This is a genomic window from Streptomyces sp. NPDC029159, from assembly GCF_055564055.1.
Window position 1 is genome coordinate 114,584 of sequence record NZ_JBVHWT010000015.1, and the last position, 56,070, is coordinate 170,653.

At 70.8% G+C, this 56,070-nt stretch carries 49 protein-coding genes and 3 pseudogenes (1 of these 52 running past the window's edge); 22 read left to right on the forward strand and 30 right to left on the reverse strand.

Annotation, left to right across the window (positions count from 1 at the left end; genetic code table 11):
• Nucleotides 1-4: 4 nt before the first annotated feature.
• The 3 genes from ACZ4U4_RS25520 to ACZ4U4_RS25530 all read right to left on the reverse strand — a co-directional run bounded on the left by ACZ4U4_RS25520 (nt 5) and on the right by ACZ4U4_RS25530 (nt 7,268).
• Entirely contained in the window at nt 5-1,699 is a 1,695-nt protein-coding gene (locus tag ACZ4U4_RS25520; protein WP_467878584.1) for a DUF885 domain-containing protein, read from the reverse strand.
• 105 nt (nt 1,700-1,804) lie between these two features.
• Nucleotides 1,805-3,244: a M1 family metallopeptidase gene (locus ACZ4U4_RS25525; RefSeq protein WP_467878587.1), complete on the reverse strand. Its 1,440-nt coding sequence runs from the start codon at nt 3,242-3,244 to the stop codon at nt 1,805-1,807.
• An 88-nt stretch (nt 3,245-3,332) separates the two neighbouring features.
• Nucleotides 3,333-7,268, reverse strand: a complete 3,936-nt coding sequence (locus ACZ4U4_RS25530) for a Pls/PosA family non-ribosomal peptide synthetase (protein WP_467878590.1) — start codon at nt 7,266-7,268, stop codon at nt 3,333-3,335.
• A 502-nt stretch (nt 7,269-7,770) separates the two neighbouring features.
• On the opposite strand from ACZ4U4_RS25530, the gene ACZ4U4_RS25535 reads away from it, so the two are divergent.
• From ACZ4U4_RS25535 to ACZ4U4_RS25550, 4 genes are all read left to right on the forward strand, one after another.
• Complete coding sequence (locus ACZ4U4_RS25535) at nt 7,771-8,064, forward strand: hypothetical protein (protein WP_467878593.1); 294 nt, start codon at nt 7,771-7,773, stop codon at nt 8,062-8,064.
• An 11-nt stretch (nt 8,065-8,075) separates the two neighbouring features.
• Complete coding sequence (locus tag ACZ4U4_RS25540) at nt 8,076-9,188, forward strand: hypothetical protein (RefSeq protein ID WP_467878595.1); 1,113 nt, start codon at nt 8,076-8,078, stop codon at nt 9,186-9,188.
• An 85-nt stretch (nt 9,189-9,273) separates the two neighbouring features.
• Nucleotides 9,274-9,465 carry a hypothetical protein gene (locus tag ACZ4U4_RS25545; protein WP_467878598.1) on the forward strand — a complete coding sequence of 64 codons (192 nt, stop codon included), beginning with the start codon at nt 9,274-9,276 and terminating at the stop codon, nt 9,463-9,465.
• A gap of 571 nt (nt 9,466-10,036) precedes the next feature.
• The gene (locus tag ACZ4U4_RS25550) at nt 10,037-11,389 is read left to right on the forward strand and encodes a hypothetical protein (RefSeq protein WP_467878601.1); all 1,353 of its coding nucleotides are present in this window, start codon (nt 10,037-10,039) and stop codon (nt 11,387-11,389) included.
• A gap of 427 nt (nt 11,390-11,816) precedes the next feature.
• Here ACZ4U4_RS25550 and ACZ4U4_RS25555 read toward each other — a convergent pair whose 3' ends face one another.
• Nucleotides 11,817-12,707, reverse strand: a complete 891-nt coding sequence (locus ACZ4U4_RS25555; RefSeq protein WP_467878604.1) for a LysR family transcriptional regulator — start codon at nt 12,705-12,707, stop codon at nt 11,817-11,819.
• 72 nt (nt 12,708-12,779) lie between these two features.
• Here ACZ4U4_RS25555 and dapA point away from each other — a divergent pair, with 72 nt between their 5' ends.
• Nucleotides 12,780-13,688, forward strand: coding sequence for a 4-hydroxy-tetrahydrodipicolinate synthase (dapA, locus tag ACZ4U4_RS25560; RefSeq protein ID WP_467878606.1), 909 nt, complete (start codon nt 12,780-12,782; stop codon nt 13,686-13,688).
• Nucleotides 13,689-14,057: 369 nt separating this feature from the next.
• Here the strand turns inward: dapA and ACZ4U4_RS25565 are convergent, their stop codons facing one another.
• From ACZ4U4_RS25565 to ACZ4U4_RS25580, 4 genes are read right to left on the reverse strand one after another with little or no spacing between them, the layout of a single operon-like run.
• On the reverse strand, nt 14,058-15,503 hold the full coding sequence (locus tag ACZ4U4_RS25565) for a sugar porter family MFS transporter (RefSeq protein ID WP_467878608.1): 1,446 nt from the start codon (nt 15,501-15,503) through the stop codon (nt 14,058-14,060).
• Between the two features lie 55 nt (nt 15,504-15,558).
• Complete coding sequence (locus ACZ4U4_RS25570; protein WP_467878611.1) at nt 15,559-15,942, reverse strand: sensory rhodopsin transducer; 384 nt, start codon at nt 15,940-15,942, stop codon at nt 15,559-15,561.
• Between the two features lie 50 nt (nt 15,943-15,992).
• Nucleotides 15,993-16,781: an SDR family NAD(P)-dependent oxidoreductase gene (locus ACZ4U4_RS25575; RefSeq protein WP_467878614.1), complete on the reverse strand. Its 789-nt coding sequence runs from the start codon at nt 16,779-16,781 to the stop codon at nt 15,993-15,995.
• On the reverse strand, nt 16,778-17,455 hold the full coding sequence (locus ACZ4U4_RS25580; protein ID WP_467878616.1) for a GntR family transcriptional regulator: 678 nt from the start codon (nt 17,453-17,455) through the stop codon (nt 16,778-16,780). The genes ACZ4U4_RS25575 and ACZ4U4_RS25580 overlap by 4 nt, the downstream gene beginning before the upstream one ends.
• A gap of 264 nt (nt 17,456-17,719) precedes the next feature.
• Here ACZ4U4_RS25580 and ACZ4U4_RS25585 point away from each other — a divergent pair, with 264 nt between their 5' ends.
• Complete coding sequence (locus ACZ4U4_RS25585) at nt 17,720-18,859, forward strand: mandelate racemase/muconate lactonizing enzyme family protein (protein ID WP_467878619.1); 1,140 nt, start codon at nt 17,720-17,722, stop codon at nt 18,857-18,859.
• A 687-nt stretch (nt 18,860-19,546) separates the two neighbouring features.
• On the opposite strand, the gene ACZ4U4_RS25590 is transcribed toward ACZ4U4_RS25585, so the two are convergent.
• The 4 genes and pseudogenes from ACZ4U4_RS25590 to ACZ4U4_RS25605 all read right to left on the reverse strand — a co-directional run bounded on the left by ACZ4U4_RS25590 (nt 19,547) and on the right by ACZ4U4_RS25605 (nt 23,646).
• On the reverse strand, nt 19,547-20,386 hold the full coding sequence (locus tag ACZ4U4_RS25590) for a hypothetical protein (RefSeq protein WP_467878622.1): 840 nt from the start codon (nt 20,384-20,386) through the stop codon (nt 19,547-19,549).
• Entirely contained in the window at nt 20,383-21,117 is a 735-nt protein-coding gene (locus ACZ4U4_RS25595; protein ID WP_467878625.1) for a MerR family transcriptional regulator, read from the reverse strand. Before ACZ4U4_RS25595 ends, ACZ4U4_RS25590 begins: the two co-directional genes overlap by 4 nt.
• Nucleotides 21,118-21,655: 538 nt before the next feature.
• A pseudogene (locus ACZ4U4_RS25600) lies at nt 21,656-21,843 on the reverse strand (phosphotransferase); the annotation flags it as partial.
• 72 nt (nt 21,844-21,915) lie between these two features.
• Nucleotides 21,916-23,646 carry a helix-turn-helix domain-containing protein gene (locus ACZ4U4_RS25605; RefSeq protein ID WP_467878627.1) on the reverse strand — a complete coding sequence of 577 codons (1,731 nt, stop codon included), beginning with the start codon at nt 23,644-23,646 and terminating at the stop codon, nt 21,916-21,918.
• Nucleotides 23,647-23,718: 72 nt separating this feature from the next.
• On the opposite strand from ACZ4U4_RS25605, the gene ACZ4U4_RS25610 reads away from it, so the two are divergent.
• Complete coding sequence (locus ACZ4U4_RS25610; protein WP_467878630.1) at nt 23,719-25,128, forward strand: FAD-binding oxidoreductase; 1,410 nt, start codon at nt 23,719-23,721, stop codon at nt 25,126-25,128.
• Nucleotides 25,129-25,529: 401 nt separating this feature from the next.
• Here ACZ4U4_RS25610 and ACZ4U4_RS25615 read toward each other — a convergent pair whose 3' ends face one another.
• The gene (locus ACZ4U4_RS25615; protein WP_467878781.1) at nt 25,530-26,540 is read right to left on the reverse strand and encodes a hypothetical protein; all 1,011 of its coding nucleotides are present in this window, start codon (nt 26,538-26,540) and stop codon (nt 25,530-25,532) included.
• A gap of 117 nt (nt 26,541-26,657) precedes the next feature.
• Between ACZ4U4_RS25615 and ACZ4U4_RS25620 the strand changes: the two genes are divergently transcribed.
• The 3 genes from ACZ4U4_RS25620 to ACZ4U4_RS25630 all read left to right on the forward strand — a co-directional run bounded on the left by ACZ4U4_RS25620 (nt 26,658) and on the right by ACZ4U4_RS25630 (nt 28,299).
• Nucleotides 26,658-27,314 (forward strand): TetR/AcrR family transcriptional regulator, encoded by a 657-nt coding sequence (locus tag ACZ4U4_RS25620; RefSeq protein ID WP_467878632.1) that lies wholly within the window; start codon nt 26,658-26,660, stop codon nt 27,312-27,314.
• A gap of 177 nt (nt 27,315-27,491) precedes the next feature.
• A complete protein-coding gene (locus ACZ4U4_RS25625; protein ID WP_467878635.1) occupies nt 27,492-27,875 on the forward strand; it encodes a hypothetical protein in 384 nt (127 codons plus the stop codon).
• Nucleotides 27,876-28,071: 196 nt separating this feature from the next.
• Nucleotides 28,072-28,299: a hypothetical protein gene (locus ACZ4U4_RS25630; protein WP_467878637.1), complete on the forward strand. Its 228-nt coding sequence runs from the start codon at nt 28,072-28,074 to the stop codon at nt 28,297-28,299.
• Here the strand turns inward: ACZ4U4_RS25630 and ACZ4U4_RS25635 are convergent.
• Nucleotides 28,266-29,111, reverse strand: a complete 846-nt coding sequence (locus ACZ4U4_RS25635; protein WP_467878639.1) for a TRADD-N-associated membrane domain-containing protein — start codon at nt 29,109-29,111, stop codon at nt 28,266-28,268. The genes ACZ4U4_RS25630 and ACZ4U4_RS25635 overlap by 34 nt on opposite strands.
• Nucleotides 29,112-30,060: 949 nt before the next feature.
• On the opposite strand from ACZ4U4_RS25635, the gene ACZ4U4_RS25640 reads away from it, so the two are divergent.
• Together ACZ4U4_RS25640 and ACZ4U4_RS25645 are read left to right on the forward strand one after the other, a co-directional pair.
• A complete protein-coding gene (locus ACZ4U4_RS25640) occupies nt 30,061-30,414 on the forward strand; it encodes a hypothetical protein (RefSeq protein ID WP_467878642.1) in 354 nt (117 codons plus the stop codon).
• A gap of 910 nt (nt 30,415-31,324) precedes the next feature.
• The gene (locus ACZ4U4_RS25645) at nt 31,325-32,158 is read left to right on the forward strand and encodes a PIG-L family deacetylase (RefSeq protein WP_467878645.1); all 834 of its coding nucleotides are present in this window, start codon (nt 31,325-31,327) and stop codon (nt 32,156-32,158) included.
• Between the two features lie 291 nt (nt 32,159-32,449).
• Here ACZ4U4_RS25645 and ACZ4U4_RS25650 read toward each other — a convergent pair whose 3' ends face one another.
• The 7 genes and pseudogenes from ACZ4U4_RS25650 to ACZ4U4_RS25680 form a co-directional block, all read right to left on the reverse strand.
• The gene (locus tag ACZ4U4_RS25650; RefSeq protein WP_467878648.1) at nt 32,450-32,701 is read right to left on the reverse strand and encodes a hypothetical protein; all 252 of its coding nucleotides are present in this window, start codon (nt 32,699-32,701) and stop codon (nt 32,450-32,452) included.
• A 357-nt stretch (nt 32,702-33,058) separates the two neighbouring features.
• On the reverse strand, nt 33,059-34,126 hold the full coding sequence (locus tag ACZ4U4_RS25655) for an acyl-CoA dehydrogenase family protein (protein ID WP_467878650.1): 1,068 nt from the start codon (nt 34,124-34,126) through the stop codon (nt 33,059-33,061).
• On the reverse strand, nt 34,126-35,295 hold the full coding sequence (locus ACZ4U4_RS25660) for an acyl-CoA dehydrogenase family protein (protein ID WP_467878653.1): 1,170 nt from the start codon (nt 35,293-35,295) through the stop codon (nt 34,126-34,128). The genes ACZ4U4_RS25655 and ACZ4U4_RS25660 overlap by 1 nt, the downstream gene beginning before the upstream one ends.
• 61 nt (nt 35,296-35,356) lie before the next feature.
• The gene (locus ACZ4U4_RS25665) at nt 35,357-36,550 is read right to left on the reverse strand and encodes a CaiB/BaiF CoA transferase family protein (protein ID WP_467878656.1); all 1,194 of its coding nucleotides are present in this window, start codon (nt 36,548-36,550) and stop codon (nt 35,357-35,359) included.
• Nucleotides 36,551-36,711: 161 nt separating this feature from the next.
• Nucleotides 36,712-38,160 (reverse strand): CoA transferase, encoded by a 1,449-nt coding sequence (locus ACZ4U4_RS25670; RefSeq protein ID WP_467878659.1) that lies wholly within the window; start codon nt 38,158-38,160, stop codon nt 36,712-36,714.
• A gap of 69 nt (nt 38,161-38,229) precedes the next feature.
• Complete coding sequence (locus ACZ4U4_RS25675; protein ID WP_467878662.1) at nt 38,230-38,967, reverse strand: helix-turn-helix domain-containing protein; 738 nt, start codon at nt 38,965-38,967, stop codon at nt 38,230-38,232.
• A 512-nt stretch (nt 38,968-39,479) separates the two neighbouring features.
• Nucleotides 39,480-39,641: pseudogene (locus ACZ4U4_RS25680) on the reverse strand (NAD-dependent deacetylase); the annotation flags it as partial.
• Between the two features lie 60 nt (nt 39,642-39,701).
• Between ACZ4U4_RS25680 and ACZ4U4_RS25685 the strand changes: the two are divergent.
• Complete coding sequence (locus ACZ4U4_RS25685; RefSeq protein WP_467878665.1) at nt 39,702-40,274, forward strand: helix-turn-helix domain-containing protein; 573 nt, start codon at nt 39,702-39,704, stop codon at nt 40,272-40,274.
• 18 nt (nt 40,275-40,292) lie between these two features.
• Here the strand turns inward: ACZ4U4_RS25685 and ACZ4U4_RS25690 are convergent, their stop codons facing one another.
• Nucleotides 40,293-41,345, reverse strand: coding sequence for an NAD(P)/FAD-dependent oxidoreductase (locus tag ACZ4U4_RS25690; protein ID WP_467878668.1), 1,053 nt, complete (start codon nt 41,343-41,345; stop codon nt 40,293-40,295).
• Between the two features lie 289 nt (nt 41,346-41,634).
• Between ACZ4U4_RS25690 and ACZ4U4_RS25695 the strand changes: the two genes are divergently transcribed.
• Complete coding sequence (locus ACZ4U4_RS25695) at nt 41,635-42,339, forward strand: rhodanese-like domain-containing protein (RefSeq protein WP_467878670.1); 705 nt, start codon at nt 41,635-41,637, stop codon at nt 42,337-42,339.
• A gap of 216 nt (nt 42,340-42,555) precedes the next feature.
• Here the strand turns inward: ACZ4U4_RS25695 and ACZ4U4_RS25700 are convergent, their stop codons facing one another.
• Complete coding sequence (locus ACZ4U4_RS25700; RefSeq protein WP_467878672.1) at nt 42,556-42,957, reverse strand: ATP-binding cassette domain-containing protein; 402 nt, start codon at nt 42,955-42,957, stop codon at nt 42,556-42,558.
• Nucleotides 42,958-43,445: 488 nt separating this feature from the next.
• On the opposite strand from ACZ4U4_RS25700, the gene ACZ4U4_RS25705 reads away from it, so the two are divergent.
• Both ACZ4U4_RS25705 and ACZ4U4_RS25710 read left to right on the forward strand, forming a co-directional pair.
• Entirely contained in the window at nt 43,446-44,324 is an 879-nt protein-coding gene (locus tag ACZ4U4_RS25705) for an FAD-binding oxidoreductase (RefSeq protein WP_467878674.1), read from the forward strand.
• 80 nt (nt 44,325-44,404) lie between these two features.
• On the forward strand, nt 44,405-44,902 hold the full coding sequence (locus ACZ4U4_RS25710; RefSeq protein WP_467878676.1) for a hypothetical protein: 498 nt from the start codon (nt 44,405-44,407) through the stop codon (nt 44,900-44,902).
• On the opposite strand, the gene ACZ4U4_RS25715 is transcribed toward ACZ4U4_RS25710, so the two are convergent.
• Entirely contained in the window at nt 44,842-45,099 is a 258-nt protein-coding gene (locus ACZ4U4_RS25715; protein ID WP_467878679.1) for a hypothetical protein, read from the reverse strand. The two genes, ACZ4U4_RS25710 and ACZ4U4_RS25715, sit on opposite strands and share 61 nt — an antisense overlap.
• An 800-nt stretch (nt 45,100-45,899) precedes the next feature.
• On the opposite strand from ACZ4U4_RS25715, the gene ACZ4U4_RS25720 reads away from it, so the two are divergent.
• The 4 genes and pseudogenes from ACZ4U4_RS25720 (at nt 45,900) to ACZ4U4_RS25735 (ending at nt 49,085) form a co-directional block, all read left to right on the forward strand.
• A complete protein-coding gene (locus ACZ4U4_RS25720) occupies nt 45,900-46,169 on the forward strand; it encodes a Tn3 family transposase (RefSeq protein WP_467878681.1) in 270 nt (89 codons plus the stop codon).
• Between the two features lie 319 nt (nt 46,170-46,488).
• Complete coding sequence (locus ACZ4U4_RS25725) at nt 46,489-47,562, forward strand: DNA polymerase III subunit beta family protein (protein ID WP_467878784.1); 1,074 nt, start codon at nt 46,489-46,491, stop codon at nt 47,560-47,562.
• Between the two features lie 20 nt (nt 47,563-47,582).
• Nucleotides 47,583-48,092, forward strand: a complete 510-nt coding sequence (locus tag ACZ4U4_RS25730) for a hypothetical protein (RefSeq protein ID WP_467878683.1) — start codon at nt 47,583-47,585, stop codon at nt 48,090-48,092.
• A pseudogene (locus tag ACZ4U4_RS25735) lies at nt 48,089-49,085 on the forward strand (IS481 family transposase). The gene ACZ4U4_RS25730 and the pseudogene ACZ4U4_RS25735 overlap by 4 nt, the downstream one beginning before the upstream one ends.
• Nucleotides 49,086-49,183: 98 nt before the next feature.
• On the opposite strand, the gene ACZ4U4_RS25740 reads toward ACZ4U4_RS25735, so the two are convergent.
• On the reverse strand, nt 49,184-50,032 hold the full coding sequence (locus tag ACZ4U4_RS25740; RefSeq protein ID WP_467878686.1) for an NmrA family NAD(P)-binding protein: 849 nt from the start codon (nt 50,030-50,032) through the stop codon (nt 49,184-49,186).
• The gene (locus tag ACZ4U4_RS25745) at nt 50,029-50,454 is read right to left on the reverse strand and encodes a nuclear transport factor 2 family protein (RefSeq protein WP_467878688.1); all 426 of its coding nucleotides are present in this window, start codon (nt 50,452-50,454) and stop codon (nt 50,029-50,031) included. The genes ACZ4U4_RS25740 and ACZ4U4_RS25745 overlap by 4 nt, the downstream gene beginning before the upstream one ends.
• 86 nt (nt 50,455-50,540) lie before the next feature.
• Here ACZ4U4_RS25745 and ACZ4U4_RS25750 point away from each other — a divergent pair, with 86 nt between their 5' ends.
• Together ACZ4U4_RS25750 and ACZ4U4_RS25755 are read left to right on the forward strand one after the other, a co-directional pair.
• Nucleotides 50,541-51,131: a TetR/AcrR family transcriptional regulator gene (locus ACZ4U4_RS25750; protein ID WP_467878690.1), complete on the forward strand. Its 591-nt coding sequence runs from the start codon at nt 50,541-50,543 to the stop codon at nt 51,129-51,131.
• A 184-nt stretch (nt 51,132-51,315) separates the two neighbouring features.
• Nucleotides 51,316-52,173, forward strand: a complete 858-nt coding sequence (locus ACZ4U4_RS25755; RefSeq protein WP_467878692.1) for a recombinase family protein — start codon at nt 51,316-51,318, stop codon at nt 52,171-52,173.
• 319 nt (nt 52,174-52,492) lie between these two features.
• Here the strand turns inward: ACZ4U4_RS25755 and ACZ4U4_RS25760 are convergent, their stop codons facing one another.
• The 4 genes from ACZ4U4_RS25760 to ACZ4U4_RS25775 form a co-directional block, all read right to left on the reverse strand.
• Complete coding sequence (locus ACZ4U4_RS25760; RefSeq protein WP_467878694.1) at nt 52,493-52,855, reverse strand: hypothetical protein; 363 nt, start codon at nt 52,853-52,855, stop codon at nt 52,493-52,495.
• A 419-nt stretch (nt 52,856-53,274) separates the two neighbouring features.
• Nucleotides 53,275-53,985 (reverse strand): hypothetical protein, encoded by a 711-nt coding sequence (locus ACZ4U4_RS25765; RefSeq protein ID WP_467878696.1) that lies wholly within the window; start codon nt 53,983-53,985, stop codon nt 53,275-53,277.
• 1 nt (nt 53,986) lies between these two features.
• The gene (locus ACZ4U4_RS25770) at nt 53,987-54,472 is read right to left on the reverse strand and encodes a hypothetical protein (protein WP_467878698.1); all 486 of its coding nucleotides are present in this window, start codon (nt 54,470-54,472) and stop codon (nt 53,987-53,989) included.
• A gap of 38 nt (nt 54,473-54,510) precedes the next feature.
• A protein-coding gene (locus ACZ4U4_RS25775) for a glycoside hydrolase domain-containing protein (RefSeq protein WP_467878701.1) crosses the window boundary here: on the reverse strand, nt 54,511-56,070 show its 3' portion. It continues 843 nt past the right edge of the window; only the last 1,560 of its 2,403 coding nucleotides appear in the window; the start codon falls outside the window, past its right edge; the stop codon is at nt 54,511-54,513.

Consider the following 56,070-nt stretch of genomic DNA (forward strand, 5'->3'; position numbering starts at 1 on the left):
CGCCTCAGAGCGCGGAGAGTTCCGCGAGCAGATCGTCGAGGCCCAGCGAACCCTGCGACAGGGCGGCCATGTGCCACGCCTTCAGGTCGAAGGCGGCGCCGTGCCGGGCGCGGGCGGCCTCGCGGCCCTGGAGCCAGACGCGTTCGCCCAGCTTGTAGCCGATCGCCTGCCCGGGGATGCCCTGATAGCGGACGATCTCGCTCTCCACGTAATCGGCCGGGCGGCTGGAGTGCGCCGCCAGGAAGGCGTGTGCCAGCTGCGGGGTCCACCGCTCACCGGGGTGGAAGGGCGCATCCGCCGGGATCTCCAGCTCCAGATGCATGCCGATGTCGATGATCACGCGGACCGCCCGCATCATCTGCGCGTCCAGGTACCCCAGCCGCCGCTCCGGATCGGTCAGGAACCCCAACTCGTCCATCAGCCGCTCCGCGTACAGCGCCCAGCCCTCGGCGTTGGCGCTGACCATGCCGCAGGTGGTCTGGTAGCGGGAGAGATCGTCCGCGACCTGCACCCACTGCGCCAGCTGCAGATGATGGCCCGGCACGCCCTCGTGGTACCAGGTGGTCACCAGGTCGTACACCGGGAAACGGGTCTCGCCCATCGTGGGCAGCCAGGTGCGGCCGGGGCGGCGGAAGTCCAGCGACGGCTGGGTGTAGTACGGCGCGGCGGCGCTGCCGGGTGGCGCGATCCGTGACTCGACCCGCCGCACCTGCTCGGTCAGCGCGAAATGCGTACCGTCCAGCTCCGCGACGGTGTCGTCCATCAGCTCCTGGAGCCAGCGCCGGGTCTCCTCGACGCCCTCGATGTGCGTGCCGTTGCCATCCAGCCAGGCCAGCGCCTCCCACGGGGTGGCGGCACCGGGCAGCACCTTCTCCGCCTCGGTGCGCATCTCCGCCAGCAGCCGGTGGAACTCCGACCAGCCGTACGCGTACGCCTCGTCGAGATCGAGGTCCATACCGGTGTAGTACCGCGCCAGCCGCGCGTAACGCTCCCGGCCCACCACGTCCGGGGCGTCGGCGACGGCCGGGGCGTACTCGGTGTGCAGCCAGTGGCGCAGCTCCGCCAGCGCCCCCGTCGCGACGGCCGCGGCCTCCTCCAGCTCGGTGCGCAGCACCTGCGGCCCTGCCGCGACGAACTCGGCGAACCAGCTGCGGGCACCCGCGCCGATCCACTCGTCCAACTGTTCCACGACCGTGGCGACCTGCAGCGGCCCGGCGGGCAGCTCGCGGCGCAGCCCCGCGTCTAGGGCGGCGCGGTACCCCTCCAGCGCGTCCGGGACGGCGCGCAGCCGCCGGGCGATGGCCGCCCAGTCCTCGTCGGTCTCGGCCGGCGTGAGGGTGAAGATCTCGCGGACGTGGTGCAGCGGCGAGCCCAGATTGCTGACCGCCCGCAGCCCCTCGCCCGCCTCGTGCACCGCCAGCTCCGCCTCCAGCCGCTCGCGCAGCAGCCGCGCACAGCGCTGCTCGACCGCGTTCGCCGCCCCCGGCAGCGCCTCGGCGGCCGTGAGCCGCTCCAACGTGGTGCGGGCGAGCTGGGCCAGGGCCTCCTGCCCGGTGGGGGACAGATCGGGCAGCCGGTCGGAGGAGGCGGCGTCACCGAGATAGGTGCCGGTGACGGGGTCCAGTGCGATGAGGGCGTCGACGTAGGCGTCGGCGACCTGACGGGGCAGGGAGGTGTCGGATGCGTGGGTGTGCGACATGCCGCCATCCTCGTATGTCCTGGCTGTCCGCGTCACGAATTTCGGCCGGGGCGAACAGAGGTCACACCGGGGGACGGAGCGGTGGGACCCGCCATGAAACAGCACTCAGGCGCGCTCCGGCGGCAGCGGCGGCAGGCGGCGGTCGTAGAGCCAGGCGTGGAGCAGGGAGCGCAGCGGGCGGTGGCTGTGGTGTTCGGCGAGGGCGATGAACTCCTCGGTGCCCGCGCTGCCGTGGCGGTAGCGGGAGGCCCAGTTCCGCAGCAGGGCGAAGAACGTGGCGTCGCCCAGGGTGGTGCGCAGGGCCTGGAGGGTGCAGGCGCCGCGGGAGTAGACCCGGTCGTCGAAGAGGTGCGACGGACCGGGCGCGCCGATCCGCATCCGCTGGGCGTCATCGGCCAGATCGGACCAGTTCGACGCGGCCAGCTCACGGGCGCCCGGCCCGCCGGAGTGCTCCGACCACAGCCACTCGCCGTAGGTGGCGAACCCCTCGTTGAGCCAGATGTGCCGCCAGTCGGTGAGGCTGACGCTGTTGCCGAACCAGTGGTGCGCCAACTCGTGCGCCACCAGGTGCTCGCTGGTGCGCCGCCCGTCGAGGTGGTTGGTGCCGAACAGCGCGTACGTCTGGTTCTCCACCGGCTCGTCCAGCTCCGCGTCGACCACGACCGACCCGTAGACCTCGAACGGGTACGGGCCGAACAGCCGGGTGAAGAGCGTCATCATCTGCGGCTGGCGGCCGAAGTCGTGGGCGAAGCGCGCGGTGAGGTGCGGCGGGCAGGCGTTGCGCAGCGGCACCGGGCCGCCGTGCTGCCGGCTGAAGGCGAACCGCCCGATCTGGACCTGCGCCAGATAACTCGCCATGGGGTGGGCATGGTCGTACGTCCACGTCCGGGCCGCCCCGGGGCCGGGGGAGTGGCCCTGGAGGACGCCGTTGGCCACCACGTGCAGCCCCTCGGGGACGGTGGCGGTGATGCGGTAGGCCGCCTTGTCGTCGGGCCGGTCGTTGCACGGGAACCACGACGGGGCACCGAGCGGTTGGCTGGCCACGATCACGCCGGAACCCTGCGTGTAGTCCCAGCCGATCGCCCCGAAGGGGCTGCGCACCGGGCCCGGCCGTCCCCGGTAGCGGACGGCCGCGGTGAACGGCTCGCCGGGCAGCAGCGGCGCCGCCGGGGCGAGGTGGAGTTTGCCGTGGCGGTGCCGGAAGCGGGCGGGCGCGCCGTTCACCTCGACGCCGGTGACGTCCAGCCGGGAGGCGAGGTCGAAGGCGACGCGCTCCAGGGGCTCGGCAGGAGAGGCGGTGATGCGGGTGACGGCGTCCAGCGCCCGGCCCTGCGGCCGGTAGGCGAGCCGGATGTCGTAGTGCGTCACGTCGTAGCCGGGGTCGCCGTGGGCCGGGAAGTACCCGGCGGCCGCGGGCGCGCCCGGCCCGTGCCCGGCGGCGCCCCGGCGGGCGGCGTCGCCGGTGGGCGCCCCGTCCGCGGCGAGGCTGAGCGCGGCGGTCGACAGGGCGCCGGTCACGAACGTACGGCGGGTCCAACTGCACATGTCTGTCGGTCTCTTTCAAGGTGGTGTCGTGAGGGGCGGTGCGCCGTCCCAGGGTGCGGCGCCCGTACGCCGCACCCGGGGACGGGCGTCACGGTCTCGCGGGCTCCGGCTGCGCCGCCCGGGGGCCGGTCCACGCCACGACGGGGTTGCCGAGCCAGCGGCTCCCCGCGGGCAGCCGTTCGCCGCGCATCACCAGCGACGCCGGGCCGACCACCGTGCCGTCGCCGACCGTCGCCGCCGGCAGCACGATGGAGTGCGGGCCCAAGGTCACGCCCGCGCCGAGCCGGACCTCGTCGACCCGCATCAGCCGGTCGTGGAAGAGATGCGTCTGGAGCACACAGCCGCGGTTGACGCTCGCGCCGTCGCCCAGCCGTACGAGATCGGTCTCCGGCAGCCAGTGGCTCTCACACCAGACGCCGCGCCCGATGCGCGCGCCCAGGGACCGCAGCCAGACGTTGAGCAGCGGTGTGCCGACCAGCGCACCGCCCAGCCACGGCATGGCCAGCTCCTCCACGAACGCGTCGTACAGCTCGTTGCGCCACACGAACGAGCTCCACAGCGGATGCTCACCGGCCCGGAAACGGCCCATCAGCAGCCACTTCGCGGCCGTCGTCAGCCCACACGCCACCACCCCGGCCAGCAGCAGCACCAGACCGGCGACGGCCGCACCGACCGCCCAGCCGTCGAGATCCACCGTCTCCTGGAGGACCGCGAAGCCGGCGTCGGCGAGGAGCACGGCGCAGCACACGGGGACGAGACGGCACAGCTCGACGGCGGCGCGCGCCAGCACGAGACGGCGCGGCGGGGCGTACGTGCGCCGGGGATCGGGCCGGTCGGCCGTACGGGAGACCGCCGTACCCGGGCGGCCCAGCCAGGAGCCGCCCGCGCCGAGGTCCGGCGGCGCGTCGGAGAGCACCCCGATCAGGGCGTCGTCGGGCACGGTCCGCCCGGGGCCGACGATGCCGGAATTGCCGACGAACGCGCGGTCGCACACCTCCGCCGTCCCCAACCGCAACCAGCCGTCGCGCAGTGCGAACGGGGCGATGAGCGTGTCGTCGGCGAGGAACGCGCCGTCGCCGACGCGGGTGAGCGACGGCAGCGCCAACGCCGTGGAGATCTCCGCCCGGCGCCCCACCCGCGCCCCCAGCAGCCGTAGCCACACCGGCGTCAACAGGCTCGCGTACAGCGCGAAGAGCGACCCCCTGGCCTGGTCCATCAGCCGGGTGGTGAGCCAGGCGCACCAGGCGACACCGCCGTCCGCGGGGTGGTACCCCGGCCGCAGCGCCCGTCCCCCCACACGGACGACGAGGGCCAGCAGCGCGGCGTAGCACACCAGCGACAGCAAGGTCAGCGGTACCGCGGACAGCAGCAGATCGCCGATGACCGTGGTCAGGTCCGGGGCGTCGTGCGTCAGCCACCACAGCACCGCCAGACCGGGCAGCGCCGCACACAGTGGCAGCGCGGCGAGACCGGGCAGCGCGGCGGCGTACGCCGCGTGCCACCGCCGGGACCGGACGGTGCGCGGCGCGGGCCGCCCCGCCTCCGGCTCCTCCTCGACGCGGCGCGCGGGACTGCCCGCCCACCGCTGCCCCGCGGGCACCGCCCCCATGACGCACGCCCCGGGCGCGACCTCCGCACCCGCGCCGACCTGCGCCCCCGGCATCAGCATCGCCCGGGCCGCCACCCGCGCCCCGGCGCCGACGCGCACCGGCCCCAGATGCAGCGTGTCGCCGCTCAGCCACCACCCGGCCGCGTCCACCTCGGGCTCCAGGACGCACCCGTCCTCGAAGGCGGCCAGGCCGGTCACCGGCGGCAGGGTGTGCAGGGTGACGTCCCGGCCCACCCGGCAGCCCAGCAGCCGTGCGAACCGGCCCGCCCACGGGGTGCCGGTCAGCGCCGGGACACCGAAGGCGGCGACGGTGCGCTCGGCCGCCCACAGCCGCAGATGCGCCGCCCCGCCCCGCGGATGGGCACCGGCCCGCAGCCCGCGGGTGAGCAGCCGCGCCACGCCCGCGCCGATCACCACCCGGGCGGGCGTGCTGCACAGCCCGAGCCACCAGCCGCCGATCGCCCACCAGGAGGCGTGCGGCGCCCAGCGGAGCGGCCCGATGAGGTTGTCGACGGCGGCGAGCAGCAGCACCCAGCGCACCCCCGAGACCGCGAACAGCACCACCAGGACGAGGGACTGCACGACACCGGCACGGCGCGGAACGGGCCGCACGGCGCGCTCCTCGCCCGGCCCCGCGTCCTCGGTGCTGCTCATCAACCGGTCCAGATGGGCGGCGAGCGCGTCGAGCCGCGGATGCGCGTAGAGGTCGGCGACCGAGACCTGCGGGCAGCGCGCCCGGAGCGCGGCGACCAGCCGCGCGGCGCTCAGACTGGTACCACCGAGCGCGAAGAAGTCACCGTCCGCCGCCACCGGGACGCCCAGCAGCTCCCGCCAGCACCCGGCGACCCAGCCCGCGGTCCCCGCCAACGCGGCGCCCTCGCCCGGCTGTTCGCCCGTCCTCTGCTGCGGCAGCGGCCAGGGCAGCGCAGCCCGGTCCACCTTGCCCGACGTACGGGTCGGCAACCGCTCGACGAGGGTCAGCGCCGGCACGAGAGCCTGCGGCAGCAGCCCCAGAAGGTGCTGCCGGGCCGCCGCGAGATCGCAGGCACCCCCGGGGAAGTCCGGATCGGGCACCAGATAGCCGACCAGCAACTGATCGCCCGCGGCGGTGGTCCGTACCGCCGCGGCGGCCGCCCGCACCCCCGGCACGGTCCGCAACGCCGCGTCGACCTCCCCGAGCTCGATCCGCCGACCGGCCACCTTGACCTGGTCGTCGGCGCGCCCGACGAAGACCAGCCCCGCCGGATCGGCCCGCACCAGATCACCGCTGCGGTAGACCCGCCGCCCGGGCAGCGCGGGATGAGCGGCGAACTTCTCCGCGTCCTTGGCCGGATCCAGATAGCGGGCCGTCCCGGCACCCGCGATCAGCAACTCCCCGGTACCGCCCGGCGCGACGGGCCGGCCCCCGTCGTCCACCACCGCCAGCTCCCAGCCGTCCAGCGCCCGCCCGATACGGACCGGCTCCCCGGGCAGCAGCCGCGCCGCACAGGCGACGACGGTGGTCTCCGTCGGCCCGTACGTGTTCCACATCTCGCGGCCCGCGCCGAGCCGGTCGACCAGACCGGCCGGGCACGCCTCACCGCCGACGATGAGCAGCCGCACGGCGTCGAGCGTCTCGACCGGCCACAGATCGGCCAGCGTCGGCACCGTCGACACGACCGTGACGCCCCGCTCCTTCAGCCACGGGCCGAGGTCCGCACCGGAGCGGACGAGCGCGCGGGGCGCCGGGACCAGACAGGCGCCGTGCCGCCAGGCCAGCCACATCTCCTCACAGGACGCGTCGAACGCGACGGACAGCCCGGCGAGCACCCGGTCACCCGGACCGAGCGGCGCGTCCCGGAGGAACAGCGCGGCCTCCGCGTCCACGAACGCCGTCGCGGAGCGATGGCTGACGGCCACCCCTTTGGGACGGCCCGTGGTGCCGGACGTGAAGATGATCCAGGCGTCGTCGTCCGGCCCCGGGGCACCGGGCCGGCCGACCGGCGGCACACCGGGCCGCATCGTGATCGACCGCCCGGCGCCGAGCACGGCGGCCACCCGGCCCGCACGCCAGATCAGCTCGGCGCGCTCGTCCGGATCGTCGGCGTCCACCGGGACGTACGCGGCGCCGCAGTGGAGCACGGCCAGGATCGCCACGTACAGATCGGCCGTCCCGGACGGCACCCGCACCCCGACCCGGTCGCCGGGGCCGAGGCCGGTGGCCCACAGCTTCTCGGCGAGCGCGGTCACATCGGCCAGGAGCGTGCGGTAGTCGAGCACCCGTCCTCCCGCATCCAGCGCCGGGGCGTCGGGACGGTCGCGCGCGGTGGCCGCCAGGACGCCGGTGAGGGTGCCGGCCGCGGCAGGGCGCGGTGGCGCGCCGCCCGGGGGTGGGGGCGGCGCGTGAAGCGAGGTGTGGGGAAGGTGTTCTGACATCGCGGGCATTCCCTTTCCGTCGCCGCCTGTTCCGGCGGACGCACCTCTATCGATGCACGCGCAGATGTCCGCGTTCGCTACGGGAGCGCAAATGCTGGATCAAGAATGCGTGGTCCGAGGATCAAGGATCTCTGGAAAGAGGAAAGTCAAGGGGAAAGAATATTCGTTGCACGTCTTTCGGAACGGCTGAATTCCCTTTCCCGGCCGTTGAATTCCGGCCCACCGGGCCGCCGGGCGCCTCGGCGCGGCGCGGCGACTGCGGTGCCCTTCCCCCGTCGCACCCGCCGGAACTCCTTGAATCACCCCGTACGTCACACCCGGCGCGTGGGCCGTGGCACGGCGGTCGACGACGGTCATGAGCTGCAGCGGACCGCTGTCGCGCCTGCTCGGACCGGTGCCTCGGAGGCTGGCCGGTTTCCCCGCTGTCGACGGAGCAACTCACGCCAGATCCGGTACGGTTGCTCCGACAAGGCAGGTCGATGGCACTGCTCGGGGGGCACGGATGGAAGCCGACACACGCTGGATGCGCCAATGCGCCGACGACATGGACGCGACGGGCGGCGCCGTGAGAAAACTCCTCGGAAACGCCGATGGCGCGGTCGGTGCGCTCAAGAGCGCGGCGCCGGGATGGACATTCACCGACAGCGTCGATGAACTGTCCTCGCGCTGGGAGACGCTCAACAAACTCGTCCGCGACGAGCTGTCCGAAGCGGCGGAGAACATCCGCTTCAACGCCAGTGACATCGACGGCAACGAGAATGTCATCACCGAGGCCCTGCACGAGATCTTCGGATAGGCGGGCGCCCCATGGTGGACATGACCGGGCTGCTGACCCTGGACCTCGGAAAGATCCGGAGCGCCGCCTCCGACTGGGGCTGGATCGCCTCCCGCCTGCACCAGGCCAACGAGAGCTACACCGACTCCGTCACCGCGCCCCTCAAGGCGGGGAAGCACTGGAGCGGCGACGACGCGACCGAGGCGACCCGTACCTGTGACGGCATCGGCCTCGACATCGACGCGGTCGCCAAGGAGGCCGAAGCGCTCAAGGACTTCCTGGACGACATCGTCGACGGCACCGGCGACGGCTTCCGCAGCCTCGCCGAACTCCAGCGCCAAGCCGCGGAGCTGCAACAGCAGGCCCTCGGCGAAGGCTTCAGCGTCAACGGCGACGGCGAGGTCACCTGGGTGGTCATGCGGGCCCCCGGCCCGCTCTCACCGGAGGAACAGCGCACGGAGAAGGAACACAACGACCGGGCCCGGCAGATCGGTGATCAACTCAAGGACGTGCTCCGCCTGGCGACCGAGGTCGACGGGAGCCTGGAGCGCGGCCTGAAGGTGATCTTCGGTACGGAGGACACCTTCCGCACCGAGAACCGCGACCGCCTCGACCGCGACGACGCCGACATGGGCGACGGCTGGAACGAAGCCCAACTCGGCCTCGTCCGTGGCTATCTCAACTCGCAGGGCTGGAGTGACGCCGCCGACATGCTCGGCCACTTCCTCGACGGCAGCGGCGAACCGGTCGAGGTCGACGCGGACCGCATGCTCGCCGACATGCCGGCCTTCCGCCACGACGTGGACAACACCCTCGCCGAGGTGAAGAAACAGCCGGACGGCACCTTCACCAGCTCCTGGCAGAGCAGCGCCCCCGACATCAACCAGGGCGACAAGAGCCTGAACTGGTACTACGCGCTCAACCACTTCGAGTACCGCGTCGTCGGCCACAAGGAGGGCGACCACGTCACCTACCAGGTCGAGGTACAGAAGCGGTACGACTGGGGCGTACCCAGCGAGCACCGGCGCGACCTCGACAAGGGGCCGCTCCACTTCGAGCAGGCGGACCTGGCCCGGTTGAACATGGTCGGGCTGGCCAAGGACTTCGACGTCAAGGGGCGCAGCACGACGCAGACCGCCGGATAGGGCCGACCGTGACGCCGAGGCAGCGGCCACGGCGTCACGGACGGCCCGGGCGGTGCGCGTACGGCGGCTCGGATCAGGAATCGATATGGCGCAACGGAAAACGCTGATCTCATGCGGGGCGCTGGCTGCCCTCGGCCTGCTGGCGGCCGGAGCGTTCAGCTGGTGGATGATCCACGCCCTGCGCTCCCCCGTGGAAGGCTGGCAGGACGACCCGCCTCCTGCCCGGCCGACCACACCCGTCTCCTTCAGCATCAGCCCGGACCCGCCGCAGCGGTAACGGCACCTCCAGCCCCACGGAGCCGCGCCGCCTGCAGGACGGAATGCGTCCGCAGTGTGCGTCCCCATGGGCTTATCGCGAACCTTCTGCCGGAGAAAGGCACGAGTACTCTGCGGCGGCGCAAGACCGCCGAATTCCGGAGTGACCGCGGAGCGGCCGGCCACGCATACTCTCACCCCCTTTCCGGTACGGAACGGATCCAGGAGTTGCGACCTGTGCAGCGGGCGTGGCGTGCGGCAATCCGACGGGACGAAGAAGACCGCAAGAGTGCCACCCATGACGAGGAAACCGGGCGATGCGCCGGATACCCGCCGTCCGCACCGATCAATAACGCTGCCGCTTCCGGAATTTCCCCGAGGTGGCCTCATGGTGGCCGGAGCGCATCCTTGCGAGGCGTTCAGCCGTAGACAAGAGCCGTGCGCCGACGGAACCATGAATCGAGCTGAGGCGGAACACCTGATCGTGAGGGGAGGCGTGAAAGTGTGGAAATTCGCTGCGTTGAGCTGCTGTGACATCAGGTGTGCGCCGAGACCGCACCTGATCCGGACCGACCAGTGAGCGAGGAACAGCCATGACGCTCCCGCGCCACCCCAACCGCATGCTGGCGGCCCTGCTGACCGAGGCCGACTGGTCCGCCACCGACCTCGCCCGCGCCGTCAACACCCTCGGCGCCGCCCAGGGCCTGCGCCTGCGCTACGACCACGCCTCGGTCGCCCGCTGGCTCGACGGCGTCCGCCCCCGCCCACCGGTCGCCCACCTCATCGGCCAGGTCCTCGGCCAGCGCCTCGGCCGCCGCGTCACCCTCCAGGGCACCGGCTTCGCCGAACCCTCCGCCGGCGCCGCCCCCGTGCTGCGAGCCGCACTCCGCGGCGGCGACCCGGTCCGCCGCCTCGCCGCGCTCTGCCACGCCGACGCCGACCCCGCCCGGCGCGGCGCCCTCGCCACCACCGCCCTCGCCCACCCGCCCCGCCTCCACACCGGATGGGGCGGCCGCCGCCCCGAACTCCCCCCGGCCGACCCCCGCGCACCCCGGGTACCCGCCGCCGCCCCGGCCCGCCTGGAGGCGGTAGCTCTCCGCACCGTCCTCCTGGGGGAGCGGTACGGCGGCGCCCACGGCAGACCGGCGCTCGCCGCCTTCCTCGCCACCGAGGCGGTGCCACTGCTGACCGCACCCGCCCACCTCACCGTCCGCCGCGCCCTGTTCACCGGCGCCGCCCAGCTCACCCTGCTGCTCGCCGGACGCACCGGCGAGATCGGCCACCCGGCCCTCGCCCGCCACTACTACGACGTCGCCCTCGCCCTGGCCCGCACCGCCGGGGACCTCACCTCGTACACCGTCGTGCTGCGCTGCCTGAGCGTGCAGGCGCACCAACTCGGCAACCACCAGGAGGCCGCCGCCCTCGGCGACACGGCCGTCGACCTCGCGGGCGGCGCGGTACCCGACGCCGTCCGCGCGTATCTGCACGCCGGACGCGCGGCGGTCGGCGCCGGCGCGGGCCGGGGCCGCGGGGCCGGGGCCGACCTGCTGGCGGCCGAGACCCGCCTCGCCCGGGCCACCGGCCCCGAAGGCCCCTTCACCAGCTATCCCGAGACCGCGCTGCACTACCAACGCGCCGAAGTCCTCTCCTGCCTGGGCGACCACCGCGCGGCCCTCCGCGAGCTGGAACTCTCCCTCGCCTGCCGCCCCGCCGACCACCACAAGGCCCGCACCCTGCTGCACGCCCGGATCGCGCACACCCTGCTCACCGTCGACGAGATCGACGCGGCGGCCGCCCGCGCCTTCCGGGCGCTGCGCCACCACCGACAACTGGCGGCGGGCTCCGCCCACGGCACCCTGCCCCGGCTCGCCCGCCGCCTCGCACCCCATCAGCGCAACCCGCAGGTCAGGGAGTTCCGGGAGGCTCTGCGACCGGCTGCCGGGTGAGACCGGGACCGTCCGGTTCCGGGCCGCGGGGCCCGTCGCCCCGCCCGTACGTCGTCGGGCGTTCGACGCCGTCCTCCACCGGGACCGCCGGGAAGCCGCCCAGCAGGATCATTGCCATGTCTACGGGATCAGTCACAGTCCCTACATGCGGCGACCCGTCCGCCTTTCGCCCCGGGGCGCGCCCCCGCCCACCGCCTCCTTCACCCGGACGCACGAAGCTGCCACCCGCGACCGGGCGACGGCGACTCCCACGGGCCGGTACCCGGGACGCGTCCTCCGGCCATCTTGATCAACGGCCGCGACCCGTTCGCCGAACCGCGCGCCGTCCGCTCAGGACTTCCGCGCGTCCCGCGCTGCGTCCTCCGCCTGCTTGAGATGAGTGGCGAGGGCGGCGGCAGCCTTCGCCGCCTCACCGGCTGACCGCCCCCTACCGCTGCAACTCCGCCAGCAGCGCGTGGATCGCCGGACTCGCATGAGCACTCTGCCGCCAGGCGGCGTACACCTCCCGCTTCGGCGGCTGCCGCAACGGCCGTACGACGAGTCCCTCCGGCAGCGCCGGACGCGCCAACCGCGGAATCAGCGCGATGACCTCGCCGGAGGCGACCAGGGACAGCTGGGTGGAGAAGTCGTCGATCAGATGGCGCACCTCGGGCGCCTCGGGCAGCTCCGCCACCAGCCGCCGGAACCACTGGTGGCACACCGTACGCGGCGGGCTCGTCGCCCAGGCGTGACCGGCCAGATCGCCGCTGGTCAGCGGTGAGGTGCCGCGCGCCAGGGGGTGCGAGTGGTGCATCACGATGTCGCCGACGTCGGTGTGGAGATGACGCTGCGTCAGTGACGGCGGCAGATGAACCGGCAGCCCGTCGACGTCATGGAGCAGGGCGAGATCGGCGGTGGCCGCATCGACACAGTGCAACGCCTGACCTGGCTCCTGCTCGGTGATGTGCACCCGCAGCTCCGGACAGCGCCCCGCCACCCGCGCCATGACGGGGGCGAGCAGCCCGCGGATGCCCGTCGAGAACGACACCACCCGCAGCGTCCCACGAGGCGCCCCCTCCGCCACGGATCGCGCCGACTCCGCGCAACGCTCCAGCGCCTGGAAGACCTCGGGCGCCGCATCGACGATCGCCTGCCCGGCCAAGGTCAGCACCACCCCGCGCCCCGCCGGTGCCAGCACCGGCACACCAACCTGCCGCTCCAACCGCTTGATCTGCTGCGACACGGCCGAGGCGGTGAACCCGAGGTCCTCCGCCGCCCGCGTCAGCGTCCCGAGAGCGGCCACCGACCGCAACGCCTGCAAGGCCCCCACATCCATCATGAAGCCAGGCTACGCAGTGCTGACAAAAAACCATCGATGGACCGGAGTAATCACGCCGGGCAGGATCGCCTTATGAGCGCCCCGCAGCACACCCCCGACCAACTCTTCGGCTCCAACCTCGTCGCCATGACGACGCCGATGCAGCCCGACGGCACACTCTGCGAACCTGGGCTGGTCGCTCTTGTCGGCCGTTTGTTGGCCACTGGATGTGACGGCATCGTCGTGGGCGGGACGACGGGGGAGTCACCCACCCTGACCCCTGCGGAATCGGCCCGCCTCGTCCGTACCGTGGCGTCCTTGTCACAGGGCCGCGCCCGCGTAATCGCCGGCGTCGGCACCCACAGCACCACCGAGAGCGTGCAGCGCGCCCGCGAGGCCGAGGCCGCCGGGGCCGACGCCCTGCTCCTCGTCTGCCCGTACTATTCCCGGCCCACCCAGGACGGCGTCCGGGCCCACTGCACGGCCGTCGCCGACGCCACCACCCTGCCGGTGATGCTCTACGACGTCCCCGCCCGCACCGGCATCCCCCTCGAAGCCGCCACCCTGATCCACCTCGCCCGCCACCCCCGCATCCGCGCCGTCAAGGACGCGAAGGGTGACCTGTTCGAGGCGATGACCGTCATGGACCAGACCCCGCTCGCCTACTACTGCGGCATCGACGAACTCAACCTCCCCTACCTCGCCTGCGGCGCCACCGGCCTGGTCAGCGTCGTCGGCAACATCACCGCCGACCGCAACGCCGCCCTCATCCGCGCGGTCCGCCACGGCGACCTCACCACCGCGAAGACCGTCCAGACATCCCTGCTCCCCCTCACGGACGCCCTCATGCACACCGCCCCGGGCGCCGTCATGGCCAAGGCAGCCCTGACCGAACTGGGCATCATCCCGCACCCCACGGTGCGCGGCCCACTGGTCGAAGCGGAGCCGGCGCACATCGAGCGGGTGCGGGAGGCACTGACCGCCTTGGCCGTACCGGCCTGAGCAGCCTCCGGCAACCAGGACGGCGGGGTGGCAGCCTGGTGAGAGCGGCCCACGGCCCTGCCGCCGGTCGTGCAGGTGCCGCGGGAGGTGCGGTGGTGCGAGAAGGACGTGTGCCTGGCCGCCCTCGCCGAGCGGAAGGCGAACGTGGGCGCGGCGGCCGGTTTCGCCGAGCTGTGGGTGGACGAAGCCGTCGGATTGGCATTGGCCGAAGCGCAGGGGGTTCAGCGGGCGCGCGGGGGACGTCCAGCGTCTCGGTGTGCCGTTGCCGGGCCCGGGGCAGGTGCGGCCGGGAGTCGGCTGCTCGGACTGTACGCGGAGCGGGTGGCCCGGGCATGAGCGCCGCGGCGTCCGGCGCCTCGTCGGCGCGTTTCACTTCAGCGGGCTGGTCACGGGTGTGGCGTCTTCCTGCACGTCCTCCAGTGAGCGCCCCTTCGTCTCATCGACGAAGAAGAACACGAGCAGCCACGAGAGCAGAGCCATGAACGCGTAGACCCCGTAGCTTCCCGCCAGGGAGAGGTCGCGCAGGCTCGGGAACGTGAAGTTGAGCAGGACGCCGGCGAGCCAGTTGGCGGCGGCGCACGCCGACAGCGCAAGGCCGCGTATGCGGTTGGGGAACATCTCGCCGAGAAGGACCCAGACGGCCGGACCCCAGGAGACGGCGAAGGCCACGACGAACAGGTTCGCGCCGACAAGAGTGACCGGCCCCCAGATCCCGGACAGCGCGGGCTCACCGTCCGCGGCGATGGTGGCGGTGGAAAAGCCCACCGCCACCGTGACGAGACTCAGGAACATGCCCGTCGATCCGGCGAGCAGCAGCCGGCGGCGGCCCACCCTGTCGATGAGCAGAATCGCGACCACCGTCGCGGCCACGTTCACGAAGGAACTCAGCACCGACAGCGCGAACGCCGCCGACTCGCCGAAGCCGACCGACTGCCACAGCGACGTGGAGTAGTAGAAGATGACGTCGACGCCGACCAGGGCCTGAAGGGCCGCGAGCCCGATCCCCACCCAGACGACGGGGAGGAGGACGCGCCGCCGGTCGAGGAGGTCCTGGAAGCGGGCGGAGCGGTCGGTCCGCAGCGTCGCGGTCATGCGGTCGGTCAGCGTGGCGGCTTCTTCGGCCGTGATGTCCTGGAGCCTCTGCAGCACGTCGCGCGCTTCGGCGGCTCGCCCGCGCGCGACGAGGAACCGCGGCGACTCGGGGACCGTGAGCGCGATGACCAGGTAGACGAGGGCCGGCACGATGCCCACGATGAACATCCACCGCCACGCGGGGAGCCCGAGGAACGCCCGCGCGTCCGCGCCTTCGAGCGCGAGCGCGATCGAGCTGTCGGAGAGGAGAGCGGCGAAGATGCCGAGGACGATGGCCATCTGCTGGAACGACGCGAGGCGGCCGCGCACGTTCGCCGGAGCGATCTCCGAGATGTAGAGCGGTCCGATCACTGTCGCGAATCCGACGCCGTAGCCGGTGAGCAGGCGCCAGATCGCCAGGTCCCAGAGGCCCTGGGCGAGGCCGCAGCCGATCGCGGCGACGAGGAAGACGGCACCGGCGACCGCCATGGTGCGGGGACGCCCGATGCGGTCGGCGAGCCAGCCGGCGGTGAAGGAGCCGAGTGTGGCGCCCAGCAGGGTGACGGCGACGATGGTGCCGAGTCCGGTGGAGTCCAGCGCGAAGTTGGTCTCGATGGCGTTCACTGCGCCGTTGATCACGGCGGTGTCGAATCCGAAGAGGAAGCCGCCGATGGCGGCGGCCACCGCCATCGCGGCCACCCGGCGGGTCAGGCGGCCGCTCTCTCCGGGGCGTGCGTGGGACATGATGAACCGGTCCTTGTCGATTGTGGATTGTCGACCAAATTGCTCACAGGGAGGATCACCGGGAGGAGGGATAGGCGATGGTGGACATCAGGGCGTTCTCCGCCTGCCGGGAGTCGAGGCGGGTGTGCTGGACGACGATGGGGTGGTCGCTCCGGATCACGAGGCAGTAGTCGACGCCCGGAAGGATCGGCTCGGGGCCGCGGAGATCATTGATCCGCTGGTGGTGTGCGCGGCGTGCGGGAACGGTGAGTTCATAGGGTCCGACGGGCTCGCGGTCGGTGTAGAAGACCTCGACGGCGACGTGTGCGGGGTCGTCGCCCGCGTTGAGCATGCAGATGCTGTCATGGCTGGTCATCGCGGGTGCCGGTCCGGTGCTGCCCGGGGGGATGTAGCCGTCCGCGACCACCCATGTCGTGGCGCCGATCGCCTGAGTTGTCATGTGAGTTCAGCCTTTCTGCGGTGGGTTCTCGGGGTTTGTCGGAAGTCTGGTCAGAAATCGTTTGCGCTCTTGGCCATGAGGCCGCCGTCGCAGACCAGGTGACTGCCCGTGACGTACGAGGCGTCGTCGGAGAGCAGCCAGGCGGCGGCACGCGCGATCTCGGCGGGGTCGGCCATCCGCCCGAGCGGGATCTGCCGTGCCGCGGCGTCCCTCAAGCGCGCGCGCTCCGCTTCGAGCGCGTCACCGTCGAGGCCGAAGTAGAGCATCGGCGTGTCGGTGGCGCCGGGGACGACAGCGTTGACGCGGATGCCGTGAGGGGCGAGGTCGATGGCGGCCGCTCGCACGAACGCGGAGACTCCGCCCTTGGACGCCCCGTACGCGCTGTTCGAGCCGCCCGCGAAGCCGACGAAGGCGGAAGGGGAGGACACGCACACGAGGGAGCCCGGCCTCCCGGCGTCCCGCAGAGCCTGCGCGGCCGTGCGTACGGTCAGGAAGGCGCCGGTGAGATTCACGTCGAGAACGCGGCGCCATGTGTCGAGAGGCATCTGCGGCAGGGGCGCGTTGACCTCGATGCCGGCGTTCGCGATCACCCCGTCCACCGGGCCCAGTGCGGTGCTCGCCGCGCCGAACGCGTCGACGAGCTCCCGTTCGCCGGTGACGTCCACCGCGGCCGACCAGACCCTGTGGGCGCCGACGCGCCGGGCCTCGGCCGCGGCCCGCTCGGCGCTCTCGCCGTCACGGTCGAGGACGCCGACGGCCCAGCCCCGGCGTGCCGCTTCGAACGCGGTGGCGCGGCCGATGCCGCTTCCGCCGCCGGTGATCAAGATCGTTCTGGTCATTCGGAGGGGTCCTCGGTGGTTTTGAAATGAGTCTGGATGTGGGCGGTGACGGTGCGGTCCAGTGCGTGCTCGTCGCCCGCGCGAAGTGCGTCGATGAGCTCGCGGTGCTGCCCGGCGACCACGGTCGCGTCCGGGTAGTGGCTCGCGTCGCGCCGGAAGTAGGCGCGCACGCGGGGCTGGATCGACCGCCAGATCTGCAGGCAGTGCTGCTGCCCCGACAAGGTCACGACCGCCTCGTGGAAGCGGATGTCCTCGTCGGCGAGCAGCGCCGCGTCGGACGCGTCGGCCGCTTCCTCCATGTTGCGGACGAGCGACTGGAGATGGGCGTAATCCGCGTCGGTCAGACGGGGCATCGTCTTGCGGAAGGCGAACTTCTCCAGGGAGACGCGGACCGGTACGAGAACGTTCTCGATCTCCTCCTGGGAGACGCCGAGCACCTCCGTACCGCGGTACGGGTAGGAGACCACCAGGCCCTCCTGCTCCAGCTGGCGCAGCGCCTCGCGGACCGGCGCCCTGCTGGTTCCCAGCTGTTCGGCGACCCCCGACTCCGTGAGCTTCTGGCCCGCTTGGAGACGGCCCGAGGTGATGGCCTCGCGCAGGACGTCCGCCACGGTTTCGCGGCGGGAGGCGAGGGAGGCGGGGGGGAGCGTGGGAAGCGCGGGAAGACCTGACATGGCCGGAGCGTAACAGGATCGCACTTTGTCGACAATCAAGTTCGGCGGCTCCTGGGGTGCGGAGAGGGCGGGTCGGGGGGGCGGGGCTTCGTCGCATGGCGCCTTCCGGTGGTGCCTCCCCTGGCGGGTGCGGCGGGCGGTCCGGCAGACTGTAGCCGAATAGTCGATTGTCGACAATGGTCCTCTCGATCGGGTACGGTCCCGAACACAGCCGCCGCCTCGTCGGCGTCCGCGGCTATGGCACCCGTCACGAGAGGCACTCACATGAGAATCACCAGGGTCGAGACATGCGGTCTTCGCGGGGCGACCCCCGAGGGCGGTTGGTCGAACGAACTGCGCCCGGACGATGTCGTGCACACGCTTGTCGCCGTCCACACCGACGAAGGCGTCACGGGCATCGGAAGCGCGTTCACCACCGAGAATCTCGTCCGGGGCGCGATCGACCTGCTGCTCCCGCACCTCGTCGGACAGGACCCGGTGGAGGTCGAGCGGATCACCGAAACGCTGCACCAGACCGCGTTCTGGATGGGCCGTGGCGGGGCGCTCACGCACGCGACGAGCGCGATCGACATCGCCCTGTGGGACATCGCCGGTCAGGCGCTCGGCCAGCCGGTGGGCCGACTGCTCGGCGGGCGCCACCGCACCCGGGTGCGCCCCTACGCGTCGGTGCTCATGGACGAGGCCGGACCGATGACCGACAACCTCACCGAACTCGTGGAGCAGGGATTCACCGCGTTCAAGATCGGCTGGTGGAAGTTCGGACGGGTGGACGCCGCCACCGACGAGCGCACCGTCGCCGCCGCCCGCGCCGCGATAGGCGACCGGTTGCTCGCTGTCGACGCCGGCGGCTCCGAAGGCTTCTTCCCCGGCGGCCTGGCATGGGCGAAGCGAACCGCGCGGATGCTCGCCGACTACGACGTCGCCTGGTTCGAGGAGGCCCTCGCGCCGGACGACCTGGAAGGCTTCGCCGAACTCCGCGCGGGTTCACCCGTCCCCATCAGCGGCGGCGAGGTCCTCACCCGCAGGCAGAGCTTCTCCCCCTACCTGCGGCGCCGCGCCTTCGACATCGTCCAGCCCGACACCACCAAGGGAGGCGGCCTGAGCGAGTCGCGACGGATCGGCTGGGAGGCCCAGGACCTCGGCATCCGCCTGATCCCGCACGGATGGAACACGGCCATCGGTCTCGCCGCCGATCTGCAGCTCTCGTCCGCGCTCGCGTCCACCGACCTCGTCGAGTACAAGACCGGCTCGGCCTATGTGGACGACCTGGTCACGGGGGGCTGGCGACTTGGTGCCGACGGATTCCTCGACATCCCCTCCGGCCCCGGACTCGGTGTGTCCCTCGACCCCGAAGCGGTCGAGAAGTACGGCACCCGGCCCGCGTTCGCGAACCCAGAGGCGTGAGCATCCCGACCACACCCCTGCCGAAGGTCGTCGCGGTCCTCCGCGCCCCGTCGGCGGACCGCACCGCCCTGTCGTTGACGCACTCGTCTCCGGAGGCGTCCGCGAGACCGAGCTCGCGAACTCCCGACAGGCGTCGGCACTCATCCCGTAGGTGACAGCGCGCCGCCATCCGACCCGCACGCTCCCGGTCCGCTGAACGGAACCCGGGCACGCTCCACGCCGTCACCATCGCCGACCAGGGCGGCTGGGCCCGCCACTCCCGCCCCACGCTCGGGGAGCCATCGCCGTAGGCGAGAGCCCTTGTTGGCGTGCAGCTTCGCCAAACGCCTGCGGCGAGGACCGTGTCGGGACCGGAGGGGCGGAATGCCACGCACGAGTGGCGCCAGGCCGCCGACCTCGGGTTGTTGCCCTGCGGCCGTCATCGGCGAGCGACGCGTCGGTGACATCGCTCGGTCGGGCCGACGGCCCACCCCGCCGGCTCCGCGCGCCGTTGTTCCTGGCTGCCCACCGTGCCGTTCTCCGCCGCCTGGCGTGCTGTCGGCGCCGTCCGACGTGTTCTGTGCAGCGGCTCGCCGTACAGGCCAGCGGTGCGGTGCTCGTCCGGTGGGTGCGTCGAGTCGTATCGGGCGGGCGCCCGTCGCAGCGTCTTGCCGGGCGCCACGTCGCGGCGAGGGTCAAGCTGTGTGGTCAGGTGGGCTGACGGAGTGTGCTGACCAGTGCGCGCGGGTCGTCGGCGTGGAAGCGGATGGTGTGGGCCTTTTCCGTTGCGCCGAGTGGGCGGGTGAAGGGGAGTGGCCGGTTCAGCTCCAGGGTCACCGAGGTCTGGCTGCCCACGATCAGGTCGAGGACCCCGTCCTCGGAGAGGGTGACCAGGCGGCCTTCGGGGTAACGCCGGTCGACCCGGACCGAGGCGACCGCGTCCTGCGGTACGGCAAGGTCGAAAAGGGCTCCGTAACGGATCCGCAGAGAGCCATCGGGGCGCACGACGTGCGGCCGGGTGACGCAGGCAGCGTGCAGCGCCAGCACAAGGACGACGCCGTACAGGTCGAGTACCAGGATCAACCGGTGGACCACCGGCCAAGGGATGAGGAAGGCCAGTCCCACCGTCTCGATCACCATCACGAAGAGCAGCCCATACATCATTGCGGTCTGAGGCCCGGTGTAGGCGGCAGCAAGGTCCCCAGGGCGCACCCCGTGCGTGCCGCGCCGCACCCACCGCGCCAGGGAGGCGAGGGCACGCAGCTCGTGGAGGACCAGGCGGCGGACCGTCACCGGCACCGCCTCCTGTACGGCAGTCCGCAGCGCCACCCGGCGGCCCGTGCCACGGGCACGCGCGGCGACGTACAGCGAGCGCAGCACCCAGGTCTCCAGCAGGAGCACCGCGAGTACCAGCGCCTCGGCTCCCGCCAGCGCCCACCCGGGCGGCCGGACCCCGGCCACCAGGCAGGCCGCCAGGCCCAGTTCCCCCGGCAGCACGACGGCTACTGCGACCCGCGCCGCCCGTACACCCGTTGGCCGGCCGCTCATCCTCGGCCCCTTTCCACGAACGCGTCCATCAGCCGGCCCACGACTTCCGCCTGCGCAGGGGTGTACTCGGCGAGCAACGCCTCCTTGAAACCGGTCACGATCACCGCGCCCTCGGGGATCGCGGCGAACAACTCCTGGGGGACAGCTGCCATCAGGTCAGCTGCCAGGGGCGCGATGCGCGGATCGTCGGTGGGGGCTTCGGCGAGCGCGTCGAGCCGCTCATACAGTCCGACCACGGCGGGATCGGCGATCAGCGTTCCGAGTAGCGCGAGCATCTCTTGGCTACCCATGCTGGTGGCGTCCACCAGCGTGAGGTACTCGCGGTCCTTGGCCGCGCTCGGCGAGTCTGTTCGAGGGGCCCGTGCCAGCAGTGCGGCAAGCGGGGGCGAGACGGGCCCGGTCGCGCCGGGTGGCTCGGCGAGCAGGACGCCGAGCCGACAGCGACGCTCCCGGATGGCGGCCTCCTGGCGGGCCAGGTCGGCGTCGAGTTCCTCCAATATCTCGGTCAGTTCGCGCCCGGCATCGTCGGCGAGGGCGTCCCGCACTTCTTCGAGGCTGAGGCCGAGTTCGGTGAGCCGGCGTACCCGGGCGAGCAGGACGGCATCGCGGACGCTGTAGGCCCGGTAGCCGTTGGGGCGCCGCTCCGGTTCCGGAAGCAGCCCGACATGGTGGTAGTGCCGGATCGCCCGGGTGGTGAGCCCCACGAGCGCGGCGATCTCTCCGATTCGCATGCCGCCAGTAGAAACCTTGCCGTTGCGTCAAGGTCAAGCAGTGAAGGTCTCGCCGGTCCAGGAGCGCGTTCCCGCCCGGCCTCTGTGGCCTGCCGACCCGTTGCTCTCGCCGTCGGTCGCCTGCTGCTGGGCGTCGTTGCTTCGCGCAGCCCCGGTCCAGCACTCCGCGGCCCGCCGGTCCTGCGGTGCTGCCTCCCGGCGTGGTGCCGTACCGCGTCGGGTCGGTCGGTGCTCGCCTGTCCCGCATCAGCCGTCTCGTTGCCCTGCGCCTGCGCCGCCGCCCCGTCCGGCTCGCCGCCCGCCCTGCCCAGCCTGCCGGATGTACCGTCGCGGCCCCGGCTGCTGGCCGCCATCGGCCCGCCGGCCCCGACGAACGCTCGGCGTGCCACCGCTCGGCCCCGCCGGCGGGCTCGCAGAGCTGCGAGCGGAGCTGGCCGACCTTGAAGAGCAATACCACATCGCCTACGGCGCTTCATCACTGCCGCCCAGGGCGTGTTGGCGCCGGAGGAGAACGGCTGGGGTCTGCTGCGAGGATCCGGGTCGTGTCGTCCGCGCTCAGCGCCTCATGGAAGACCTCCCTCGCGTTGTCCGGCAGCAGATTCCACGCCGGGAACAGATCGCACGCCGGACCGCCCCCATGTGCCTGAAGTTGATTACCGAGGTCAACCTGCCACCGTCCACCAGCGGGTTGCCCGGCATGAGATCGACGTGCAGCCACACCGGTGACGGCAAGCGCAAGCCCGGCCGTCGAGTTGACGGATGCAGCGCTCGCGGGCCGGGTCCGATGGCGGGCGGCGCTCACCCCTCCATCCCGTCCAGTGAGTCGCTCGCCGTCTTGAGGCGCAGCAGCATCTGCAGTTCCAGCGCCCGTTCCGGAGCGCGCCAGCCCTCGCCGAGCAGGCGGTCCACGGTCGCCAGGCGCTGGTAGAGCGTGTTCACATGGATCCCGAGTGCGGTGGCTGCCGGACGGGGACGGCGGCCGTGGTGCAGGAACGCGCGCAGCGTCTCCAGCAGGGGCACCGCGCGGCGTTGCTGCTCGGCCAGTACGGGGCCCAGCACGTCGTCGAACGCCTGGTCCAGGTCGCGTCGCCCGGTGTGGCCGAGCAGGATCCGGTACAGCCCGAGCTGTCCGGCGGTCGCGGCTTCGCCGGTGCGCCCCAGTGTTTTGAGGGCACTCAGCGTCTGGCGTGCCTCGTGGAAGCACCGCCGCAGCTCCCCCTGCCCGCGCGCGGGCCCGGCGATCCCGGCCGTGGGGGCGTCCGCACCACGCGGCCACTCCCGCCGGATCGTGTCGGGACCGGCGGGAGCCACGACGAGCAGGTGACCGTCGTGCTCGGCGACGACCGCGCCCGCCAGCGACGGGGTCCGCTCGATGCGGGCCCTTGCGGAGGCGGGCGCTATGACGAGCACCGAGTACGGCGTCGACGCGTCCAGCCCCGTCTGACGCAGGGCGCGCGGGCGGTTCGACGTCATGGTGAGCAGGTCGACGAGGAGCGCCGCGCGGGTCTGCCGGGACGCTTCGGCCGCCGCCTCCTCGGCGACCAGCGCGAGGGCAAGTGCCGGGGCGGCCCGTTCGAGCAGCAGCCGGTCGCCGGGCGCGGGCTCGCCGGCGAGAACGAGCGCGCCGAAGCGCCGTTCCCCCGCCACGACCGGCTGCGCCGTGGTCTCGGAGGGCGACGGCGGTTCGGGTTCCGGGACGAAGCGAACCTCGCCGCTCGTCATCGAGCCGATCTCGGTGAGCAACTCCTCGACCCCGCCCCCGCCGAGCACCACCCGTGTCAGCCGCTGGTCCCGGCGCAGCGTCTGCTCCAGCTCTTCGGTGCGCCGCGTGAGCTGGTCGTTGGCGGCGTTGAGCGTGCCCATGGCGTTGGCTTTCTCGATCGCGCCGGCCGCGTGCGCGGCCAGCGCCGACAGCAGGATCACCTCATGTTCGGTGAAGTCCCGTTCCTGCCGCTTGCCCGCGAACAGGGCACCGAGGACGCGGCCGCGCAGGTGCAGCGGAACCCCGAGCAGCCCGCGCATGTTCTCGGCGCGCGCCGCGATGTCCGCACTGTCGTCGTGGCCGAATCGCCGCTCCTGCCGGTAGTCCGCCGTCCAGCGGGGCGCCGCGTGCTCGATCACCTCACCGGCCAGCCCGACCGACAGTGGGATCACGACGCCGGCGAGCCCTGGGGTGAACGCGCCGTTGGTGACCTTCAGCCGCATGCTCCCGTCCTCGATCAGACCGAGGTAGGCCAGGTCGACGTCGAGCAGCCGGCGCGCCTGGCCGACGATCTCCGGGAGCATGTCGTCCGGCGCGTGGAGGGTGGCCAGCCGGATCGCGATCTCGTTGAGCGCGGCCAGTTCGGCCGCCCGCTGCGCCTGCTGCCGCAGCACCATGGCCAGCCGCAGGGCCTGCGCGGTCTCGCGGCCGGCTGCCTCGGGGCCTCGCGACCGGGTCAGGTCGTCGCCGTGCCGCTGCAACTCGTCCGGCGACGCGTCGCGCAGCAACAGGTCCAGCCATGACTCGCGCATCGGTGGACGCTCCATCCATTGATCATCGGGAATGGTAGTCGGTTCACCCATTGAGCCGTGCGATCCGGCGCGGTTAGCGTCGCCGCCATGTGCAACGAAGTGTGGCGGCGTGAGTTGACCGACGAACTGGCCCGGGGCCTGCCCGCGGGCCGGATCCTCACCGACCGCGCCGTGGCCGCGGGCTACGCCCATGACGAGGCCGAATGGGCGCCCTACAGCACCCCTGCGGCGGTGGTCCGGCCGCGCACCGCCGAGGAGGTGCGCCACGTCGTTCAGGTCTGCCTGCGGCTCGGCGCCCCGATCGTGCCGCGCGGCGCGGGCACCGGACTGTCCGGCGGGGCGAACGCGACCGAGGACTGCGTCGTCGTGTCCACCGAGGCGATGACGGCGATCAAGGAGATCGACGCGCGGGAGCGGCTCGCGGTGGTCGAACCGGGGGTCGTCAACGACCATCTGCGCGCGGCCTGTTCAGAGCAGGGCCTGTGGTACCCGCCGGATCCGGCGAGCGCGCCGTGGTCGACGCTCGGCGGCAACGTCGCGACCAACGCGGGCGGCCTGTGCTGCGTCAAGTACGGCGTCACACGCGACTACGTGCTCGGCCTGCAGTTCGTGACCGGGACGGGCGAGCTGGTACGCGTCGGCCGCCGCACCGCCAAGGGCGTCGCCGGCTACGACCTGGCCGGGCTCATGGTCGGCTCCGAGGGCACGCTCGGCATCATCACCGAGATCACCGTGCGGCTGCGTCCGGCGCGGGAGCCCGAGCACACGGTCGCGGGCCACTTCTCTTCGGTGGTCGACGCCGGGCACGCGGTCGCCGCCGTCGCCGAGGCGGGTCTGATGCCCTCCGCGCTGGAACTCGTCGACCGGCACTGCCTGGCCGCCGTCGACGAGTGGAAACACATGGGGCTGTCGACCGAGGCCGATGTGCTGCTGCTCGGCCGGACCGACAGCGCGGGTCCGGCGGGCGAGCTGGAGGCGGACGCGATGCTGGCCTGCTTCGAGCGGGCGGGGGCGACGTTCGCGGTGCGCTCGACCGACCGGTACGAGGCCGACGCGCTGTTCGAGGCGCGGCGCCTGGCCTACCCGGCGCTCGAACGCCTTGGCCCGGTACTGACCGAGGACGTCTGTGTCCCGAAGGCCGCGGTGCCCGAGATGCTGGCCCGCATCGAGGAGGCCGCGGCCCGCCACGACACCCTGATCGCCAACATCGCCCACGCGGGCGACGGCAACCTCCACCCGTTGTTGATCACCCAGCCCGGCGACGAGGCCGCGAAACGGCGCGCCCAGGCCGCGTTCGAGGACATCATCGCCGCCGCGCTGGAACTCGGCGGGACGGTGACCGGTGAGCACGGGGTCGGACTGCTCAAACGGAACGGCTTCAGCACCGAGGCCGGCCCCGCCGTACTCGCACTCAACCGGGCGGTCAAGGACGCGCTGGATCCTCACCGGATCTTCAACCCGGGCAAGGTGGTGGCGTACCTGCCAGAAGGGACGTGACTCGGGAGCCGGTCGTCCACATCGGAAAGCGGTCGGTCACGGGCGCAGCGGCGGAAGAGAGCGGGGTCTTGCGCCAGGGCGAGCGTCGGCTCGGTGGTGAATGCGTGATCCTTGGGAAACCCGCCGTCGCCATCCGCGCCCGTTCGGCGAACCGGTCGGCCTGCACGTACAGGTCCCGGTCGATCAGGGCGTGGCCCCGCTTGGTCGCGCACGTCGTGTACACCGCGACGATCACGTTTCCGACCCGGCCCGTCGTGCCGGAGCACTGCCGAGGTCCGCAGGTCGCGACGGCGATGGGCCGGCGCGAGGTCTGCGGCGAGTTCGGCGAGTACCGCTTCCCTCTGCTCGGGATCTGCACTGCGCCGCAGCGCAGATCCCGAGCAGAGGTCACCGTGGGCCGGTCACCTCCGATACCGCTGTGCCACTGCGGCGAAGGCGGCCTTGGGTTCCCATTCCATGTCGGGGTAGGTCTGCCCCCGGCGTCCTTCGAGGAGTTTGACGATGCCCAGGCCGGCCCGGTCCAGGTCGTCCCGGGGGTCGCCGTCCGGGCGGTGCGGGTAGCCGGGCAAGGCGAACAGGAACACGAACGCGCTGTCCACGCCCTCGGTGTCGAAGATCTCCAGGAGTTCGCTCAGATAGGTGGCCTGGCCGGCCTCGTCACGCTCGTATATGCCGTCCAGTCGTACCGGGGCCTTGGTCTGCGGATCGTGCTCGACCACTTCCAGCACGCGCCCGCCGCGGTCTCCCGCGCCGCGGTAGGCGGCGGTGCCGAACCCGGTGATGGCGAGCGGCTTCGGGCCTTGGGCCAGGGTGCGCACCGCGTCCCGGAACCGGTCGGCGACCTCGGCGGAGCGGATCAGCTCGTACGTCACGATGTCGAAGGGGGTCCAGTCGACCTGCTCGAACTGGATGGATGCGTAGGTGAGCTCGCCCTGGAAACGCTCGCGGACCGTGGCCGCGGCATCGCGGAGGAACGCGTTGATGCGCACGCCGAGCTCGCGCATCGCTTCGGCCCGCCGCTCGGGTTGGCTCATCAGTTGCTCGACCCGCTCCTCGGGGCTCTCCCCGGGCAGGAATCCGCGGTTCATCACGCTCAGCTCGACACCTGCGACGAACACGACTGAGGCCCCCTGCTGCCGGAGTCGTTCCGCCCGCTCGGCGCAGTCGCGGAAGAGTGTGAGGATCTGCTCCGGGTCCAGCTCCAGCGGATAGGGCGAGAACCAGACCTCCAGGCCGAGCTCGGCGGCAACGCCGGCGGCCAGCTCCAGTCGGTCCGGGGCACCGCCGATGATCTGGACCGCATTGCAGTGCAGGTCGTCGCGGATGATGGCGAGCTCACGCCGGACCACCGCGGGGTCGAAGTGCTCGCGGGACATCTGGCCGTGTACGACGAATCCGGTGTCGTAGGTCATTCCTCTTGCTCGCATGGTGACGTCCCCTCTGTCGGTCTCGGACGGGCCGAGGCTGGCAGGAAAAGTGCGTGCACGCAAGTTTGCGTGCGCGCAGTCATGTGTGGAACGCTGAGCACCGTGACGACACCACTGCCAGGGCTGCGGGAGCGGAAGAAGCAGGCCACACGCGAGGCGCTACGCGAGGCGGCCCTGCGCCTGGCCGTGGAGCACGGACCGGACCAGGTGCGGGTCGAGGACATCGCCGAGGCGGCCGGGGTCTCGCCGCGCACCTACAACAACTACTTCGCCAGCCGCGAGCAGGCGATCGTCTCCGCTGTCACCGCAGACCGGGAGGCGCGGATCGCGGCGGCGGTCACGGCCCGGCCCGCAGAAGTGCACCTGGCCGACGCCGTCACCGAAGCGGTGGTCGAGCAGTACACGAACACCGGCGAGCGCGAACACAAGGCGCTGCTGCTGATCACCACCCGGTCCGCGCTGCGCGAGGCGTTCCTCGACGCCACCGCCGGCATCGAGCCCCCGCTCACGGCGGTGATCGCCGAACGCCTGGGAGACACCGGAGCGCACACGGCCCGCGTTCTCGCGGCGAGCGTGGCCGCGGCGGTTCGCATCGCGCTGGAAGGCTGGCTCCGGCCGGCGGGGAACGCGGAGGCCGCCGAGAGTTTCGGCGACGGGGGACTCGTCGTGCCCTCCGGCTCACTGCCCGACCAACTCCGCGCGGCACTGGCCCCGCTCGCGCCCGCGTTCGACGCCGCCGAGCGACGCACCCAGCGGTGAAGCCGACCCCACTGGGGCATCCGCCGGGCACGCAGTAGACCCGGCACATGCCCGCGCCCGGCCGTCACCATCCGAATCGGCCGGTTCGGCGTGGATGGCGCCGCGCCAGATCGCGATCTCCGGCTCAGGTCATCAGGGCGTGTCCGGCGGATCTTCGATCAGTATGGTCATAGGGACATGAAGGCTCTGATCTTGCTGTTCGCTGTGTTTGTCGTGTTCGTCATGCCAACCTCCCTGGTGTGGTTGTTGGGGCGGCGAGCGAGGGTCCCTCGCTGGGTGCTGATCGTGTTCTTGTCGGCCGGGTGGCTGACAGTGTTCGCCGGCTTGGCTCTGTCGCAGCGCGCGCAGTCGGGCCTGTTTCCCGAGACGTCGCCCTGCTACAGCACGCGCGGCACTCCTGTCTCGCAGTACTTCCCGCCCGACTCATTCTGCCGCCACACTGACGGGGGGTTGCGGACGGTCAATGGGCCGATCGCCAAGCTCGTGTTCTGGACCGCGGCCAACACCACCTTGGCAACGGCGATCGGCGCAGCTTTCGCGCGGTGTCGTCAACGAGCTTGACCGCGCTCGCCTCGACACAGGCGCCCCGGGCCTCGACGTCTCCCTGCGGTCGGGTAGCCGGCTACGGCAGTGTGATCCGGCTCCTCGTCGCGTGGCGGCCGAGCTGGGCAACCGAGGCTGCTTGATCCGGTTATGCAGGTCAGGAAGCTAGCCCGTCGCACCCGCCGAACGCCGCGGCGCCGCCCTGACCTTCGTCATGGGCGGACTGAGCACGGCCACCGCCCTGGGGCTGCCACTGGGCGCCCTGATCGGCGGCGCCGATTGGCACCTGCCCCTGTGGGCCGTCGCGGCACTCGGCCTCCTCGCCGCCCTGGGCATCGGCTTCGGGCTTCCCAAGGTGATCTGCCGTCCCGTGGGGACGCGGTCAGGGAGCGCTCCGGGGCTGTCGGGTCACTCGTCGGCGTTGCCGACGTCACCGCTTTGACTGATCGCGCCGGGGGCACCTGGCTCCTGTTGAGGCGGCGTGCGTGTCCCTTGTGCTTGCGGTGGGACGGTGGCCTTCCTCTTCCGGTGCTGGGACCGGCCCGGCTCCGTGGCGTTGTTCATCTGGGCACTGGCCTCTAGCACCTGGTCGATGATGCGCCGCCGCATCTCGCTTTCGGGGTCGTCCTTGAGGTCTTGGGCCAGGCGCTCGGCGGTCAGGTAATACCCGGTCAGTACGGGCTGCTCGAAGTACCGGTTGAGCTGATGGAGAGTCTGGCCGTACATCTGCAGGTAGGTTCGGTTCAAGAAGGCGGACAGTGCGGCGGCCAGTCCAGCGATGGAGGCCACGAAGATTTTCGTCTGAGTGCCGTCGAAATGGAGCCCGGCGGCAAAACAGCCGACGAGCACCACCAGGCCGAGGGCCATGGCCCGTTGAGAAGAGCGAAAGGACCGGTCCGCCTGATCGGTGGCGATGCGATGGTATTCGTCGATCTGTCCCTGGTTCAGCTCCAGGAGAGTGGCCAGCGGGGTGACGGTCTTCAACTCGCTCAACTTCTGAGCATCCAGCTCTTTCCGCCGCTCAGCGGCGTCCTCGATGGCCTTGAGCGCCGCCCTCTCTCGTCGGCTACGGATCCAGAGGTAGTAACCGCCCGCCGCCCCGAGCGCTGTCACGATGACACACACACCGGCCCACAACCACCAAGGCACAGGTACACCGGTCGCGTCCTTGTTCCTGTTGACCCAACCAATAGCCGCCCTTCCCCAACTGACAAGCCCATAGCAGATGGTGCCGCCGGCGAAGAAGTAATTCACTGACCTTCGTCGCGCGAAGGAACGCTCGTCGTCGCTACGAACGCGGGATTTTTGTGGTGTTGAATCCAACAGGACCCCCGGGAGAAGAAGCGAACGAAAGCAAGGACGCCGGATGCCTACGGCAGAGCCCAGGCCGCCGGTCGGCAACCCTCACGGACCCCCGCCTCCCGCGGGTCGGCACCACCGACCGGGCAGGCGCCGGCCACGGGCAGGCAGCACCGCTCCGATGGAGAACCCCGGGCAGACCAAGTACAGCCGTCCCATCGACGACCGCCACACCCTGAAACCCGTACAGCCGACCGCGCTGCGCCGCAGACCCCGGCGCCTGCCGTGCGAGCAGAGCAACGCCACCTTCTGCCAACGTCACCAGTGCCCGTCACCGATCCCGTGCGCGAAGACCTCGTCACCGACCGTGCCCTCCCGGTACAGGTGTGCCCTGTCCACCGCAGCCCACCCCCTTGAGCCACAGAGGGTAGGCGATGACCGAGCCCATGGACGCCGCCCTGCACCACAGCCCCGAGCAGTGGCTGAAACACAGAGCGAACGGGGCCCGCAACCACCTCGCCCTCGACCGCACCGTCGGCCTGTGGCCGCGCCGGACGCCGGTACCGACCCGCCCGCCCCACCGGCTACTGCGCCGGCTGCGACATCGAGCCGGTGGCGTGCCGCGGTGGCGGCGTGCGGACTGCCGACGATCGGGATCGGCTGCGGCGTGCCTGCCCCGCCTCCGCCACGTGCCCGTGCCGTCGCCCACGAAGTCGATGCCCGACGCGTTGCGAGCAGGACGCCGTCGGCGCGACCAGGCCGACGAGCATCCCCTAGGACGCCGCCGGCCCAGCGGCCACGGGCAACCCAGCCCGAGACGGCCCCCGCCACCCGCTGCGCGCTTGTTCCGCGGGGTGTCACGGATGGTGGGAACTCCTGTGCTCAGGGGCGCGTCTGGAGAAGCATGGTCAAACGTGCTGAATTGACCGACGCCGTCGGATTCTTGGTGGCGGTCACCGCTGCGGTGATCGGGTTGAGCGTGTGGCGGCATGGCGCTCAGCCCGGTTTGCACGGTGCCTTCGAGAGTGAGCGGGACTGGAGCCTGCTCTACGTGGAACTGCCGGCCATGCTCTTCGGATTCCCTGCGGCCACGCTGACGACCTGGCGACTGTCCCGATCTCTCCTGAGCCGTCGGGCCGGGCGGCTCACACGGACCGCGGTGCCGGTGATGACGGTTTGCGTCACTGTGGCGTTGCTGGCCTGGGCGAGCTCGATGTGGTTGCACCTCCGCGTCGCGCCTTTCTCACATCCCGAGTGAAGAACTCACCGCCCGGGCGATGCCAGGAACCGAGGCGCATGACCCGGGCACGGCCTGCGCGGCCCCGCGCGGTCGGTCGTCCGGGTTCGTCGGGCACACTCGTACACGCCGGCGGGCGCGCGGGCGCCCTGAGTGGCGGGGCACGGCAGAAGCGGAATGTGCACCGGCGTTGGTGCACGATCCGCACGCGGCCTGCTGGACAAGCCGCGCCAGAGCTTCAACCGGGAGACGTATCCGCGCTTCGGAACCTCCCCGCCCGGCTGATGACCACCCGGCCGACCTCCCTCGACTGTGGGCCGGTCGGCGCTGGTTGTCCCGCATCTGGAATGGCACACCGAGCGGCACAACGCGCCTGATGGCAGCCACGATCCAGGACGACGCCATCGCCGAACTCGACAGCGACCGGAGCACCTGCACCGACGTCCCCCTCACCGGTCTCGGTGCCCGACACAACGACACACGGGACGTCGGCACGCTCGCGGCGCCTGCCCCTCCTGCGCAGGTGACTGTCCATCGTGCGACCCGCAAGACCGCGACCGTCCAACCCGGCACCGGCCGTCCTCGCCGACCGACCCAGCCCCATCTCCGCGGCACCAACACGCGACTCGTACACCCTCAGCAAGTCGCGGACGAAGACGTCCGTCAGACCGGCGCAAGCGCCCAGCGAAACCCGGCGTCCTCGGACCGCTGGTGCTTCGCTCACGTCGAAACACCGACACCCAAAGACCAACCGCCCATGCCGGGAACAGCCGGTCCGGCCGGCACTGTTGCACCGACAGACGCACCGACGCCACACCGGCGGGAACACGGACACCACAAGGCCCTCCGCCTGCCGGAATCCGGACCTCAGGACCGCGGTGAACCCACCGCGTACTCGGGCCAAGTCGTATTACTACAGAAGGACTCGCTCATGACTGACCGACCCTTGACGCTCATGGCAGTGCACGCCCACCCCGATGACGAGGCGACCAGCACCGGAGGAATCCTCGCGCGATACGCGGCGGAAGGCATGCGCACCGTTCTCGTGACGTGTACCGACGGCCGTTGCGGTGACGGACCGGGAGGCGCCAAGCCGGGCGACCCCGAGCACGATCCGGCAGCCGTCGCCATGATGCGCCGTCAAGAACTCAAGGCGAGCTGTGAAGCCCTGAAGATCAGCGATCTGGAAATGCTGGACTACGCCGACTCCGGAATGGTGGGCTGGCCGAGCAACGACGCCCCCGGATCCTTCTGGCAGACCCCCGTCGAAGAAGGCGCCGCCCGACTGGCGGAACTCATGCAGCACTACCAACCCGATGTGGTCGTCACCTATGACGAAAACGGCTTCTACGGCCACCCCGACCACATCCAGGCCCACCGCATCACGATGGCGGCGCTGGAGAGGACGGGACTGACACCGAAGGTGTACTGGACGACGATGCCCCGCTCAACGATGCAGCGGTTCGGGGAGATCATGCGCGAGTTCGGCGAGGACATGCCGGAGCCGGACCCCGCCGAGGCCGCCGCGATAGCCGAGATCGGCCTCCCCGACGACGAGATCACCACATGGGTGGACACCACCGCATTCAGCGGCCAGAAATTCGACGCGCTCGCCGCTCATGCCAGCCAGGGCGAGAACATATTCTTCCTCAAGATGGGCAAGGCGAGGTTCGGTGAGTTGATGGGCATGGAGACGTTCGTACGTGTCCAGGACACCACCGGCGCGGCCGTACCCGAGAACGACCTCTTCGCCGGACTGCGCTGAACCGCCGGCCCGACCAGCCCCCGGGAAAGCTCTCGCCCGCACAGCACGACCGAGCGCGCCACACACCCGGAGGTTTCTGCGCACGTTCCGCTCCGGCAGCCCACGGCCAGACCCTCGCCGGCGACGTCTGACCTGTGCCCCCACCGCCGACCCGGCACCGCGCCCGCCCACACCACCCGGCAACCACACAGCCGGCAGATCCGCGGGCCGCTGACTCGCAGGGCGCGCGACGACCCAGGTCACAAGCTCGGCGGTCTGCACCGATCACGACAGACCGCCGAGCGGCTTCGCTCACTTTCCACAGCAGCGTTTTTCTGGTTTGGGCAGCAGTTGGCGATCTCCGGGCTCGTGGATGTTCACGAGAAAGGGGATCTGGCTCAACTTCTGTGACGTGGCCACCCAGGAATCCAGCGCGGGGAGGCGAACGGCCTGACGGCGCTGCGGGCCCGGCGGGAGTCCCGCACCGGATGTGGAAGCCCTCGAGGAACGCGCCGAGCGGAAGGCGAGCGTGATCTTCACTTCCGGTGTGGCCGCCGACGTCACCCACTCCCTCCTTGAGCACGCCCGCGTCGCAGCCGCGGCGATCCGGGCCCGGTCTCCGCGGTGGTCGACGCCGCCCTGGCACCCGTCGACGTCACCGCGACCGTGTTCGTGATGAACGACGGCGGCCTCTTCCACCACCGGCCTGGCGCACCAGGCCGAAGGCGTTCGCGGCGCTGGCCGCTCATCCCACACCAGCGTGTAACAGCTGACTGACCACCAGCTCTTGCGGTCTGCACTCCCGCGGCCGGCTCGGGTCGGGGAGTGCAGACGGCTTCTGGGCCGGTGCAAGAGGCGGAGGGGCCGTCGGCCGGGTTGGGCCGGCCGACGACGAGGCAGGGCGGGGGGAGGGGGCAGCGATCAGGGTGTGGTGGTGAGTGTGGGCCAGAGGGTGGTGGCGGTGAGGGGGTGGGCCAGGCGGTGTGCCCAGTAGGTTTCGTCGCCGTCTTCGTCGCGCCAGGACCACAGGCGGGTGGTGGCGAGGTGGAGGGGGTGGAGCCGGGTGATGCCGATGGCGCCGTGGAGTTGGTGGGCGATGCGGGTGATCTCGGTGGCCGAAGCGGATGCCTGGGTCTTGGCGGCGGCGACGGCGAAGTGGGCGGCCGCGCCGCCGGTGTCCAGCGGCGTGGCGGCTGCCTGGACGGCGGCGCCTACCAGGGCGGCCTCCTCGATCAGCCGTGCCTCTTCCTGCTTGACGGCCTGGAAGCGGCTGAGCGGACGGCCGAACTGGGTGCGGGCGGTGGTGTGGGCGACCGTCAGGTCGACGCAGCGTTCGGCGGCACCGGCGATCAGGGCGGAGCGGGCCAGGGCCGCGCGGAGCCGGGCCTCGTCGAGCAGTTCGGGGGAGATCCGGCGGACCTGTGCGGCGGGGATCTCCAGGGCGACGAGGTGGAGGTCGTCGCGGGGTTCCTCGGCGAGGTTGGTGCCGGGGGTGGGGACGGCCTGGTCGGGGGTGAGGGTGAACAGGACGTGGCCGGAGGGGGCGGTGGCCAGGACGATGACGGCGGTGGCGGTGCGCGCCCAGGGGACGCGGCGCAGGGCTCCCGTGACCAGCAGGATGTCGTCGTCGCCCAGGCAGCCGGCCGAGCCGACCGGGGAGGCGGCCGGATGGGCGTAACGGACGGTGAGCTCGGGGGCGATGGCGTAGCTGAGCGGGCCGTCGGGGACGGGGAGGCCGACGCGGCGCAGCAGCGGGCGGGCGACCAGGGCGGTCTCGGCGAACGGCCCGGGGACGGCGCGGTGTCCTGCTTCCTGGGCGGCGGCCAGCAGTTCGGCGGTGGAGGCGTCCGGGGACGGGAGGGCAACGGCGTCGGGGGCGGTGGTGTTGGTGACGGTGGCGATGGCGTCCGCATCGGCGTAGAAGGCGGTGGTGCCGTAGGCGTCGGCGGGGACGACCGGGGTGCTGGTGTCGATCGTGTGGGTGTACATCAGCGCTGCTCCAGACCGCGAGTGATGATGCCGCGAAGGATTTCGTTGGTGCCGCCGCGCAGGGTGTAGCCGGGGCTGTGCAGCAGGGCGAAGGCGAGCAGTTCGGAGTGGCTGCCGGGAGTGGCGTGCGGGTCGGCCGGGGTCGGCAGGATGCTGCGGACGGTGTCGGTCAGCGTGCCCTCGAGGCGGGTGCCGAGGTCCTTGACCAGGGCGGCCTGGATGTCGGGGGAGGCTCCGGCGTCCAGGGCCGCGGCCACGCCGAGGGACAGTCGGCGGATGCTGTGCAGACGGGCCGTCAGGATGCCGACCCGGGTCAGCTGTTCGGCCGTACCCGGGCGCTGCTCCAGTTCACGGAGCAGGGAGACCAGCAGGGGGAAGGCGGAGAGGTAGCGTTCCGGGCCACTGCGTTCGAAGGCGAGTTCGCCGGTGACCTGCTTCCAGCCATCACCCTGCTGTCCGAGCAGCATGCCGTCGGGGACGTGGACGCCTTCGAGGTGGACGGCGTTGAAGCGGTGCTCGCCGCTCATCAGGTGGATCGGCTCGATGCGTACGCCCGGGGCGCGCAGGTCGACGATGAACTGGCTGAGGCCCGCGTGCCTGTCCTCGGCCTCGTCGGTGCGGGCCAGCACGATGGCGTAGTCGTTGACGTGGGCGCCGCCGGTCCACATCTTGGTGCCGGTCAACTGCCAGCCGTCGGAGGTGCGTTGGGCACGAGTGGCGACCGAGGCGAGATCGGAGCCGCTGCTCTTCTCGCTCATCCCGATGGAGAAGAAGCATCGCCCGGCGGTGATCCGGGGCAGGAAGAAGCGGCGCTGCTCCTCGGTGCCGTGCTGGAGGATGGACGGCCCGGCCTGCCGGTCGGAGACCCAGTGGGCGCTGACCGGGGCGCCGGCGGCGAGCAGCTCCTCGATCACCACGTAGCGCTCCAGGAAGCCGCGGCCGGCGCCGCCGTACTCGGTGGGCAGGGCCATGCCGACCCAGCCGCGCTGGGCGAGGCGGCGGCTGAAGTCGGGGTCCCAGCCGGCCAGCCAGGAGTCGGGGCGGCCGAGCACGGTGCCGCGGGCGCGCTCCTCGTCTAGGAAGGCGCGGACCTCGACGCGGAGGCGGCGGGCCGATTCGGGCAGGACGACGTCGGGGAATGCGATCGGTGAAGGCGTCGAAGGCGACATGGTTCTTTCGCTCCCGGGTTGGTGAATCAATGGATGCGCTTCTTCTCGTTACGGAATTCGGTCAGTGCGTGGGATGCAGCAGGGCGGGGTCGAAGCCGGCTTCGCGGAGCACTTCGTCGGTGTGCTGGCCGATGGCCGGGCAGGGCCGTAGCTCCGGCTCCGGGTCGGCCGAGTAGCGGACCGGGCGGCCGATGACCCGGTAGCGGCCCTCGGTGGGGTGTTCGGCCTCGTGCAGCAGGCCGCCCTCTCGGGCGTAGGCGGTGGTGGCGGCGGATTCCAGGTCGAGCACGGGGGCGGCGGCGATGCCCGCCCGGTCGCAGAACTCCTGCCACGCGGCACTGGTGTGCCGCGGCGTCAGCTCCGCGAGCAGCGGATAGAACGCGTCGGCGTTGCGGGCCCGGTCGGGGCCGGTGGCGAAGCGCGGGTCGGCGGCCAGTTCGGGGCGGCCCACGAAGTCGGTGAAGTCCCGCCAGTTGCGGTCGCTGTGCGGCAGGATGCACATCCAGCCGTCGGCGGTGCGCAGGGCGCGGCGCTGCGGGCTGAGCGAGCGAGCCGAGCCGAACTCGCCGTCGGCCTCCAGGGCGGCCGCTCCCAGGTGCTCGACCAGGTTGAAGGCGAGCATGGTGTCGGCCATCGGCACCTCGATGTGCTGTCCGGTGCCGCCGTGCTCCCGGTGGTGCAGCGCGGCCAGGACCGACTGGGCGATCTGCATGCCGCAGATCTTGTCGGCCAGCACGGTGGGAACGTAGTGCGGTTGGCCGCAGACCTGCTGGTTGAGCCAGACCAGGCCGCTGGCCGCCTGGATGATGTCGTCGTAGGCGGCGTGGGTGCCGTAGCGGCTGTCACTGCGGAAGCCGTGGGCGCTCGCGTAGATCAGGCCGGGGCTGACGACCGCGATGTCGCCGTAGCCGAGGCGGAGCTTCTCCAGGGCCTGCGGGCGCAGGTTGGTGATGAAGACGTCGGCGGTGCGCAGCAGGGCGAGCAGGGCGTCGCGGCCGTGCGGGGCCTTGAGGTCGATGGCGGCGCTGCGCTTGTTGCGGTTCAGGTTGAGTGCCGGGCCGCCCATGCCGGGGTGGCGCCGCGGCGGGTAGTGGCGCGTCATGTCACCGGTGGGCGGCTCGACCTTGATCACATCCGCGCCCAGATCGCCGAGTTGCTGTGCTGCGTACGGGGCCATGATCACGCTGGCCAGTTCGATGACGCGGACTCCGGCGAGGAGTCCCCGGCCGGACGGGCCGCTCGGCTTCTCGGACATCTTCCGGTGCCTCCTGGGAGATCGGGTGGGTGGGTGAGCGGGGTGGTGCGGTACGGGATCGCGCTCCGGAGGACGTGAGGCTGTGCCGATATGCGGCTCCGCCGGGGGCGCGATCAGCCCCACCGGCCCGCAGATGACGTACGGCACTTCCCCTGGAGCGCTCAGCGCCACTGGAGCGCGGCGGACCCGAGCGGGGTACGCCGGCCGGGCTGGGGGACCGTGCGCCCGCTGTACGCGAACGGGGTCGCCGGTTCGGTGAGCGGGCCGAAGTCGGTCCCGGTGGTCGACAGCGCGGCGAGCGGCGCGCGCCCGGGCCGGGGCAGGTCGATGACGTTCTCCCGTGCCAGCAGCCCGAGCTCCTGAACCCAGTGACATACCCCGGCCAAGGTCACGCGGATCCGCCACGAGCCGCCCTCCGTCGCACGCCGGCGCAGGACCGTTGCCACGGCGGCAGCCCCGAGATACGCGGCGAGGTAGTCATTGAGCAGGTACGTCGGCGGCAGCGACGGCCGGTCGGTCCACTCCTCGACGGCGAATCCGGTTGCCGAACAGGCGAGTTGGTCGAAGCCGCCACGTTCACCCCAGGGGCCGTCGGCGCCCCAGGCGTGGTATTCGAGGGTGATGAGTCCGGGGCGGCGCCGGACGAGTTCCTCGGTCGACGCCCCGTGCCGGGCAAGTCCCCGGTAGGCGTGCACGAAGACGTCCGCGTCCTGGAGCACCTCGTGGAAGGCCGTACGGTCGTGACCGTCGCGCAGGTCACAGTAGGCATTGCGCTTGCCGCCGCCGGTCATCACGATCATCGGGATCGGGTCAGGGCGGTCGGGACGCGACAGGTGCAGCACGTCGGCGCCGAACTGGGCGAGGAGCCGCGCCCCGACGGGACCTGCGATGACATGGGTGAGATCGAGCACCCGTACGCCCGTGAGTGCCTCGTCGGCCTCGCCGATCGGCTCCAGAGGCCGGGCCGGCCCGTCACCGACGCGTTCGATCTCGACGACCGGGCGCCGCGCGACGTACCGCCCCGCGGGATGTGCGAGCCACTCGTCCCGGCTGCGCACCACGCAGGCGACGCCGCCTCGCGCGCAGATGGCCTCCTCCAGCGTGAAGGCGTCCCAACCGGCCGCGGCCCGCGCGATCCCCACCTTGTCGAGCCCGCACCTCAGCACGGAGTGGACGGCGTCCCGCAGATGCGGATAGGTGGTGATGAGGAAGATCCACCGGCCGTCGCGTGCCCGGTAGAAGTCGTTGTTGCCGAGCAGCGTCGGATCATCGAGCAGAGCGCCGAGCGGGCGCCCCGACAGCGTCGTGTGATAGGTCGCCATGAGCTGGTCGATCGCGGCCCCGGCCTGCACCTGAACCCTCTGGTGCGGGTGCCCGCGCTGTTCGCCGACCGCCGCCGTCTGCCGCCCGAAGACCCCGATCGCGGCAGACATGGCATCGGCGAGGCGGTGCACCGAGGGCACCAGGGGATCGGCCCCGACGACGGTGATGTCCTTGGCCGCCCGGGCCGGATCGGGGTCGCCGAGGGTGTGCAGCAGCCGGGAGACGATCTCGCTGGTGGACGACGGCGTCGGTGTCGGCTCGGTCGTGGTCAGCCTGTTCGAAGTCATGCCGGGATGCTCACTCCCGGCACCGCACGGGCGCCCGGATTCACGGATATCCGTGAACGGATGCGGACGTCACGTCCGCCTCTCCTGGAGGTGCGCGAGGAGCCGGGCCGCCGCCCGGTCCAGGCGCAGCCGCTCCGAGCGGCCGCGACGCTGGTGCATCAGGACGAGGGCTCCCGTGACGACGGGGCCGTCGGTGACGGGGATCGCGAGTGCGCTGACCTCGGGGTCGGCCAGGCCCTCGCTGCGGCTGATCCGCGACGCGCGGATCGACGGAAGAGCGCAGCGGAACTCGGCGACGCCCTCGGGGTCGTGGCGGGCCAGCTCGTCGAGCAGCCCACGGCGCTCCGCCTCGTCGGTGAAGGCCAGCAGCAACCGGCCGGCGGCAGTACGCAGCAGCGGCCGGGCCAGGTGCTCGTCGGCGAGCGGCACGAGCCGGGGAATCTCGTCCTCGCCGCCGCGCGCGAGGTGCACGGCGTCGAGCCCGACCCGCACCGTGAGCAACACCGGGGTACCCGCGACGCGACTCAGCCCGTCGAGTTCGGCCTGACTGATCCGAGGGACGACCCGGCCTGCGATGAGATGGAGAACGTGCGGGGCGGGCCCAAGCCGGAAACGCCGGTGCTGTTCCAGCAGAAAACCCGTCGCGACAAGGCCGTTGACCAGATCCTGCACCGAACTCGCCGGCGCCCCGACCGTCCGCGCCAACTCGGCCACGGTCACCCCGCCCGGCGCCCGCGCGGCGGCCTCCAGGATCCACACGACCCGATCCACCGTACGGTGACGCCGACGCCGGCCGTGCTCACTCATCCCGCCCCACCTTGTCCTCCTTGTGCGTCGCCGACCCCTCAGGCCGACAGGACCCGCCGATTTTCCCCCATCACCCCGACGATCAAGTCGGCCCCGGCCTACACAGACGTCACCAGCCCGGCAGCAGAAGGTGGTTCACGCAAAGGCAGAAGGGCTTTCTCCGGGTCGAAATCGTTCCGCCTTGGCGAGCTCATCGAGGTGATGGCACGGTGCGCAGTGGACTTCCCAGGACCGCCGAGTCCCTTGCCGAGGAACCCGCCGCCACACCTGCGTCGAGGCGGACTCCGGCAAAGGGACAAGACCGTGAGACACGTTGCCGTGGCCCCTGGAGGAGACACACGGGAAACACGCAGGCCGCCATCACGGAACGGGACATTCCGATTCGAGCCCCTCGGCCGCCAACCGCGCTTGGGTGATCGGAGTCCGCTTCGTCTTCGCCCTGCACGCCGCGCACGCGGGGCCCGAGTCCCGGCCGTCATTGACCTCTCGCCCGTGACTGATCACTGCTCAGGGACGGCCGTCTTCCGAGCGCCGTGGTCCGCGGCGCTCGCTGTCGGCTGCACCTGAAGGATGGTCCCCACCGCGAGGAACACCGCGCAGGCCTTGGCGATCTCCCATGCCTGCGCCGGCACCTCCGGATCGAGCCGCTCGCCGAACGTCACCGTCGCGGACTGCTCTGTTGCTGCTCGAACTCGAATTGGAAGGGGCCATGCCGTTTCGGGCAGTATCAGGGGGTGAACAGCGCGAAGAAGGACGTTCTGGATGCGGTCGGGCCCCGTCTGCGGGAGCTGCGTCGCCGGCGGGGGATCACGCTGGCTGAGCTTGGCCGGCGGACCGGAATCAGCGAGAGCACGCTGTCTCGTCTGGAGGGCGGCAGTCGCAAGCCGACTTTGGAGCTGCTGCTGCCACTCGCCGAGGTGTACGCGGTGCCCCTCGACCATCTCGTGGGCGCGCCCCCTACGGGAGACCCGCGCATTCACCTGCGCCCGGTGACCCGGGGAGGCATGACGTTGGTGCCGCTGAGCGATCCTGGCGGCGCCCGAGCTTATAAGCTTCTCATTTCACCCACGTCCCAGAGCGAGCCGGAGCTGCAGACTCACGACGGTTTTGAGTGGCTCTATGTGCTCGCCGGACGGCTCAGGCTGCTGCTGGGCGAGCAGAGCCTGAGCCTCAAGCCGGGCGAGGCCGCGGAGTTCGACACGCACGTGCCGCACTGGATTGGTGCCGACGGCGACCAGGCCGTTGAACTTCTCATCCTGCTTGGACGCCAGGGAGAACGGGCCCACCTCCGGGTCCGCGCCACCTGACCCGGTCGCGGTAAGGGCTCAGTTCCCTCCGGGGAGGCAGCCCAGTCCGTGCGCACGGCTGCCCTGCACCCGCCGCGACACCTCGGCCTCCCTCGCCCCGCTGAACACTTCACCGTCCTTCGCCGCGCGGGCGGCGGCTTCCGCGTCGGCCTTCAGCAGGTCCATGTGGATCGCGGCGGCCGCGGTGGTGCCGGCTGCTGCCGCGGCGGGAACCCCGGCCAGTACATCGCTGACGTTCCCCGCGGCCCACACGCCCTGCACTCCGGTGAACCCGGAGGCGTCCACCTGGAGCTGCTCCCCCAGACCCATGGGGTGTTCCTGCATCGTCACGCCCAGCTCGCGCAGGAAACCGGCGCGCGCGAGGAACCGGGGGGCGACCACCAGTTGCTGGACCGGCACCACCTTTCCCGATGCCAGCCGCACGCCCGCCAGCTGGTCATGGCTGTCGACCTCGAGCCCGGTGGCCTCACCGTCGACCACGCCGACGCCGAGAGCGGCCAGCTGCTCCCACTGTTCGTCGGTCAGTTCCGTTGCGGTGTGCAGGAACAGCGTGACGTCCTTGGACATCTGACGGAACAACAGGGCCTGGTGGAAGTTGCCGAGCACCCCGATGACCTTGTCCCGGACTTCCCAGCCGTGGCAGTACACGCAGTGCAGCACGTCCCGTCCCCACCGTTCGGCCAACCCTGGCACGTCCGGCAGCACATCGACCAAACCAGTGGTCACCAGCACTCTGTGTGTCCGTAGGCGCTGCCCGTCCTCGGTGACAACCCGGAAGCCCGCGCCGTCCCGGGAGATCCGCGCGACCTGCCCCGAAACGACACGACCGCCGTACGAAGCGACCTCCTCGCGCCCGAGCCGCAGCAGCTCCAGGGGAGAGATGCCCTCGCGGCCGAGCACACCATGGGCGCCGGCAGCCGGAGCATTGCGGGGCTCACCCTTGTCGATCACCAGAACCGACCGGCGCACCCGTGCCAGATTCAAAGCCCCGGAAAGGCCGGCGGTCCCACCCCCGACCACCACGACGTCCCAGGTCTGTTCACCATCTCGTATCAACTCGAACTCGCTCATGCCATCAGCGTGCGACGGTGCCGGCGATGCGGCAAAGGTTCATGCTGGACTGGCAAGACGCCCCGGTACCTCGCCGTCGGCGATGGCCCGCCGATCGGCTGACGGCCGGGCCCACGCCGACCACCTTGCTGGTCCAGCAAGAAGATTCGTCGCCTGCGGACACGTGTGTGCAGGCTGCGTCCAGACGGTTCCGGCTCACAACCGAAAGCCGCCATCTCCAGGCCTCGGTCGTGTTCCCTCATCCGTTGGGAATTCCTCCGCACGAGCGGCATGTCGGTAGTCGAAATACTTGAGGAAGCAGCAGATGGAAAATCGCCACGTCGTGATCATTCCGATCGAGATCGATGAGGAAAAGGAAGCCAATTATCTCGCCGCATGGCAGGATGCCGCGGAGGTGATGGCGGCGCAGCCCGGTTTCCTCCGGACGTACATGTTCCGCACGATCGTTCCGGGAAGCACATTCTCTCTCGTCAACGTGGCGGAATGGGAGTCCACCCGTCACTGGGAAGAGGCAATGAATGTCTGCCCGATGATGGGACAGCAGATAGCCGTCGTCCATGCCTCGAACTACGAGGCGATCCGGACGGTCCTGCCCACGCAGAGCCTGAGTTCCGGCGACGGTCGCATGCCCGCTGACCTGTCTCCTGTTGAGGCGCGTCGCCGTGCCGTGGACGGGCAACTCACGCTGGTCGATGTTCGTGAAGACGACGAATGGGCAGCGCGTCACCCGGCCGGCGCCGTCCACGCCGCGCTCAGCACATTGCCGGCGTTGCTGTCGGATCTGCCTGACGGCCCACTGGCCTTCGTCTGCCGCACAGGCAACCGCAGCGCGCAGTGCGGCGTGCAGGCGATCCGCGCGGGCCGGTCCTCCGTCTACAGCGTGGCGGGCGGTCTTGAGGCGTGGGAAGCAGCGGGGCTGCCGGTCGTCCTTCCCGGGAGCGAGACCGCGGAGAACAACGGCGATCGCGTCGCAGATGCGGTACGCGAGGGCTGACGAAAGCAAAACAGGCAGATAACCGTCGTATACGTCCGTCGGCATGAGGCCGGCCGGATACGCCGTCCGCCCGCAGTCTTCGGAAAGTTCGCTTGCCGCCATTCCGGACGGTGACCGTTCGCGCAAGGGCCCAGGACATGAGAACCCCGGATGTCGCGAGCGGTTCGGAGTGGCGCAACAGTTCCGGAGCTGCGGCGGCGGCTTCCCGAAACGGAATTACCCGGGTACGCCATCCCGGAGAGGAGTCACACCATTTTTCAGGCGCTCGGCACGGGCGCGGGACTCCGTGCGGCTCAGGCCGTACGCACGGCCCTGGGTGATCAGCTCGTCGCTGACCCGGAAGTTGCTGCCCGCGCTGTTGCCCTGGCCGAGGTAGCCGATGCGGCGGCGGACCCCGGAGGGGTCAGTCAGCACGTCGTGCCCGGCGACGACGGCAGTGCCCGAAGTCGGCGGTAGCAGGGTGGTCAGCATGCGCAGGCTGGTGGTCTTCCCTGCGCCGTTCGGGCCGAGGAAGGCGACGACGGAACCCGCTTCGATGTCGAGGTCCAGACCGCGCACGGCCTCAACGGCCTCTCCTTTGGCGCGGAAGCTGCGGGTGAGCCCGCGGGTGTGGATCATGGGTTCTCCCGTACGGGGTTCAGGGCGGAATCAGGGGGCACGGCCCGCGCCCGGGCAGGCCGGCTCGGGCGCGGGGCAGGCGGAAGGAATGTCAGATGCTCTGGGCTCTTGACATCTTCGAGCTTAGAAGCGCTAATAACGTCTTTGTCAGCCTCCCTGACGGTCTCGATCTGCTCTTCGAACCGCCCCCTACGCCGCCCCCCTGCGCCGCTTCGAGCCGCCCCAACACCCGCCGAACCACCCGTTCCGGTACGGCCGTTGCCGCCTATACCAGCGCGACTCCACCGTCCCGCCAGCGAGGACACCCAGGCTGGGCGCCAACAAGGCGATCGGCCACGGGCCGGACGGGAAGGTCGGTATCCCCATTGGCACGACTCACACGAAGACGGCTCCTAGAACTCTCAGCGCTCTCCGGGGGCACCGCGCTCCTCGGTGGCCCTGCCGAGGCATCCGCCCCCAGAGGGACCGACCCGCCGCCCCTGGGACCCGTGGTGCTGGGGCCCGACGACCCCCGGTACGCCGAACTCGCCACACGCGGCTACAACGGCCGCTTCACCGGCTCCCCGGACGTGGTGCACCTCGTCGGCACGGCCGGGCAGGCGGTCCGCGCGGTGGAAGAGGCGGCCCGCGCCCGCAAGCGCGTCGCGGTCCGCAGCGGCGGCCACTGCTTCGAGAACCTCGTCGACGACCCCGCCGTCCGGGTCCTCGTCGACGCCTCCGAGATGACAGCCGTCACCTACGAGCCCGAACGGCGGGTCTTCGCCGTCGAGGCGGGCGCCACGCTCGGACGCGTCTACCGCACCCTCTACCTCGGCTGGGGCGTCACCCTGCCCGGCGGCGGCTGCCCCTCGGTCGGCGTGGGAGGCCATGTCGCGGGCGGCGGCTACGGAGCGCTCTCCCGCCGGTACGGGCTGGTCGTCGACCACCTCCACGGGGTCGAGGTGGTCGTCACGGACCAGACGGGCCGGGCCCGCCTCGTGACGGCCACCCGGGACTCGACGGGCGCCGAACGCGAGCTGTGGTGGGCCCACACCGGCGGCGGAGGGGGCAACTTCGGCGTCGTCACCCGCTATCTGTTCAGGACACCCGGAGCCATCGGCGGCCCTGGCGACCTGCTGCCCCGCCCGCCGGGCGCCGTCCGCTCCCTCTCCCTCGGCTGGCTGTGGCAGGACCTCGACCGTGCGGCCTTCACCCGGCTCATGCGCGCCCACGGGGACTGGCACCTCCGGCACGTCGGCCGCGACTCGCCCTACAGGGACCTGTCGAGCGGGCTCACCCTCGGCCACCGCACGAGCGGACGGATCAGCGTGGACGCCGCACTCAGCCGGCGTTCAAGACTGGCCACGCAACGGGCAGTGGTGGCTTGACCGCACCGCCGCACCGTCCTGCTCGGCATGCCCCGTGTCGGACAGCCCCTGCCCGACGTCCGACCGACGAGGAACCCGCTGTGACCACGCCCATGACCGACGGCCGCCACCAGGACACCGAACGGCGCCACCAACGCGTGCGTGCCGCCCTGGCCAGCGCCGTCCGCGACGGCACCTCACTGACCGCCTCGGCCATCGCCCGCGCCGCGCGCGTCGACCGCACCTCCCTCTACCGCCACCGCGACCTCCTGGAGGAACTGCACGCCGCCGCTCGCCAACCAGCCGGCCCCACGCCGGCCCGCGGGCCGGCCGGCGCCCAGGCGTCCTTCCAAGCCGACCTGGCCAACGCGGGCGCCCGCGCAGCCCGCCTCGCCGCCCGCGTCCAGCAACTGGAAAGCGCCTGTCCCAAGACCTTGGAGAACAGGCGTGGCGCGAGTCGGGACTCGGCGCCCCGGCGGACATCGACGAACACCGCCGGACGATCACCCAGCTGGAACAGCGCAATGTCGAGCTGGCCTCACGCTTGGAAGAACGGGAAGCCGAACTGGAAGCCGCGCGCGCCGCCAACCGCGAGCTGACCCAGGCACTGAATCAACGCGGATGACACCGAGGCGGTGAACCTCCCGACGCCTTCGGAAGTCACCCGGCGCCACACGCCCTCGGCTTCGTCGATGACGTCGATCTGCCGCTGCCCAACGCCGACTTCGCCACCCGCATCGAAGAGCTCACCGCCTGCCACTGATCTGGCGTCCCGCAGGGAGATGCCGAGGAACATGCCGATCTCGCCGGCGGTGGCGCCCGCGCGGGTGGCGCGGCGGCCCCGTCCCACTGGGCTTCGAGGTAGAGATCGGTGGCCAGGGCGAGCACCGCCAAGGCATCGTCGACCGAGGAGAGAAGTAACCGAAGCCCCGGCTCGGCGAGCTGAGCCCGAGGGCCCCCGGGCCGCCGGCGCGACGCTGCGGGAGCGATGGGCGGCCATCGCCCCCGAGCTCGCCGGACATGCCGCTGCCGTGTCGTACGACGCCGACTCCGGCCAGCTGATCGTGTGCCCGGAGTCGGCGGCCTGAGCGACGAAGACCCGGCTGGAGCACGGGAGTTCGGCGCGCAGGTGACGGTGGTGCGGCACTCCCGCCGCACAGCCTGCCGGTGCCCGATCACGAGTCCTTCGACGTGCTGACACCGTTGGACGAGAAGGGCATCGCCCGCCCCGGCGTCGACCTCGTCGCCGAACGCGCCCCCGCCGCCCGCCGCAAGGGTGAGCCCCGGGACCTACCGGTGAGCTACCTGCTCCCTGCTGTCCAAGCTAGGACTGGCCCTGTTCGTGTCGCAGAGCAGCGTTTCGACAGCAGTTCGGGAGGCACCTGCCTCTCTGGATGTTCACGAGAACGGGCAGCAGCACGGTGGTGACCGCCGAGACGCCGTCTGCTGTACCTCGGGCGGCGGGGGGCAAAAAGCGCTGGCTACGGGCGTGGGCGGCGGCCACCATCGGGCCGTTGCCGACCGCGGGTAGGTGCCTCCCGTTCTCGTGAACATCGCCCCTGCTGCTCGGCGGGCGCCTCCCGAAACCGTGAACAAGTGCTGCCGGAAGTCGTGAACAAAGCCACCCTGCTCCTCCAGGACATCCTCGCCGAGGAGAAGTGGAACAAGCGGCTCACCGACGCAGACCGGCGGGCCCTGTCCCCGCTGTTCTGGACTCACGTGAACCCCTACGGCCCGTTCGAGCTGGACATGAACTCCCACCTCGACCTCGTCGCCGCGGCGTCCGTTGTGCCCAGCCCCCGTACGGCGCCCGTTACACAGACTCCCGAACCGGTGATGGAGAATGCAGCCGGGTTGGGATCATGAAGCCCCGCGCCCGGCTTCACCAGCGGCCGGCTGCATCATGGACTGAGGTGAAGCCGGGCCGACTGCTGGTGCCGACGCGGTCTCAGGCTCTGTGCGTGACGGTGAGCCAAGGCGTCAGTGGGCCGAGTGCCTCACCTGTGCTCAGCGCAGAGTCGTCTTCCCGCTCGTGTGGACCTACGCGAGCCCTACGGCCACCACTTCGACTCACCTCCAACAGTCAGACGTCGTAGTAGCCGGAGGTGGTGTTGCTGGCCATGACGTTGGTGACGCCCCAAGTCGCTGTTGACCTTCGAGTTGGTTGAAGCTCAATGATGGCGAGGTGCCAAATTCCGAGCTGATGCCGATCGGCGTCTTTGCCCAACGCAGCGGCCTGACCTCCAGCGCGTTGCGGTTCTACGCCGACTCCGGGCTACTGCCGCCTGCCGAAGTGGACCCGGTCACGGGCTACCGCTACTACGCCGCTGACCAGTTGGGGCGGGCAACCACACTGCGTCAGCTTCGCGAGATCGCTATGTCTCTAGCCGCGGTCGAGGCCGTCCTTGACACCGAGGCCGAGGAGGCGGCACGGCTGCTCGACGAGCATGTCGCCAAGATCGTCGGGGATGCGGCTGCGGCACGGCACAAGGCCGGTGTCATCAAGTCCGCGCTGGGCGCCAACGTGCCTGGCCTGCTGATCGCCACGCTGAGGGGCCCCGTCCTGGCCGATGCGGTCGAGCAGGTCCTGGCCGCGACCGCGCACGAGCCGGGGATGCCGGTGCTCGCCGGCCTGCACATCGAGGCGAGCCGTGAGGCGATCGCCCTGACGGCGACCGACCGATACCGGCTCTCCACCCGGACCCTGGTACCGCCACAGCCACCGGCCCAGACGTGGGCCGGCACGGTGGATTGCGATGATCTGCGCACGGCGGTCGCCGAGGTCCGGCGCAGTGCGCGAGTCCGCATCGAAGCGGTGCCGCACGGGATCTGGCTGCGCATGTCCGAGCGGGAGGACCGGCACTGCCGCCTGCTGCCCGAGGACTTCCCCGACCACCAGATGATGCTCGCCTCCCTGGGCGAAGCCACCACCCGCGCGACGGTCTCGAAAGACGCGCTGCTGCGCGCCCTGGAAGAACACCCCAGCGAACACATCGCGCTGCACATCAGCGATCACGGGGTGAACGTCCGGTCAGCAGAAGACGAAGACACCGGCATCCCCCTGCCCGCCACCGTGACGGGCGAGGCCCTCCGGATCGGGTTCGAGATGACCACGCTCTATCCCGCCGTGAGCACGGCGATCGGCCCCGATGTGATGTTCGACCTGAGGGGATACGACCGGCCCGTCACCATCCGCTCCGCCGACCGTGGCGATCTGACCACCCTGGCCATGCCCATCAAGCGCGACCACTCAGCCTGAGAACGACACCGAGGAACCTCATGACCCCCACACCCGCCAGCTCCGACCCGACCATGGAAGCCATCGGCCAAGCCGTCATCGAAGGGCGTAAGGGCGACACTCTCGCAGCCCGCCACAAGCTCCTGAACCTGTGGTCGGCGATCGGCGTCAGCGGCGACCCGCTACACCGTTGCTCACTCGCCCACTACCTGGCCGACCTCTACGAAGATCCCGCCCAGGCCCTCGCCTGGGACATCCGCGCCCTGGACGCCGTCGACGCCGCGACCGACCAACGCGTCCAAGAGCACCATCCCAGCCTCCACATCGCCGGCTTCTACCCCTCGCTCCACCTCAACCTGGCCGACAACTACCGCCGACTCGGTTCCTTCGACGCGGCCGCCGAACACATCAACGCGGCCAAAGAGCACGCCCCCAACCTCCCCCAGGACGCATACGGCGCCCTCCTACGTACCGCCCTGGACGAGGTGGCAGCGGCCATCTCCCAGAAGGACACCGCCAAACGCCCCTCCGCGCCCGGGCCCACTGCGTGACGCACCGGAACGCGCCCCTCACCATCGAGGGGCGCCGTCGACTCGTCGAGCGTTGCCGAACCAGGCCGATTGCCCACGTCGCAGCAGAGATGGGAATCTCCCGGGCCTGCGCATCGAAGTGGGTCAATCGCTATCGCAGTCACGGCGAACTCGGGCTGGAGGACCGCTCTTCCGCACCGCACCACCAGCCGACCGTGACACCGCCCGAGCTCCTCATACTCATCGAACAGCTGCGTCGGACCGACAAGTGGTCCGCGTCCCGGATCGCCTTCGAACTGGCCAGGACGGAACGCCGATCAGCCGACGGACCGTCAGCAGGCACCTGGCCGAGCTCGGCCTCAACCGACGCCGATTCATCGACCCGAACGGTGAGGTCAACCGACAACCACGGAAAATCCAGGCCCGACGGCCAGGTCACATGGTCCACGTGGATGTGAAAAAGGTAGGCCGCATCCCCGACGGTGGAGGCTGGCGCGTGCACGGGCGCGGCAGCGACCAGGCCAAGGCCGTCAACCGGAGAAAGAAGACCGCGCGCGGCGGCTACGTCTACCTGCACTCGGCCAAGACGGGTACAGCCGTCTCGCCTACACCGAAGCACTGCCCGACGAGAAAGCCACCACCGCGATCGCCTTTCTCCACCGTGCGCGCACCTGGCTAGCTGCACACGGGATCACCCGCATCGAACGGATCGTGACAGACAACGGTGCCTGTTACCGCGCAGAGAGCTTCACCCGGGCCCTGCTCGGCGCAAGGCACCAGCGCATCGCGCCCTACACCCCACGCCACAACGGCAAAGTCGAGCGATACAACCGCATCCTGGCCGAAGAATTCCTCTACGCCCGGACATGGACGTCAGAAGCCCAACGCGCCCACCTCCTGGGCCGCTGGATCGTGCACTACAACTACCACCGGCCACACACCGCCCTTGGGAATCAACCACCCGCAGCACGTCTACCGGACGGCGTCACCAACGTTTTGGCCTCCTACACCTAGGCGGTTTTCTACGACTTCTCCGATGTCCGAGCCGCCGTAGACAGCCAGGCCAAGATTACGCAGGGTGTCGGGCCCGAACTGCTGATCGCCCTGGAACATCATCCGCTGGATCGCATCTCCCCCTCAAAGAGGGCTCGGAAGGCGCGCGGGGGCCGACCGGTGAGGCGCTGGACGGTGTCGGTGATGCGATCCTCCGCCCCTTCGGCGATGCCACGGTCCAGGCCAGCCAGCATTGTGGCGAACTCCACCGGCACCTGCGTCGTGAGGCGGTCGCGCATCTGCTCGTAGGGCAGACGGCGGTGGACCACGGGCCGACCGGTGACCTCGGTGATGACCGCGGCGATGTCGTCGTGGCTGAGTGACTCGGGCCCGGTGAGGACGAGATCGGTGTTGGGGGCTTGCTCGTCGGTCAGAGCGCGCACGGCGACGGCCGCGATGTCCTCGGCGTCGACGAAGCCGACCCGGCCGCTCGCAGTGGCGGTCCAGATGATGCCCTCATCCCGGATGCTGCGTGCGTGCGCGTGCGTGCCGGTGAAGTTCTGCATGAACCACGAGGGCCGCAGTACCGCCCACTGCGCGAAGAGACCGGGCAGGGCCTGGTGCACCGTTCCCACCGCCGGACCGCCCTCCGCGATGGCCGAGGAGCTCAGCAGCACCGCGCGGTGCACGCCGGCTGTGCGGGCCTGACGGAGGAACGGCAGCATGGTCGCCGCCGGGTCGGGGTCGCCCACGGGCGGTATGAGGTAGACGCGGTCCACGCCGTCGAGAGCGGTCGCATGCGTCGCGGGGTCGTACCAGTCGAAGGGGACCGGCTCGGCGCCGGCGACCGGGGTGGCCCGGCGGCTGGCGGCTTTGACGCGGTGACCCGCGGCCGTCAGCTGTGCGGCGGTGCGGCTTCCGGTCGTGCCGGTGGCGCCGATGACCAGAGTGGTGCCCGCGGTGGTCATCGGCTGCTCCCGGTGAAGTCGGCGCCGGGCTCCTGGACGCCGAGGGGGTTCCAGTAGTCGCGGTAAGAGGTGAAGTGCCCGTCTCGAACGGTCACAACGGCGATGTAGGTCATGTCGAAGGGAGCATCGATCTGCACCAGGCGGCCGACGCCGCGCATCTCGACCACGATGGTCTGTGGATCGGTGGTCTGGTGGATCCGCAGGTCGGGGAAGTCGTGCAGGTCGATGTGGTCGGGGTAGTGGCGCATGTAGGCGGCGATGGCCTCCTTGCCCTCCAGACGCCGGGGCCAGCCGTCGGGGGCGAAGGGGAACTCCATGAGGCCGTCCTCGGCCCACAGGGCGACCCACCCGGCAATGTCCTTGTCGAGCAGCAGTCGCAGGCTGCGGCGGTACAGATCCGCCGGGGAGATCGGTGCGGACATGAGTATCCTCCAGTCATAGAATACGGACCGTGGGTCCGCTTTGAAGATATGGACCACGGGTCCGTTTTGCAAATGGAAGGAGCGGCATGCCCGAACGCCAGTCGTCTCGTAAGGACGCCATCCGCAACCGGGAGGCCGTGCTCGCGGCCGCCGACGCCCTCTTCACTCGCCGTGAGAGCCCCGAGGACGTCACCATGGCCGACGTCGCGGCAGCGGCCGGTGTCGGCAAGGGCACGATCTTCCGGGCCTTCGGCGATCGCGCCGGGCTGCTCCGTGCGCTGTACGAGGCACGGCTCGAACCGATCAGGCAGGCCGTCGAGACCGGCCCACCACCCCTGGGGCCCGCGACCCCACCGCGGGATCGCGTACCCGCCCTGCTCGATGCCATCCTGTGCTTCAAACTCGACAACCGGCGCCTCGCGCTGGCCTTGGAGGAAGGCGGGAGCAGCAGCCCGTACCAGGCGGAGCACTACGAGCGGTGGCACAGCCTGCTCCGAGCCGTACTGGAGCAGATCCCCGGCCTGACCGACAGCGACTTCACCACCCACGCCCTGCTCGCCGCCACACGGGCCGACCTCGTCGAGCACCTGGCCGGGAAAGAGTGCATTCCGCGGGAAAGACTGCGGGCACAGTTCACGAACTTCGCCACCAGAGTCCTGGCCTCCGGCTCACCGTAAGGGTTGACCGCCCAGGGACGGCCGAGGATCGGCGGAGCCTCTCACAAACGGTCCTTTGCCCGAGCAAGATCGGAAACGGGCCGCCGGACCGCCGCCGGACCCGGTTCCGCTCTCACAACCCGTTCTCACTCGAAAGTGCCGCGGGCCCCCTTCTGAGACTTGCATTGTGCGAAGAACCGGGGTCATGACGGACCCTCAGCACCCACCGCAGAACGGTCGGTCGGACGGCGACGACGTCGAAGCGCACGCCTGTCCGAAGTGCGAAGCCCAGCCCGGCTCGCCCTGCCGCTCGCGCGGCGGCGCGGTCGCCTCCGCCTACCACACCCGCCGCTTCACCAAGGTGCCCCGACTGAAGAAGGCACTGCGCATGCCGACCCCCGCCGACCGCGGGCCCGGCCGGCCGTGGCGGCCGGGCACCCCGCCCCCGGCCCCGGTCGATCCGGACCTCCCCGGCGCGGACATCCGCATCGGCTACTCCCGCTGTTCGACCCTCGGCCAGGAACTCGACTCCCAGCTCGACGCGCTCGCCGGACACGGCATCCCCCGGGACAAGATCTTCGCCGAGAAGATCAGCACCCGCGTACGGGTCCGGCCCCGCTTCGAGGAGGCGCTGCGGACCGCGCGGGAGGTCAAGGCGCACGCCCCGCACTGCCGGGTCATCTTCACCGTGTACGAGATGAAGCGGCTCGGCCGCGACGCCGCCGAGCTCACCGCGCTGGCCGACCACCTCACCGCCCACGGTCTCATCCTGGAGATGCTCGCCGGGCCCCTGCCCGGCCTCTACGACCCCACCGGACCGGGGAAGCTGCTGTTCGCGTTCTTCGCGGCGATGGCGGAGGCCGAGCGGGAGAACATCCGCGAGTCGACCCTCGAAGGGCTCGACACCGCGGCCCGCAAGGGCAAGCACGGCGGCCGGCCCCCGGTCATCACCGACGACATGCTCCACACCGTGCTGCGGCGCCGCGCGGGCGGCGGCAGGGGCATCACACCGTCCTCGGGCGCCCCGCCCAGACCGCGGCCGGCAAGCTGGTTGTTCTCGTAGAAGGTCACCATCTGGGCCAGCAGCGGCATCTCCTCCCGCAGCCGCTCGGCAACCGACGGAGTGAGCCGCTCACCGTTGGCCAGCACCTGCCCGCTCCTGCCGACCGCGACCGACAGCACCTCGCCGTCCGGGGCGAAGTGGTACTTCGTCTCCGCCCCGTCCTCCATCAGCCCGGCGTCGATCGCCCGGGTCCATTCCTCCCGCCGCTCCTTCATCGCGGCCTCCAACCACGGCGGCATGCCGCCCGTACCGCCGCCGACCACACGCCTGCGCTTGTTCCGCCGGGCCTGCTTGGCTCGCTTCGCGTCCCGTGGCCGAGTCAGTAGAGTCCGGGCACGCTGCCGGAGGAGTGGCCGGGCGCCATCCACTCGTGGAGCGCGAACCGTCGGTACACCTTCGGCCCGACGACCGTGTCGTACTCCCCGATGGCCGCCTGGTCCAGCGCGTTGTTCCAGCGGTGCATCCAGTAGCGGTCCGCGACCCAGTAGGCGGTCTCGGCGATGGACGAACCGTCGATGAGGAGGCTGTGGTCCTGGACCCGACGCAGGGCCTCGGCAAGGTCGTCCGTGGTGATCGGCATCCCCTTGCCGGCGGCAACAGCGGCGAGTTCGTCATCGACGGCGTCCACCCCGTACGTGCGCCATCTCCGGGACGGCGCCTCCACCACACTGACCGGAGGCACGTTCTCGGCCCCGCTTGCCGGTGGATCACTGGGGGCTCTCATCAACACCGGCCTCGAAGGCTTCGTCCGCAACGCGGCTGAAGAACTGCCGCGGGATCTGCGCATCAATCTCATCAGCCCTGGCTGGATCAAGGAGACGTGGGAAAGCATGGGTGCGGACGGGCGGACGGCACTCCTGTCTCCGAGGCGGCGCGAGCGTATGTGGAGGCCGTGGAAGGATCCGCGCTGGGCCAGACCATACGTCCATAGACGTGAGGGGAGCGGCCCGCTGCCTGTGGGCAGCGGGCCATCGAGTCGGGCTCGCGCACTGTCAGCTGGCCTTGGCGGGCCTTCGGTCCGGGCTCGGGTGCCGGCGAGGCGGTAGGAGTCGGTGCCCCGGTTGGACCACGCGACCGGGGCACCAGGGCGGAATCAGCTGTCTATGCGGAACGCTGCTGGGTGCGTGCCAGATCGCGGGCTGCCCGCAGCCGTTGTGGAACGAAGGCGTTGATCGTACCTGCGCCCTTGCCCGGAGCGGCCTGCCAGCTGTGGATCTTGGTGGTGACCCGGGCGAGCCTGGGGTCGCCGGGCGTGACATCGATCTGGAAGTGGGATTGCTTGGGCAACTTCTCGTCGCCACCCCACCGCACGGTCCCCTCACAGTCGGCGAGGATGTCGCGGATGACGTCGACGTCTTGTGGGAAGAGGCAGCCGTCGGCACCGAGTGGAGAGGCATGAGGCCGGACGGCTATGGCGGTGCCGGAAAGGTAGTTGCTCTCGAATGCGGCGGCCACCGCGCGGTTGGTGGTGTGGCCGGTGATGTCCTCGGTCTTCAGCTCGGAGTCGATCTCGTAGAAGTACCTGCGGGCCACGTGTAGAAGCACCGTAGCGGTGTCCCCGCTACGCAGGGACACGGTCATGGGGGAGCCCTCAACCCGGTGCGGGGCGATGCCGTCGTGGTCGGTGACCTGCCAGCCGTTGGCGGACGTGCTCGTGTGCCATGCAGTTGTCCGCTCGGCGGGCTGCGGGCTGTCGGCCGCGTGGGCGGTGCCGGAGGCGCCCGTGGCCATCAGGGCGCTGCTCCCGGCCAGGCCCAGCCCACCGGACAGTACGCTGCGCCGACTCAGGGGGCTGCTCTTGCTCTTGCTCACTTCAACTGCTCGCCTTCTCGGTTGTGTTGGACGCCGTGCTGTGTCTGTGCCGTAGCAGGTCGGACACGGTCAGGGTGATGCCGAGGACAACCCCCACGAGGGCTGCGAAGATCGCCACGTTGAGCCATATGGGTACGAGTTCCAGGTGCGTGCCGTCGCCCCAGCGGCACTCGCGTGAGAGCGGCAACATCCGTTCCACCACCCATAGGTCACCGTCGGGTGCCTCGTCCTTCATGGGGGAGCCAAGGGCCCGGAGGCACGGGGCGGTGGCGCCGTCCATGTCGAACCCGATCCACAGCCCCGGCACATAGGCCCACAGCCCCGCGCTCGCCGAGAGCATCGTCAGTTCCACACCCCGCCACGGTCTGCGCCGGGAAAACCAGGCACGGCGGGTGGTCGGCAGGTGCACCGCCTTGACCATCAGCAGAAGTGCGGCGGGTATGAGGGCGACGTGCGCAGCGGCGAAGAGGCTGGCGGTGTCGATCACGTGGAATCCTCCTGGTCGGTCGCAGAACCTGCCGGGTTCTACCTGCCGGCGTTCCGGTCGTCGGCGCCTTGGCGGGCGGTGTAGGCGGCACGGAGAGTGCTCTCGGTGGCCACACGTTCCTGTAGCGCATCCGCAAAACCCAGCAGATAGGACTCCAATTTCTCGTGGGCCAGTGCCCCGGGGGCGAGGGTGGGGACGCCACCGGTGGAGTTGTAGAGATAGGTCAGACCCGCAATGATCAAATCGTCGTCCTGCTGGGCCAGCAGGTTGTAGGAGACATCGACCACGCCCTGGTTGGTGCCGTGGAAACGCTGGGCGTAGTACTTCTTGAAGCGGGTGAGATTGCCGCCGTTGATGTAGTGGTCACGGACGGCGTCCACGATGTTCTTGCCTCCCTTGACGACCTTGGCGAGGAGATAGCCGTCCGCATCCTCGATCATGTCCGAATATCCGAAGGAGGTGAGGACGTCGGGCTTGGCGAGGCGGGCCTTGCAGTAGGCGCGGCCGTTGGGGAATTTGTCGCTGTCGCGCTGCCATTCCCCGTAGAACGTGGCCAGGTCGCCACCCCAGCCGGCAACGTCACCACGGTTGGTGAGGTTGCCGCCCGGCTGGGTGATCTTGTAGTGGCCGCACATTGTCGCCAGGAGGTGGTCGGCGCCGACCACAGCGCCGGTAAAGCTGTCGGTGAATGTGTTCTTGACCTTCACACCCTTGGACGTGGCGTAATCGAGGAATCCGGCGTCGGCCGCACCGATGAGCTTTCTCCACTGGAAGTCGTTGTACTTCTTGCTGCGGATGAAGTCCATGACGAGCAGGTTGGGATCGCCCTTGCCGTAGGACTTCGCGAGGCCGTACAGCTCCTCGATGTAGGCGATGAAGCCGTCGGTGGGTGTGCTGGCCTCGTTCACGGAGGAGACGCCGAAGTCGGCGCCCTTCTTGTGTACGACACGGTCGAGGTCGAAGCGGTCGCTGCCGTCGGTGAAAGCGAATTCCTTGATCTGATTGAAGGACCAGTTCTTCGGGAGAGGGAATCCGAGGTTGCCGGAGAACCCCCAGGACATGCCCGATACGAATGCCCAGCGTACGTAAGCTTCGCCGGTCACCCTTCCGCAGACATTACGTGAGCCGTACACGCCGGGTAGGTAATGGCCGCCGGTCGAGGTGAGGGCGGAGCGTACGCCGTGGAAATAGGGAAGGATGTTGCTGGATATCTCGGGGTCGGTGGCGTCGTAGTCCACCGCGAAGTAGATCGTCGTTCCCCGGTTGAAGCCGTAGTGCTTCGCGCGTTCGTGCGCCTTGAGGCCGTGCTGGTAGCCGACAGAGTAGGTGAAATCTCCGAGCTTACGTGCGCCGTACTGAAAAATGGGGAAGCAGCGCATGCCGGCATCGAAGATGGTCTTCAACTCGCCGGGTTTGATGGGTTTGTCGAGCGTGCCGCCCGGTTCCTCATCCAGGTAGCGACCCACGCAGTCGTATCCCGCGTTCTTGAGGGCCTTGGCTCGTGAGGCCGTGATGGCGAAGCGGGTGTCGCAGGCGGTGGCCGGCCGGTCCGGGTCCCCCATGGAAACCAGCAGCTGTGCCCAGGTCGGGTAGTCGCC

Excerpts from the sequence above, each read along its gene's own strand:
- ACZ4U4_RS25550 (WP_467878601.1), top strand. The coding sequence starts at position 10,037 with ATGACGCTCCCGCGCCACCCCAACCGCATGCTGGCGGCCCTGCTGACC.
- ACZ4U4_RS25660 (WP_467878653.1), bottom strand. The coding sequence starts at position 35,295 with ATGTCGCCTTCGACGCCTTCACCGATCGCATTCCCCGACGTCGTCCTG.
- ACZ4U4_RS25640 (WP_467878642.1), top strand. The coding sequence starts at position 30,061 with ATGGTCAAACGTGCTGAATTGACCGACGCCGTCGGATTCTTGGTGGCG.
- ACZ4U4_RS25615 (WP_467878781.1), bottom strand. The coding sequence starts at position 26,540 with ATGACCTACGACACCGGATTCGTCGTACACGGCCAGATGTCCCGCGAG.
- dapA (WP_467878606.1), top strand. The coding sequence starts at position 12,780 with ATGAGCGCCCCGCAGCACACCCCCGACCAACTCTTCGGCTCCAACCTC.
- ACZ4U4_RS25625 (WP_467878635.1), top strand. The coding sequence starts at position 27,492 with ATGAAGGCTCTGATCTTGCTGTTCGCTGTGTTTGTCGTGTTCGTCATG.
- ACZ4U4_RS25525 (WP_467878587.1), bottom strand. The coding sequence starts at position 3,244 with ATGTGCAGTTGGACCCGCCGTACGTTCGTGACCGGCGCCCTGTCGACC.
- ACZ4U4_RS25590 (WP_467878622.1), bottom strand. The coding sequence starts at position 20,386 with ATGAGCGGCCGGCCAACGGGTGTACGGGCGGCGCGGGTCGCAGTAGCC.
- ACZ4U4_RS25535 (WP_467878593.1), top strand. The coding sequence starts at position 7,771 with ATGGAAGCCGACACACGCTGGATGCGCCAATGCGCCGACGACATGGAC.
- ACZ4U4_RS25530 (WP_467878590.1), bottom strand. The coding sequence starts at position 7,268 with ATGTCAGAACACCTTCCCCACACCTCGCTTCACGCGCCGCCCCCACCC.
- ACZ4U4_RS25575 (WP_467878614.1), bottom strand. The coding sequence starts at position 16,781 with ATGACCAGAACGATCTTGATCACCGGCGGCGGAAGCGGCATCGGCCGC.
- ACZ4U4_RS25740 (WP_467878686.1), bottom strand. The coding sequence starts at position 50,032 with ATGACCACCGCGGGCACCACTCTGGTCATCGGCGCCACCGGCACGACC.
- ACZ4U4_RS25520 (WP_467878584.1), bottom strand. The coding sequence starts at position 1,699 with ATGTCGCACACCCACGCATCCGACACCTCCCTGCCCCGTCAGGTCGCC.
- ACZ4U4_RS25690 (WP_467878668.1), bottom strand. The coding sequence starts at position 41,345 with ATGAGCGAGTTCGAGTTGATACGAGATGGTGAACAGACCTGGGACGTC.
- ACZ4U4_RS25700 (WP_467878672.1), bottom strand. The coding sequence starts at position 42,957 with ATGATCCACACCCGCGGGCTCACCCGCAGCTTCCGCGCCAAAGGAGAG.
- ACZ4U4_RS25570 (WP_467878611.1), bottom strand. The coding sequence starts at position 15,942 with ATGACAACTCAGGCGATCGGCGCCACGACATGGGTGGTCGCGGACGGC.
- ACZ4U4_RS25675 (WP_467878662.1), bottom strand. The coding sequence starts at position 38,967 with ATGAGTGAGCACGGCCGGCGTCGGCGTCACCGTACGGTGGATCGGGTC.
- ACZ4U4_RS25715 (WP_467878679.1), bottom strand. The coding sequence starts at position 45,099 with ATGTTCCTCGGCATCTCCCTGCGGGACGCCAGATCAGTGGCAGGCGGT.
- ACZ4U4_RS25585 (WP_467878619.1), top strand. The coding sequence starts at position 17,720 with ATGAGAATCACCAGGGTCGAGACATGCGGTCTTCGCGGGGCGACCCCC.
- ACZ4U4_RS25730 (WP_467878683.1), top strand. The coding sequence starts at position 47,583 with ATGACCCCCACACCCGCCAGCTCCGACCCGACCATGGAAGCCATCGGC.
- ACZ4U4_RS25750 (WP_467878690.1), top strand. The coding sequence starts at position 50,541 with ATGCCCGAACGCCAGTCGTCTCGTAAGGACGCCATCCGCAACCGGGAG.
- ACZ4U4_RS25605 (WP_467878627.1), bottom strand. The coding sequence starts at position 23,646 with ATGGAGCGTCCACCGATGCGCGAGTCATGGCTGGACCTGTTGCTGCGC.
- ACZ4U4_RS25555 (WP_467878604.1), bottom strand. The coding sequence starts at position 12,707 with ATGATGGATGTGGGGGCCTTGCAGGCGTTGCGGTCGGTGGCCGCTCTC.
- ACZ4U4_RS25655 (WP_467878650.1), bottom strand. The coding sequence starts at position 34,126 with ATGTACACCCACACGATCGACACCAGCACCCCGGTCGTCCCCGCCGAC.
- ACZ4U4_RS25755 (WP_467878692.1), top strand. The coding sequence starts at position 51,316 with ATGACGGACCCTCAGCACCCACCGCAGAACGGTCGGTCGGACGGCGAC.
- ACZ4U4_RS25540 (WP_467878595.1), top strand. The coding sequence starts at position 8,076 with ATGGTGGACATGACCGGGCTGCTGACCCTGGACCTCGGAAAGATCCGG.
- ACZ4U4_RS25545 (WP_467878598.1), top strand. The coding sequence starts at position 9,274 with ATGGCGCAACGGAAAACGCTGATCTCATGCGGGGCGCTGGCTGCCCTC.
- ACZ4U4_RS25670 (WP_467878659.1), bottom strand. The coding sequence starts at position 38,160 with ATGACTTCGAACAGGCTGACCACGACCGAGCCGACACCGACGCCGTCG.
- ACZ4U4_RS25745 (WP_467878688.1), bottom strand. The coding sequence starts at position 50,454 with ATGTCCGCACCGATCTCCCCGGCGGATCTGTACCGCCGCAGCCTGCGA.
- ACZ4U4_RS25630 (WP_467878637.1), top strand. The coding sequence starts at position 28,072 with ATGGGCGGACTGAGCACGGCCACCGCCCTGGGGCTGCCACTGGGCGCC.
- ACZ4U4_RS25665 (WP_467878656.1), bottom strand. The coding sequence starts at position 36,550 with ATGTCCGAGAAGCCGAGCGGCCCGTCCGGCCGGGGACTCCTCGCCGGA.
- ACZ4U4_RS25610 (WP_467878630.1), top strand. The coding sequence starts at position 23,719 with ATGTGCAACGAAGTGTGGCGGCGTGAGTTGACCGACGAACTGGCCCGG.
- ACZ4U4_RS25595 (WP_467878625.1), bottom strand. The coding sequence starts at position 21,117 with ATGCGAATCGGAGAGATCGCCGCGCTCGTGGGGCTCACCACCCGGGCG.
- ACZ4U4_RS25565 (WP_467878608.1), bottom strand. The coding sequence starts at position 15,503 with ATGTCCCACGCACGCCCCGGAGAGAGCGGCCGCCTGACCCGCCGGGTG.
- ACZ4U4_RS25580 (WP_467878616.1), bottom strand. The coding sequence starts at position 17,455 with ATGTCAGGTCTTCCCGCGCTTCCCACGCTCCCCCCCGCCTCCCTCGCC.
- ACZ4U4_RS25645 (WP_467878645.1), top strand. The coding sequence starts at position 31,325 with ATGACTGACCGACCCTTGACGCTCATGGCAGTGCACGCCCACCCCGAT.